Below are 51,118 nucleotides of genomic sequence, written 5' to 3'. Positions count from 1 at the left end.
AAAGTAATTTAGCCAAAGATCCTTTATTTATAAGGTTTATAAGCTTTACTTTACATTATTCTCAACTTTACATTATTTCTGCATTGTCATACACCTTTTGAAATACATTCATAAACACACGAATCTCTTCTTCACTAAGACCATCAAACATATCTTGCGCAAACTCCTTTTGCGCCCAAATACCATCTTCAATTACTTCATTGGCCATTTGTAGTAAATGAATAGTTACACGTTTTTTATTGTCCTTATCGACTTTTCGCTCAATCAAACCACGATTCTCTAAAACCTTTAGTGAAGTTGAAACATGAGACTTTGTAGACTTACGAATACGAACAATGTCCGCCGCCGTATTGTACTCAGGATTGTTGTAAAGAAACATTAAAATGTCATATTCCATCTGTCTTAACTGATATTTTTCACAAACACCAGAAACCTTCATCTCATAATATCTCGTTATCGTTTTATGTTCATCCCAAAAGTGCATATGCGCCCTCCTCATTGTTCTATTTAGAACGGTGTTATTCTATATCTATTCACTAGGTTTGTCAATAATTTTTATTGACACTTTTCATGTAAAAATACTATCCTAATTATGAGGAAAGGGAGCCACGTATGCATACACAAAAATCTAACTTTCAAACAATGAAATACTTCTTTTACATCTTAATGACCGCAATTTTAGGATGGTTTGTTTTTATGCAACTATTCGGCGCCAACGAACAAATATATAACAACCCATCCGATTCTATAGTCTATTCAGGCACTTTTTATTGGAATAAAGAAGATGGTACAAAACAAAAAATAAAGGTTCCCGGAACCTATGAAGTAAGTCCTGGAACAACCATGGTCATCACTACAAAGCTTCCTAAAGACTATGATGAAACTTCTTTTGCGATTCGATCTTCTTTGCAGGACATTAAATTCTACGTAGGAAATTCCTTACGCACACAATATTCCACAAAAGGCACAAGAATGGCTGGTAAAAATTCCGCAAGTCGCTACATCTTTTGCCCCACATCCTATAAAGATGCAGGAAAAACATTACGCATTGAACTTACAACTTACACTTCAAATTATTCTGGCATTATCAACGAAGTGTATTGTGGCAATGAATCCGACATTTGGCAAAGTATATATAACCAATACGGACTCTCAACCTATATTGCCATCTTTATCTTATTTGCCGGCATCACATCCATCCTGTTTGGCATAGCCCTAAAACATGTCTACCACACAACTTTCGACATGGAATACTTCGGATGGTGTATGGCCATGGGCTCTGTCTGGATGCTTGGAGAATCCAAGATTCGCCAAATCCTGGTACCTAACGCCTCAGCTTTAGCATCTTTATGCTTTGTGATGATCATGCTGAGTCCATTACCCATCTTGTTCTATGCCGACAGCATCCAAAATGGCAAACATAGAAAACTCTATCAATACATTGGTTACGTAGTACTTTTAAATTTCGTTGTTTCTTCCATTCTCTATCTTACAAAAATCAAAGACTACATTGAAACACTACCCGTTGCACAAATCCTACTTGTCTTTGTGTTTATTTTAGTATTCATTCATTTAGTCCAATACATACGCAAAAATAAACAATCAAAAACAGACTACATTCTATTGATTGGACTCTTTCTAGTCCTACTCTGTGTAGCCATTGAATCTGTATCCGTTTATTTTGTAGCAACTATTTCAGGAATCTTTATTGGCATAGGCATGATCATATTACTCTTCACAAATATTGTTCGTACCATCCAAAAAATTCATATGGTAGAAGAAAAACGCCATCACTTAGAACTGGAAATTGAAAAGAAACAAAACAAAAAAATAACACTTCAAATGATGGAATCCCTTTCTACAACTATAGAGGCAAAAGACGAATATACGCGTGGACACTCAAGGCGAGTAGCCCAATATGCAGCATTGATTGCCGAAAACTTAGGTTGGTCAAATGAAGAGATTCAAAACCTTAAAAACTGTGCTTATTTACACGATATTGGAAAGATTGGTATTCCAGACCAAATCTTAAATAAGCCTGGCAAACTAACAAATGAAGAATTCAATCTTATCAAACAACACACGACAATTGGACAAGATATCTTAAAAGACATTACGATCATTCCACATATCGATGAAGTCACAAGAAGTCATCATGAACACTATGATGGTACTGGCTATCCAGATGGACTTAAAGGAAATGAAATCCCCATTCAAGCTCGTGTAATTGCGTTAGCCGACAGTTATGATGCGATGAACTCAAGAAGAATCTATCGTAACGCATTAAGTCATGGACGAATCTATCATGAAATCCAAATGAATGCGGGTACACAATTTGATCCAGGCATCACAAAAGTCTTCCTGAAATTAATGGATAACGGATCTTTATATAACTTAGAACATGAAATTCTTCCAACCCAAGAAGACACAATCAATAAGTTTATTTCCGATGTTGTGACAACCATGCAAGATCAGGAAGAAACAAAAAATATCGATTATCTTACCGGCCTTCCCGTTCGTAATGTTGGACAAAAGCGCATTGCGAGTGCTATGCAAAAGACAAATGGATGCCTCATCTTTCTAGATATGGATAATCTTAAGAAAATCAATGATGTCTATGGACATAAAGCTGGAGATAGAGCTTTAAAAAACTTAGGAAAACTATTACTAAACATATCAATACCTAAGATTGCCTGTCGTATGGGAGGCGATGAATTCCTACTCTTCTTACCAGAAACAACAACAAAAGAAGCTGAAAATACCGTTTCAAATGTGATTGAACAATTCAAAGAAAGTATCAAAGACGATAGTGAAACGCATTTTGCAGCCCTTTCTGCAGGCATGCTCATGTGCACTCGAAACGATACGTTTGCGGATGCCTATTCAAAAGCCGACAAAGCCTTGTATTATGTGAAACAAAATGGCAAGAACAACTACTCTTGGTATAACCAGATTCATTATGGAAATACATCCAATACAAGTCTAGACTTGAAACAAATCGCAAATTCCCTACAAACAAGTGGAAGCTATTCAGGCGCATTACACCTAGAATATCGCGATTTCACAAGACAATATGAATACATACACCAATTGATGACACGAAACCAATGGAACTGTTATCTAGTCATGGTTACTATGGAAACTGTACAAGATACACTTCCATATATTGAAGAAATCGAAGAAGCCCTTGACCATATGGGTGAAGCTATTCAAGATAACATTCGAAAGGTGGATGTATGTACACGTTATAGTGCTATGCAATATTTGATTATTTTATCTCATCCTGCCGAAACACAAATTCCAAACATCATGTCACGCATTTTTATGGAATACTACAAACTACAGGATAGTCAACACTTCACACCTAGCTATGAATATATTTCTATGAAGAAGTAAAAGCCAGATTTTCATCTGGTTTTTTTGCGCAACACATTCGAATATTGTCTTGTCAACAAGACAATATTTATGCTTTTTTGTCTTATCTACAAGACAATATGCTTGTATTTTTGTCTTGTGCATAAGACAAGCCTTCCGATAAGTCGAAAGGCTACTATACTAATCTTCGTATGTGATTGTTTTCGAATTCACGATCTTTTTAAATTCCTCAAATAATGGATGTTTAGGAATAGATCTTAACTCTTTACTAATTCTGTATGCAAATAATTGGAATACTTGAAGATACGTTAAAGATACAGTATCTGCACAAGGATTTAGTAATGTTAGTACATGATCATCCTCATATTCTTTATTTGTGATGTAATACACGCGATCCGAAACGGTTTTAGAAGCTCTATAAATCTGATAAGAACGATCTGACGTTTCATCTTGTGCATCAATAATAAATACATTATGTTTTGGAGACAATTGTAAATTTGGTCCATGAATATATTCTTCTAATTCATATCCACAAGAAACAACCTTTACCGTTTCTCCAATCTTTAGTGCTGCCTCTTTCGCTACACCTTCAGCAGGGCCGCAACCAGCCGCATACATATTTTCCATAGACAACAAGTTCTTTCTGAACTTTTCTAAGAAAGCTTCTTCACGAATAAAGTTTTCCTTTTGAATCGAAGCATAGCTTTCACAATAGTCATCCAACCATTTTGTATCGACTTCTTTACCTTGCTTTTCTAGAATCGCAAACGCAAGTTTTATTAAGAATAAGGCTAGTGTTGTTACTCCCTTAGTAACATACCCTTCTTTTTCTTCGTCTACATAATCAATCACAACTTCCGCATGATCTTTAATATCACTATTTAAATCCCCTGTTAATGCGATTGTTTTACGATTTAATTTCTTTAATACATCCAACGCATCTAATGCGTTCTTACTATAACCACTTTGTGATACGACAAACACAAAGTCGTCTTCAGATAATCTTGGATAGTATGCGAATGTATATGGAGAAATAATTGTGACATCCACATCTAAATATTTTTCCATAATATATTTAGCACACCAAGACCCATTTCCACTCGAACCAGAAGCTATGATCTTAATGTTCTTGTAGTTTCCATCCACATAAACCTGCGCCAATTTATCTGTCTGTTCTTTATTTTTATATACCGAATTTAATATATCCTGCGTCTGCAAAATATAATATTCCATTGTTTCTAATTGTTCCATTTTCTTTCCTCAGTGAGATTATATTCTAAATCGATATGTTGATTTGTCACTGCGAATGTAACTATGCGTATATTCAACGACGTTATTTTCTTGATCATACCCAATATATTGAAACCGATAGACAGGCTCTTTCATATTGCCCAAAAGCTTTGAAACACGCTCATCCGGAAATTGTACAATCAATGAACGATGAAAGTTATATGGATCATGTCCTTTTGTAGCCATAAAATCATATAGTGACACTTTTGAAAAATCATATTCTTCAATGCCCTCTACATATTTGTATGAGATATATGCGATTTCCAATGAGAAAGGCTCATCATTGTAGTAACGAACACGCTCCAAACAATATACATCCTCGCCTTCTTCAAGTTTTAATCGTGCACGAATTGAAGTTGTCGGCTCAATCTTTTCAGACACAAGAACCTTACTGCTGATTGAATATCCCTGCGATTTTAAAAAACTTGAAAAGCCACGATGATCATTGGCATCATCATAAGTTCCCCAAGAAGGTTTCATAATTTGTTGCGCCACAAACGTTCCCTTATAAGGAACCTTCACTAATACACCATCCTCAATCAATACATTCAAAGCTGAACGCACAGTCTGACGATTCACACCATATTTTTCAGACAAATCTCTTTCAGACTCCAAGCGCTCGCCTGGCAATAATTCCCCATTGTCAATACGATTCAATAAAGTATTTTTTAATTGTAAATATAAAGGTATACGTACATCCATAGATCAACTCTCCTCATCTGCATAGACAAAGCGGTTCATTCGCATCACAGACTCATGATAACTCTTATATTGATTATCGTCTGTATACAAAAGACCTCGTCTTAATACTAATGGACTGTTCTCTTCAACGCCCAAATATTTACTTTCGGTTGGATTGGCATTTACTACAAGAATCTCCTGCTCCCCATGTGTAAACTTCACATTATAATCCTTTTCCAAAACAGAAAATAATGAATGATTCTCTAGATCTTTATCTAATAATCCCGGAAATTGTTCGACTTCAAAATAAGCTGTTTCCAACGAAATAGCCTCTTCATCCAAATATCGAACTCTTTCAAACTCAATTAATTTTGTCCCTAAAGACACGCCCATTTTTTTAATTAATTTTTTATTACTATCTTTCACTCTTAGAAAAATCACCTTGCGATGCATTTTTCTACCCAAAGTTTCAATTCGACCACTCATACTCGAAACAACATTCAGTGTTTCCATAATACGTGGTTCAGATACAAAATAGCCCGATCTCTCAATACAATAAATCCAACCCTCATCGAGCAAGCTCTCTAACGCCAAGCGCACAGTAGCACGCTGACAATCAAATATTTCACAAAACTGTCTTTCGCTAGGTAATTTGTCATGAGGTTTAAATTCACCTATTTCAATTTTATAACGAATTTCATCCGCTATATAAATATCTCTTGTGATAGCTTTCATAAGTAAATTAACCTCCTCCCTCATCCATGAGGTATTATACCATTTTTTATAACCAAAAATTAAAGGGTTGAAAAAGTTTTCAACCCTCAACATATTATGTTTAATTATGCCAAAATTCCAAAGTATGCACAAACAACACAGATTGCCATCATTGCAAACATAATTGCAAGCGGTTTAGCTTTTTTATTTAACAACATATATACAAATCCAGTTAATAACAATGGTAATAATCCTGGGATAATTCCATCAATAATTGACTGAACTGTAGTAGCAGATTCACCACTACCAATCGCAACTGGAACTGTTAAATAAACCATTTCTGCAGTCATAGCACCCGCAACTGTTAAACCTAAGATACTTGCAGCTTTACTAATCAAGTCCATAACACCGGATTCTTCTGCAGAAGTAATGAAATCTGATCCAAATTTGTAACCTGCAAATACTAATAAGTAACGCATTACGAATGCAGGCACGTTGAAGATCAATAAGAATAAGATTGGTCCTAAAATATTTCCTTGTAAAGCTAATGAAGTACCAACACCAGTAGCTAAAATTCTTAATGTTCCCCAGAAGAAACTATCACCAATACCAGCTAATGGACCCATGATAGCTGTCTTAACGTTTGAAATTGAGGCAGTATCAAAGTTTTCCATATCCTGAGCACGCTTTTCTTCCATCGCAACAGAAATACCCAATGGTAATGTGATAACGTGTGGAGTTGTGTTGAAGAACTCTAAGTGACGTTTACATGCTTCTTTAAAATCTTCTGGATCTGGATAAATCTTTTTCAATGCTGGAAGCATCGCATAAAGATATCCATCATTCATCATACGTTCATAGTTCCACGTATGCTCCATTGAAATAGCGCCGAAGAATACTTGTTTCAATTCCTTTTCAGTAATGACGCCTTTGTATTCATAATTAGAACTCATCTAAGCCATCTCCTTCCTCAACAACTGCAACTTTGCCCTTTGAATCTTTTTCTTTAAAGAACATTAACACTACATAAGCCAATGTGAAAATTGCGATAGCTGTTGTATTTAATCCTAAATATTGAACTGCGAAGAAACCAATGAAGAAGAATGGAGCAATCTTTTTGTCCCAAATCATCTGTGCTAACATCGCAAATCCTAATGCTGGAATTACACCACCAGAAATATTGATACCTGTTTGTAGCCATTCTGGAATTTGACTTAATAAACCAACGACTGCGTCACTTCCAAAATAGAATGCACATGGAATTACAATTAAACGTGCTGCGAATGAGCAATAACCACCGAAGAAATAGTGGAATTTAAATTTCGCAACATTTCCCTCTTCGATATCCTTATCCATCATGTGAGTGAATGCCAACATGATTGGAGATCCAACAACTGAGTTCAAAGCCAACATAACTGTAGAAATTGGTAAACCTAATGCCAATGCTGTCTCTGGTCCTGTTCCAGCTTGAATTGCCAAAGCTGTACCTAAGATAGTTCCTGAAATCATATCAGGAGGTATGTACGCACCAATTGAAACTGCACCAATAAACGCCAACTCAAGGGTAGCACCCATAACGATTCCTAATTCTAACTGACCAAATACTAAACCAACAAGTGGTGCTAAAATAATCGGTCTTTGAATTAAAGATGTACCCAACAAGAATTCTGAACACGCAAAGAACGTGATCAAGAAAATAAATAAAGTCTTTACTAACATCTTCTTCTCCTCTAAAAAATTGTTATTTCAATAAATCTCTTGTGTCAACTCGTTTGTCTGATGGAACCATCTGTGTAAACACTTCAAATCCATCGTCCATTAAGTCTTTCAATATTTTTTCATCGTCTTCACTTACATAAACAGCCTTAGAAATCATGTGACGATCATCTCTAGGTTTTGTACCACCAAGATTGATTTCTTTAATTTCCAATGCTCTAGCAAGCTTATTCGCATCTTCAACACTTTCAACTACAATAAACAAATTGTATTTATCTGTAACACCAGATTTGATTGCTTCAATCGAATCATCAACTGTTTTAGCTACAACCTTTACGCCACTAGGTTTAGCCATTTTGATTGCTGACATACGCAATTTGTCATTTAACAAAGTGTCACAAGCTAATAAGATACAATCTGTACCAATTTGTTTACACCAGCTAAAAGCTACTTGACCATGCAATAAACGGTGATCAATACGAAGTAATTTAATCATTCTTCTCTCTCCTCTCTATAACTCATCTAAATCTGAGTCTATTTCCATATCGTTGCAATAAACGATACCTGTTTTAGCATCTTCAACACAATTACGAATTGTAGCTGCGACATCATCACTTTCTGGACAAGTCAATAGGATAGACATTGCCAAGATCAAGTTTGTTCCTGTTACTACATGAACATTTCCTCTCGTAGTAAGTTCTAACAATTCATTGTTAACACTACCACCAAATAAATCTGTCATAATTACAAATTCATCTTCAGGATGATCTTCAACTTCTTGAATCACCAAAGGCTTAAAGAAAGGTTCGCCCTCAGCATATGCACAATATACAGATAAATTTTCTTGTTTTCCAAGAATCAATTCAAGTGAAGATTTAATTCCCTTAGACATGTAAGCATGTGTTGCCAAAATAAATCTTTTCATCAATACATCCTCTTCTCTATACCACTCAACTATGCCCGCTTGTGAGTGGTATGTAATTACGTACCATTTGTACAATCAAAGTATACCAGTTCTTAAATTGCATTGCAAGCGTTTACATAAATATTTTTAATTTATTATTTATTCCAATATTCAATGATGTTAAAAGCCTCTAAAATATCGCTCGCAATAACATCTGCCAACCCCTGATTAAAATTGTAGCGATGATCCTCTTTGGCTATTACACGCACATTCGCATTGATACAAGCCTGTATACCATACGTCGAATCCTCAATCGCAATCACTTCTTCTGGTTTTAGATCCAATCTTTGTAATGTCTCCAAATAAATTGCTGGATCTGGCTTACTTTCTGTAAAATCAAAGCCACTAACCATACAATCAAAATATTGATCAATACCACACTGACTTGTTACCGTCTTAATATTTTCCATAGAAGAACTCGACGCAATCGCAAGCTTATAACCTGCCTTCTTTAATCTAGGCAATACATTCAATACATGCGGATTTAAAATCGTACGATAATCCAATTCAAAATCTTTGCTCCATAAACCCGCCTTCAACTGCTCAGGCGTATATTTATTATTCAAATACTCCGCAATAATTTCATACGTTCGCTTATCTGAAGAACCAATAATCTTATACATAGCCTCTTTTAATTCAAGGAAATCCACATCTTCTTTTAAATCAACTAATATATAATCAATGACATCCTGCAAATAAATGGGTTCAGAATCAATCAAAACACCATCCATATCAAAAATTATACCTTTATATCTCATATTAACCCCCATATAAGAAAGAAAGCCACCCTTTCCAGAGTGGCCTTACATGCAATTTAACTATTAATATTTAAATTGTCTGTAGTAACGACGATATTGTAAGTTGTGTTTAGTATAAACTTCGTAGTGTCTAGACAATCTACCAGTTAAACAAGCTGTAGTGATCATTGGAACGATGAATTTTCTGAATTCATTGTCTAAACGAACTGCATATTCACTAGCATCAAATACTTCATATTGGCAGTTGATCTTCTTACAGAATTCTTCAACACGATTATCTTGAGCTCTAAATTCATCTTCACCCTTAACAATAAATACTGGAACTTTGTCTTGAATCAATTCTAATGTTCCGTGGAAGAATTGTGCAGAGTTTACTGGACGGCAACGAATCCATTGCATTTCTTCTAACATACACATAGAGAACAATAATGTTTCTCCCCAAAGAGCACCAGAACCAGTAAAGATTGTGTATTCAGCATCATATAATTCAGAAGCCATTCTCAATCCGATAGGTTCGAATTTTTTCTTAATTGCTAATAAGTCTTCAAAGATATATTCAGATAATTGATCTGCAAAACGATCATAAGCATCAAAATCACCACGTAAGTTCATTAATTTATAGATGAAGTATGCTTGTAATACATATGAGTGTTCGCAATATCCTGTCACAACAGGAGCATGAACAACATAGTCTAACATTTTTCCTAATTTGCTGTCACGACCAGTAAATGCAACAACTCGAATTCCTTCTTCTTTCAACCATTTAGCAGCCTGAACAATTTCAACTGTATCACCAGAAGAACTTGCAGTAATTACTAATGAATCTTTGTTTAATTTCTTAGGACGAACAGTGTTCGCATCAGCAGCATTAATCGCATAAACATCAACATCTGACATTCTTGACATTAAATATTCATAGTGACCAAATTCAAACTCAGTACCGCCAATACCTAATAAGAAAATGTTTGAATAACCTTGATCATGAATAATTTGCGCTAAATCTTCAGCCTCTTTACGCTGAGCAACTACAGCCTTACCATCTTCCAAATACTTTGGTTCATCGAATTTTACTAATTCAACTCTTTCACTAACAGTCATAATTTCCTCCTCTTAGGTACGCCAACAACCCCGGGCACTGGTTCGTATTTGCATACCATTTGTACGTCGCTAATATACCAGTTCTTTTTAGAGAATGCAACACTTTTTTTGAAAACGTTTTCTATTTTTTAAAACAACAAAAAAAGCACCTGTAAACAGATGCCTAAAAATCAAATAAATCATCAATCGTTAGTAATACAGCGCCATCTTCTTTAGCTTGTCTTACTACTGAATCTGAATACCCAGACTTACTAATAAACCACAAATATTTCTCTTCTAAGTTTGAAAATGCTTTTGTAGCCATCACTAAATCTTCATATTCATCATATGGCATTGGTTGAGAAGTAAACTTACACTCCACAAAAATACCCCTTTTGCCAGTACGATCCAACGCAAGTAAATCCACATCGTCCTGTGCTTTTAAAGCTGGATTTGTACCCCACCATTTACCCAAATGATAAGGAATAAAAGGAAGCTTTCTTCTTTTAGCCAAACGAATCAAATATTCCTTACAAATATCCTCAAACACATCCCCCATTAAATTACTTATATCTGCCATGATTTCCTCAGATGCATCATTTGCTCCTAACATGGCATAATAAGAATTATTTGTAAATTCATAGCGAAACCAAAACTTAAAGAAATTATCCTTAATCACATAAATCGACTTCTTGCTCGTTTCTTTATCACCACAAGGAATCCTCTTTTCAATCAAGCGAAGAGTTTGTAGCGTAATCAAATATTTAGATACTTTTGTACGCTCCTCATGAATATAGTCCGCAATATCCACCACTTTATTTCTTCCATTCGCAATGGCAGCTAATATACTACTATACACATTAGTTTCTCTTAGTTCTGCCTTCAATAAGTTATCAGGTTCTTCATGAAGATAAGCCCCATTACGAATAATTTTATTTGCTATATTTTTCTCAATAGATACATTTGGATCAAAAGCCTCTAAATATCTTGGAATCCCACCTAATATACCATACGCCAACAATTTATCTTCATGACTATACTCTGAAAAAAAAGCACTACTCTCTAAATAATCAAATGGCTTTATTTCTAAAGTCGATGTCTGTCGATCATGAAGTGGGCTCTTTCTACCCATAACATCACTTTCCATAATACTTACAGAAGAACCACACAAAATTAAAAAGATATTTTTCTTTTTCCAATTATGATCAATCACATGCTGCAATATTGACTTTACTGAAGGATTCTCATCAATAATATAAGGAAATTCATCAATGATCACGGCAATTTTTTCTGTAGCCTTCTCTCCAATATAATTAAATGCATCCTCCCAACTTTTAAATGACGCTATAAAATTCTTATCAAAATGATATTGAATCACTTTAGAAAAATCCTCTAAGTTTAGCGCATCATTCTTTTCTCGAGCAGGGAAAAAGATCGCATTTGAATGTTGTGCAAACTCCTGAAGGATCGTTGTTTTACCAACTCTTCTTCGACCATACATAACCAAATATTCAAAACAATCACTATTATATAATTCATTCAAATGATTTAATTCTTCTTTTCTTCCTAACATCAAATCACGTCCTTTATATTTGTATACTTACGAGTAGTATACTCTAAAGTATACAAACATTCAATGATTCTTTCACTGTATTTTCCCTATTCTCCCAATTCATCCAACATATCATCTACACCATCACGATAGCTTTCATCATTATCGTAGCAATCCTCATCATAATCACCAGAATATACATCATCACTTCCTTCATCATAAGATGAAGACGAAGATGATGATGATGAATTTGAACTTTGCCCCTCTTTCTTTTTACGTTTTTCTTCCTTTATCCTAAACTCATTTTGTTCAGCTTTTCGTCTACTCTCAATACGATACTGCTCCTGTGCCATATCCCATTCTGCCTCTTCCTTTTTCAAAGACATATAGCCATATCCAAACAGAAGTCCAATAATAATCAAGAAAACAATTCCACCCTTACCACTCGATGTCTTCTCATGATCAACAGCTACTAAAACATCATCTCGATCTGCCTTTCTAGAAGATTGGCTTACATGTTCACCACAAATCTTTGGAGATTGTACTTTAGGTGGTTTAACCACCACTTTCTTATGTATATCAAGCAATCTTCTAAATATAAAATGAGCCAACCAATTAATAAAGGCATCCTCAAAATCAATACTCATACATGTTAATACACTAAGAAACGCAAGCAGATCATCATCAAAATAATCATCCTCACACCAAGGCTCATCATATAGCATTTCTTGAACTTCATCCTCTGATTTACCATCATATTTTCGAATCAGTTCATCATCACTCATATCCAAGATTTTCTTAACTCCATCACCAACGATTTTCTTACGAGTTTCTATATCTAATTTCTTAGACTTCTTTCTCTCTGCTTTTTTAGGTAAATCAGGCAACCTTGTTTCTTTCTTCTTAGTAATAGGTGCATCTACACCATACTGCTGCATTACTTGTATTAACTCTTTAGTAAGTAATCCTTTTTTATTAGCCTGAATATAGATTTCTTCACATATAGGACAAAGACTACAAGCTTCACTAAACTTATCCTCTTCAATTAAAGAATTTACATGTTCCATAAACCCATACGAACTATATCCCTTAATACACTCTTCACAAATAGACGCATAGAAATGTCTTAAACAAACAGAAACATAGAAATCATTTTCTTTACATTGTTTAGAGACCTCATCAATATGTTTCTTTGTTTTAGTTGAATCTAAAATCATACGATAAAGAGTGCTCGCTAAAGGATTGCACAATATGCCAAAGTTTACATTACGACAAGACTCTAACATCTTCTCTTTCACAAGCTCAATTTCTACATTAATCTGACTTGTACTCCCCTGCATCATAAGCACTTGAATCTTTTCTAAGTTCGATATATCACGATTCAAATTATTCGTGTTCATATTTGAAAAAGGAAGTTCAATATCTTTATATTCACCACAAATCAATTTATTCTCTACATCATTTACTAACCATGAATATTGTTTCTGACACTTATTATAATAGTCATACCAATCTAGAAACTCTTTTGAAATTATTATATTTTCCATTCAATATACCCTGTTTCATACAAATCTTTCTACAATTAATTATAACCCTTTCGATCTATGATTTCATTTTTATGCTGGTATAATATTAGGTATGAACTATCAAAATATACAGAGCGGACTATCTACCGCATTTCTAGACAAAAATATATCTTCCAACGTATTATATCGACCTCAATTTATTTCCAATGATTATAAGAATGGAAGAAAAGTATTGAGCACCATTGAAGATGAACTATTACACTGCGATTCCTTTTTAATCAGTGTAGCCTTTATCACCATGGGCGGCATCACCCCCTTACTTCAAACGCTTCGTACTCTAGAAGATAAAGGCATCAAGGGTAAAATACTAACAACGGACTATTTAGCTTTTAGTGATCCCAAAGCCTTAGACAAACTAGCTACATTTTCGAATATTGAACTTAAGATGTATCTAGTACCCGACTCAAAGAATGGTTTTCATACCAAGGGATATATCTTTCAATCGGATGAGATCTATAAAATTCTTGTAGGTTCTAGTAACATGACAAATACGGCTTTAACCACAAATCGCGAATGGAATACGAAAATTATTTCTACAAAATCCGGAGAATTTGTTTCTGAAATGTTAGACGAATTTGATGAATTATGGAATCATCCAAATACATATTCTTATGATGCATTCATCGGTGCATATCGAGTGCATTATGAAGAATTTAAAAGGGTGAAACAAAAAGAAGAAATCAAATTGCCTTCAAAACAACTCATTCCAAATTCTATGCAACAAGCTTTTATTTCCAATCTTAGAAAACTTCGCAATGCGAATGAATCGAAAAGTTTGTTGATCTCGGCCACCGGAACGGGAAAAACTTTTGCGTCCGCATTTGCCATGAAAGACCAAAATCCAAAAAGAGCCTTATTCCTTGTTCATAGAGAGCAGATTGCCAAACAAGCTTTAAACAGTTATAAACATGTATTTGGAAATACAAAAACATTTGGACTATTATCAGGAAATAGTAAAGATACAGATGTAGACTACTTATTCGCTACCATGCAAACGATGTCTAAAAAAGAAGTATATTCTAGTTTTGATCCAAATACATTTGAAACGATCATCATTGATGAAGCCCATCGCATTGGTGCTAAAAGCTACCAAGAAATCATGGACTACTTTAAGCCAAAGTTTTGGCTAGGAATGAGCGCAAGCCCAGAAAGAACAGATGACTTTGATGTATATGCAGCCTTCGATCATAATATTGCCTATGAGATTCGTCTTCAACAAGCCCTAGAAGAAAACTTATTATGCCCATTCCACTATTTTGGCATTACCGACTTTTTAACAAACGGAAACCAAACAGATTTTACTGACTTCAACTATTTAACATCCAACCAAAGAGTTGACTACATTATCGAACAAACCAATTACTATGGCTATAGTGGAGAAAGAGTGAAAGGACTCATGTTTTGCAGTTCCAAGAAAGAAGCGGCTGCCCTTAGTGAAAGATTAAATCTAAGAGGATATAGAACCCTAGCCTTAAGTGGAGAGGATTCTCAAGAAAAAAGAGAAGATGCGATTGATCGCTTAGTATCCGATACAAGAAGTGACTATCTACAATACATTTTAACTGTAGACATCTTTAATGAAGGGGTAGACATTCCTGAAATCAATCAAGTTGTCCTATTAAGACCCACACAATCACCAATCGTCTTTGTCCAACAATTAGGTCGAGGCCTAAGAAAATCAAAAGACAAAGAATATGTTGTCATTCTAGACTTCATTGGAAACTACAAAAATAACTTTATGATTCCAATCGCCCTATCCGGAGATCGTTCTTACAATAAAGACAATATAAGACGCTATGTACTTGAAGGTGAAAGAATTATTCCAGGATCGAGTACGATTCACTTTGATGAAATCAGTAAGAAACAAATCTTTGCGTCGATTGATACTGCCAATTTTGCGGATATCAAGCTCATTAAAGACAGTTATAAAAATTTAAAAAATAAACTAGGAAGAATCCCTACTCTTATGGATTTTGAAACCTATGGAGAAATAGATGTACAAAGAATTTTTGACAACAAATCACTAGGATCTTACTATGCCTTTTTAAAGAAGTATGAAAAGGAATATAAAATAAGATTAAATGAACTTGAAGAAAGCTTTATTAAGTTTATCTGTACAAAACTCGCCAATGGAAAAAGAAAGATTGAACTTGAAATATTAAGCAATATTTTAGAAGATAAAATTGATATATTCCCTAATAATCTATCAAAAAATGAATATACAAATGTAATCAATATTTTTACCAATGAATTTCCAACCGGTTCTGGAAAGAATACATTTAAAGATTGTATTTTTATGGAAAATAATAAAATTTCAAAGCCATTTAAGAAATGCCTTGAAAACAACGAATTTAAATCCATGGTAAAAGAAATCATTGAATATGCATTGGTTCAATATAATAAACATTATAAGAATACGTATAAAGATACAAACTTTGTACTCTACCAAAAATACACATATGAAGATGCATGCCGCTTGTTAAATTGGCAACACAATGAAGTTCCATTAAACATTGGCGGATATAAATATGATCAAACAACCAAAACATTCCCTGTCTTTATCAATTATGACAAGGCTAATGACATTCAAGATACAATCAAATATGAAGATCATTTTATCAATGAAAGTCAATTGATTGCGATATCCAAATCTGGAAGAACCACAAGTAGTGATGACGTACAAAACTTCTTGTATGCCAAAGAAAGAGGTATTGAAGTTCATTTATTTGTGCGAAAGAACAAAGATGACAAAACAAGCAAGGAATTCTATTATTTAGGCAACATGCAAGTAGAGGTAGATAAGACCAAACAGTTTATGATGCCAAACACACAAAAAACTGCTGTCGAAATCTTATGGCAATTAGATACACCAGTAAGAGAAGACATTTATCGATATATTGTAGAGGAGTGATTTTTTGAAAACAATACACGTAGTAGCCGCCATTATTAAAGATAAAAATAAAATATTCGCCACCCAAAGAGGCTATGGCGAATTTAAAGACGGATGGGAATTTCCAGGAGGAAAAGTAGAACCCAATGAAACAAGTAGACAAGCCATTGTTCGTGAAATCAAAGAAGAACTAGATACAACCATTCAAGTAGAAGAATACTTTGATACCGTCGAATATGACTATCCAAACTTCCACCTATCTATGGAATGTTTCATTTGTACAATTCTTGAAGGAAATTTAACTCTATTAGAACACGAATCCGCAAAATGGCTAACTAAAGAAACATTAGATTCAGTAGATTGGCTACCTGCAGATTTAGGATTAATCAAAAAATTAAAAGAAACATTATAATCCCATACAACATTTTAAAGCGCAAAAAAAACGAGCATTTCCTCTTTACATAAAGAATAAATGCTCATTTTTATTTTGTCCAACTGTCAAACAATCATTACAAACTTGTTTCTATAATTAATTCTAATCCTTTGCTTATCAAATCACACAAAATATATAAAAAATAAACCTGAACCCAGGCCTATTTCTTATAAAACATAGATTAAATATCGAATCATAAAAACAATAATTGCAATCAATACACCTATTTCTGCAAATACCTTGTAATCGTATCTACACTTTTTTGACGACATGTAAATTATCAAAGCACCACAAATAGGCCATAGATAACTAAGCAAAGCTAATAAAACACAAATGATTTTATTTCTATTTGAACTGGTTACCCAATTAATCCAAACATTTTGCAACTTCATCACCCGCTTTTACTATCTGATTTTCTGATTCCAATTTTATGTCTTTCCCATTTGTCAAAAGAACCATTGTCACCGGATCAAAGCCATATTCCTTAATAACATTAGAATCAACTTCTACTATCACATCACCCGTTTTAACAACATCACCATTTTTAACTAATACGTGGAACCCTTTTCCTTCCATTTGAACAGTATCAATACCTATATGCACTATTATTTCCGAAAAGCTAGTCTTAATACCCACCGCATGTCCAGTTGGAAAACAAGCTTCAATTGTTCCATCCGCCGGAGCAACTACTTTGTTTCCATCAAACATTACAGCATATCCTGTTCCAAGTGCACCACTCGCAAATGCTTCATCTTTCACTTGAGATAAAGGTATTAATTTTCCATCTACTGGAGCAACTAACTTTTTGCTCTTCTCCTTTTTAAATAAGTTCCACATATTACATTTCCTCCTATTTTAATTCTGGCCAATATTCTTTATTTGCCTCAATCATTTCATCTAAAATGGCCTTTGCTTGAGTAGATGATTTTACCGTCTTATTTAATGCAAAGCCTTGTAAAACCTTATCATAAGAGTTTTCAATAGCTCCTTCCACAAGACATTTTTCTGATGCATATTGTTGCTCAATTAACCCTTTATAGAACGTTGGAATATGTCCAACAGATACTTTCTCAATTCCACTAGGAGAAACATAACATGGAATTTCTACCATAGCATCATCTGGAAGATCAGCAACTGCACCTTCATTTTTTACAATTAACAAGTAACGTCCACCGTTTTCTTTACATAAAGACTCAGCTAAATCTACAATGAATGTTCCATGAGCTCCTACAACAAACATATCATCCTCGTATTCACCTGTTTCTTTATAATGATTTATAGCGTCAAATAATGTTTTTTCACGTCCATCCATAACTTCATTTGCACGAGTATACTCAGGATTTGCATCATCCACTACATCTTGACTCAACAAATAATATTGTAAGTAAGTATTAGGTAGATACTTAGGAAATCTTTCCATCATTAATTTTACATTACCATATGTATGTACCCAAGATGGTTCCCAATGTTGTTCATCTAACGCTGCATCCAAATATCCATGTGCAATTGCATGTTGTCTTAATTCTTCAAAACGACTTTCTCCATTCACCCAAACATCAGTGAACCAACCAAAATGATTCAACCCAAAATAGTATGGTTTAATTTCATGTGGATCACATTTTAGAATATCCGCAAATGTATTCATAATAGCTACTGGCATGTCACAAATATTAATAATACGAGCATTTGGTCTCAACTTTTTCAAAGCTAGAGCTACAATAGCTGCTGGATTTGAATAATTTAAAATCCAATGCTTAGGATTTGCATATTTTTCAACATAATCTAAAATTTCAACCATAGGATAAATTGTTCTTAGTCCATAAGCTAATCCACCACAACCACAAGTCTCCTGACCGACAGCTCCATGTTTCAATGCGATTTTTTCATCCTTCTCACGCATTGCATATTTTCCTACACGAATTTGTGCAAAAATAAAATCTGAATCAGTAAATGCTTTTTCTGGATCTGTAGTCGTAATAAATTCACACTCAGGACAAGTAGCTTTTACAACCTCTCTTACAATAATTGCTACATCCTCTTGTCGTTGTTCATCGATATCATACGCACGGATTTCCTTTACCGGAAAAGTATCCTTCTTTGATAAAATTGCCTTTACTACACCTGGAGTATATGTACTACCTCCACCAACGATTGTTATAATTTTAGCTTCCATTTTTCTATACCTACCCTTCTAATGAAATATGATTTGCTTCCATATAATCTTCTAAAGCTTTTCTAAATTTATTTACATTTGTACCATAAATGATTTGTATCTCATTACCACGCTTTACCAATCCTCTTGAACCAGTTTCTTTTAAAGCTTCTTCATTAATTGTATCCATTGAATTTACAACAATTCTTAAACGTGTAAAACAGTTATCAATAGTATTCATATTACTAATTCCACCAACTGCTTCATAAATTCTTTTTCCTAAATCATTTGATTGAGTATTCAAGGATTCTTTTGATTCTGATTTTTTTGAGTCATAATCTTTCTTTGTCATTAATTTAACATCTTCAGAATCATCACGACCTGGAATCTTAACATCAAACTTTAAAATAAACCATCTAAAAACTACAAAGTATACAGCCATCTGAACCAAACCTAGTAAGATAAACCAAGGCCATCCAGTTTTTGCAACACCTGCCGGTACGTTATATAGTAATGTTTCAAAAATACCACCAGCAGTACAACAAGTAATCTTAAAGAAATATAATAAGTAGAAGAAAATACCTGTTAATAATGAATGAATTAGAAATAGAATTGGTGAAACAAATAAGAATGTAAACTCAATTGGTTCAGTTATTGCAGCTAAACAAGAACTTAGAATAGCTGGAATATAAATTGCTTTTGCTTTATTCTTCATAGATGGTTTTGCACAACTCAACATTGCTAAACCAGCGCCAGTTAAACCAAATACTTTACATAATGTAACATTGTTAAAGATAGTAACTAAAGATAATTTAGCAGTACCTGGATCACTCAATTGTGCTAAGGCAATAGCCCATGATCCCACATACTCTTTACCTGCTACTGTTGCTACACCACCTAAATCTGTATACCAAACAGCACTTCCTAGTAAATGATGTAATCCTGTTGGAATTAATAATCTTTCTAAGAATCCAAATGTAAAGTATCCTACTCCACCAGATGTTGAAATAAAAGTTGCAACAGATGTAATCAAGCTTTGTACAGGAGGCCAGATATATACAAACAATATTGCTAATGCTAGCATAATTGGAATACTAATTAAGAATACAAATTTTGTACCACCATATACTGATAAAACCTCTCCCAAATCTTTATCACAATATTTGTTATACAATAATCCAACAACTACACCTATTACGATTCCTAAGAATACACCCATGTCAACAATTTGGAAGCCCAACATCAAATTTTGACCATTTCCTACAGCTTCATCTAACAAATTCATTTGTGTTAAATATGCATTTTGAGCTGAGCAAAAAATAAATAAGCATAAAAATGAAATTAATGCTGCGTGCTCTTTTTTCTTTTTTGCTAATCCAAAAGCAACACCAATCGCAAATATAGGTCCCAGGTTGTTAAAAACAGACATTAATCCACTGTATAAAACTTTAAATAGTACTTGAATAGGCTGTGCGCCTAAGAATGGTAAAACTCCTACGATTGTTGGATTTGTAATAAAATTACAAATAACTAAAATTAAACCTATAGCCGGTAAATATAATACCGGAACGACAATTGCTTTTGAAAAAGTCTGCATTGCCGAAACAAATTTTTCTTTCATTTCCTCTCTCCTTTTTAGAAAAAAAGACCAAACAATACGAATCCACCTAAAACTATTTTATTCGTACTATCTGGTCTTGCCTGGTCTTACCAGTAACAATCCTAATTCGTAATTTTATGAATATGAATCATCAAGTACCATAATTCTTTGTCTGATAATTCATATTGAAATTCTTGTAAAATATAATCTTTAATTCGAATTACACAATTAAATATCTCCGGATATTTTTTTATCATTAAATAATATATATCTAAATCATCATCAATATCATCTTGGCTTTCTTTTTTGAATACACGTTGTGCTAAAAACTTAAAATGCGTTGTTAAACGTGTATAATCCATTGAATCTTGGTCAAAATGAGTATGAAGTGTATCCTGAATTAATTCAATACATCCATTAATCATTTGTAAAGTTTCTAATACCGACTGATCGTCATATGATTTTATACCATTTAATATATGTAAAGCAATATAGCCAGCTTCGTCTTCGGGTAAATTCACACCGATTTCTCTTCTGACAATTCCCAATCCAATTAAACCAATTTTATATTCTTCTTTATACAAAGTTTTTATTTCTGGAAGAACTAAATTAGGAAGTTCAATATTATTCTCTAATCTCTCAATTGCAAAACCAATATGATCCGTTAAAGTAATAATAATTTGTGGCTTTAATTCCACTTTCAAACGTCTTGCCGCAATATCCATTATTTCTTGTGAAACCTTGAAATATTCAATTGGTGTTCTCATAAAAAATTGAAACATCGCATTGTTTTCTCCACCTTGGTAATAATACTTCTTCTCTATCTTACCAGGATCTACTTCGTCTCCAATTTTTTTTTGAAAACCTATACCCGAACCCGTTAAAATAAGATCTTCTTTGTCTTTTGAGACGGTGGCCACCGCATTGTTATTAAATGTTTTAACAATTTTCATTTTAATCTCCTCCAACAAAAAAAGACCCACTACTAGTAACACTCAATCACTAGCTTATGGGGTCTTGCCTGATCTCAACTCAGTAACAATCCAAGTACACTTATATAATAATCAAAAAATAAGTTTTGTCAATATACTTTTTGTTTTATTTTCTAGTATTTGTAAATGGTTACATCGTTGAATACTTGGTTTTTTTACAGTTAAACCTCATGACTTATAAAACATATTGGGATCATGATTATTTACTAAAAAGCACTGACAGTTCCCGAAGTTCTATAATTAATAACTAAATTAAAAGAAATATTATAATCCCATACAACATTTTTAAAACGCAAAAAGCGAGCATTTTATCTTTACATAAAGAATAAATGCTCACTTTTATTTTGCCAAACTGTCAAATAAATTGTTAACTCTTCCATTTAATTACTAACGCTACATGACATAATTCAATTAAGAGCAGACAATAGGGTGCCTAAGGTAGTTCTCCTAGGGACGGCTGTATTAATCGTCATTGATACCGTCACAGGGGCTCCAAGTTACGAAAACGCTTGAGTTCCATAGCCCCAAGGAGGTGATATTGTGTATGGATATTTAATATTTGTAACAATATTCTTGTCAATTTTGTTAGTGATTGTCCACAGATTAGTTCAGATTGCTAAAGCAATTTTAAATCTACTTCATATAATTGAAGATATGGACAAACAAATAAATAAAATGAAAAGACATAAGAAAAAACTACCTCAACATTCTTGCAGGAAACTGAAGTAGTTTTTTCATAACTATAATTTTTCCCAAGGAGAACTCCTTATTAGATGCTCTCTTTTCATTTATATTGTACCACATTGCATTCTTTTATCAATGAAAACAACAAAAATCGCATTAATTATTATAGAAAAATACAAAAAGCACTAATCCCCACTGACAATGGAAAAAGATTAGTGCTTCAGCATTAATTTAATTTCAGAGTAACCACTGCTTTTCCAGTAGTCGTTCTCTATATGTATTATACAGATAAACCAAATGTATTTCCACAATAAAATATTAGAATCCCATACAACATTTTATTAGTTCTAAAAACAATCATTTACGCTTTATATAAAGCATATATTAACACTTTTATGTAATTCAACTGTCAAATAAATTCCAACTCTATCAAAATCCCATACAACATTTTATTCGTGTTAAAAACATTTATTTTTGCTTTATATAAAGATAATATTGAGATTTTTAAGTAATCTAACTGTCAAAAAAAAAGAATAATTCAAACGAACTATCCTTTCTTTGGTTGAATCCAATATATACTTTCTGCAACACGAACTTTCAAGCCATCCATTATCATTTCTTTTTGTTGAAAGTTAGCTAAAACATTCAAACGATTCCAGAAAGTTCTTTCGCAAGTGGATTTCCCATCAATAAAACATTCCATTTTGCGTCTCCCTCGACGTCTATCATAGAATATTCTGAATCCGCTTACAAGTCTTGACTTTTTTTATTTTTATGATTCTTTATTTTACAGAAATAACTGTGTAACCCGCATTTGTCACGGCATCACTCAACATCTGATCTGTGACATTTTCTGTACAATTTAATGTAGCTGTTTTCTCATCTAAACTAACCACTACATCACTTACGCCTTCTACTTTACTTAAGGCATCCTTTACGTGTGCCACACAATGCATGCACATCATACCATCTACTGTTACTACTTTTTTCATTTTCTTTTCCTCCTTATATTCAACGGGAATATAACCCGCATCTCTAACTGCTTGTTTTAAAGCTACCTTATTTACTTGTTGTACATAATCAATATCGGCCTTACCTAAATTATAATCCACACGCACATTTTTTACATTAGGAACCTTCTTTAAAGCATCCTCTACTAACCATGCACAATGCCCACAAGACATACCATCAATATGCATTGTGTATGTTTCTACTTCTTCACTTTGAACTTTAGGTTTAAAATAACGAAGTCTTAATGCGTTTGTGACCACACAAACACTACTCAAAGACATACATGCCGAACCAATCATCGGTGATAATCTTAAGCCAAAGGCTGGATATAATAATCCTGCCGCAACTGGAATTCCAAGAATGTTGTAGAAGAAAGCCCAGAATAAATTCATCTTGATATTCTTGATGACATCACTTGATAAATCAATAGCCGTCACAACATCTAATAAAGAACTCTTCATTAAAATCACATCCGCACTATCCAAGGCAATATCCGTTCCAGCGCCAATCGCAACGCCAATATCAGCACGCATTAAAGCAGGCGCATCATTGATACCATCACCCACCATCATAACCTTCTTACCTTGTTCTTGAAGCTTACGAATTACACTCTCTTTATCTTGTGGCAACACATCACTAATCACTTCATCTACACTTAAAGATTTACCAATCGCATTCGCCGTTTTTTGATTATCTCCAGTCAACATAACCACATGCATATTCTTCTTTTTAAATTGTTCTAATGCAACCTGACTCGTACTACGAATAGTATCCGCCACACTAATTAAACCAATCACATTTTGATCTTCCACAAAAATCAATGGTGTTTGACCTAAACTCGCATAAGCATCCAAATCACTTAACACTGTTTCATTTAGTTCAATGTTATTTTCTTCCAATAACCTTTTATTTCCAGCCAAATACACATGTCCATTTAGACTTGCCTGAATACCACGACCCGAAATATTTGTGAAGTTTTCTGGTTGTTGAAGCTTACTGTTTTTTTCCTTCGCATACTCTACAATAGCCTGTCCCAAAGGATGTAAAGAGCCACTCTCTAAGCTAGCCGCAACGGAAATGAAATCATTTGTACTTATATTTTCATATAACTTAATACCTTGCACACTTGGCTTTCCTGAAGTAATTGTACCCGTCTTATCCAATACAATCGTATCAATCGAATGTAGCTGTTCTAAAATGGCAGCCGACTTAATTAAGATTCCATTTTCTGCAGCCTTACCCGTACCAACCATGATTGCGACAGGCGTAGCTAAACCTAAGGCACAAGGACAAGAAATCACAAGGACACTAATCGCATTGGATAGGGCAAATTGAATCGTTTGACCACTGATCAACCATACAATCAAAGTAATCAATGATATCGCAATCACGACAGGAACAAATACACCACTCACTTTATCCGCCAAACGAGCGATTGGAGCTTTTGAATTACCCGCATCATCCACGAGCTGAATGATCTTTGCCAAAGTCGTATCTTGACCAACCTTTTCAGCCTCAAACTGAAACGTACCATTCTCATTCATTGTGGCAGAAATCACTGAATCTCCCACATTCTTTTCAACCGGAAGACTCTCACCCGTAATCGCTGATTGATCCACATAACCTGTACCCGAAATCACTTTTCCATCTACAGGAATTCTTTGTCCAGGACGAATGACGACAATATCATGAATTCGAATACTTTCACTCGACACAACAATCTCTTGACCATCCCTTAAAACAGTCGCATTTTTCGGTGCTAAATCCACCAATTTATCTAAGGCATCACTCGTTTTCGCCTTGGATCTAGACTCCAAATACTTTCCAACACTGACCAAAGTCACAATCGTAGCTGCCGACTCAAAGTATAAAGAGTGCATAGCCATATGGGCCATTTCCATATTTTGCGCACCAAAATAATAGGCCATCTGATAAATACCAACCAAGCCATATACAAAGCTTGCACCCGAACCTATCGCAACTAAAGAATCCATATTTGCGGATTTTTTTATCAAAGCCTTAAATCCTGTAATAAAGAAATGTCTTTGAATAAACAATATGAACAGACAAAGAATCAACTGCGTTAAAGCCGAAACCATCATCCATTCCATACCCTCTAAAATTGGAAGGCCTACCATAGGACCCATCGCAATTAGAAGTAAAGGAACCAATAAAACTAAACTCAAAATCAACCTTTGTTTGGCACTCTTTTGATCCGATTCAACCCTGTCCTGACGATTCTGCCATTCCTTACGAACCTCGCCCTTTTCACCATGAACACTAGCTCCATAACCAATTTGTTTTACAGCTTCACAAATTACTTGTTCATTTACCTTTTCTTGATCAAATGTAACCTTCATTGAATTCGATAATAAAGAAACATCGCAATGACTCACACCGTCCAACTTACTCACTGCCCGAGTTACATTGGCTTGACAAGCCGCACAAGTCATGCCTGTCACATCAAATTTTTCTTCCATTAAAACCACCTACTTTAACTTCTTTACTAAATCCATAACCTCACTCATGATTTCCGTATTTCCATTTTGCACATTCTCAACGACACACGTATTTAAGTGTTCCTGCAAAACAATATATCCAAATGCCTGCAAAGCACTCTCTACAGCCGCTACCTGCACCAAAATATCTCCACAATAACGATTCTCCTTCAACATATTCTCAATTCCATTTAATTGTCCTACCATACGATGAAGACGATTCGTTAACTGCTTAATTTCCTGCTCATCTCTAGGCTGATGTTTTTTATGACAACAATCCCCCATATATTTCACCTCGCTCATAATAATATACCCCCTATAGGTATATTTCAAGTGAAATGATTATGGCATAATTAAATAAAGGAAATAACCATATGAAATATAATTATTATGTGTACCTGCCAAGAATCGGAACCATTCTTGTCATGTTTTTAACGTGCGGTGCACTCTTCTCAAAAGAAATCTTTTTTAATCTGGTATACCTTATTTTTGTCGTGCTCTTTAGCCAAATTCTATTTATATACGAAAAAAGACTATTAAAAAACAATGAACCACAATACGAAAAAATTAGTTTCCGCGATTCATTGTTGATGTATCCCATTCTATTAAAAATTGAACTCTTCCTATTTGCGATTGTCAGCCTATTTAGCATATTGATCCTTTTATGCATCAATAAAACCATTATGGCACTCATCACATTTGGCGTTATCACAATTATTATTTCACTCTATCTAAACATGCGAAGACACTAGTAAGACAATTCTGGTTTCAGTACCTAAATAGTTTCGTAATATTTTTAATAAAATGATCAAAAATGCTTATAATCCTCTAAAGTTACATTAAATCTATGCATTTTAGAGAATTATAAGCATTATTTTATCGATAATTCTCTAAAACAAAAGCGAACCCTACCATTATGATAGTGATTCGCTCGTTTGCCCTGCTTTTTCTGTCTGACGCAACATACGATATCCAACACCTACATGCGTCTGAATATATTTTGGATTCGAAGTATCCGGCTCAATCTTTTTGCGTAAAGTTGCCATAAACACTCTTAGACTTGGTGTTTCTGTACCTTGAACACTTCCCCATACTTCACCCATAATATAATTATGTGTTAATACCTTATCTGTATTTTTAGCTAAAACACACAATAATTTATATTCAATAGGCGTTAAATGAATTTCACGACCATTCTCATATACACAACCTTGCGCATAATTGATTGTAAGATTGCCATTTTCATACACACTCTCATTCACACTTTTAGTCTGACTATTATTTAATCTTCGAATTGTTACTCTTAACCTTGCCAACAACTCATCCACTGAAAATGGTTTTGTCAAATAGTCATCAGCCCCCAAATCTAAAGCTTGCACTTTATCTTGATCTTCACTTCTTGCCGAAACCACAATAATTGGAATATTCGACCAAGAACGAACCTTCTTTATAACTTCCAACCCATCCATATCCGGCAATCCTAAATCTAGAAGCATAATATCGGGATTATAAGAAAGTACATTCATGATTCCTTGCTTAGCTGTTTTTGCCAGACGAAATTGATAATTTTCCATCTCTAGAGTTGTCGTAATCAAATTTCCAATCGCAATATCATCTTCAATTACTAAGATCTGAACTTTATTCATACAACTTTACCTCCACTGCCTCCAACAAAAACTTAAAACAAGCCCCATGCGGCTTCACATTCTCAACCCAAATCGTACCACCATGCGATTGAACAATCGACTTACACAAAGATAAACCTAGACCCATACCACGTCTTGTATCTCCACTTCGATTGTTCTCTGTATAAAACATCTCAAACAATTGTTCAGGATGTAATACACCATTTCCATCATCTTGAACTTCAATTAAGATTTTATCCTCAACCCGTTTGGCATTCAAAGAAATATTTGAATTTTCAGGCGTATATTTGATCGCATTATTTATTAAATTCACTAAAACCTGAATAATCAAGCGTGCATCCATATTAGCCATCAATAAATCATCCTCTAAATGCATAGAAATATTATGTTTACGTTTATTACGACCCAAATGATGAATGGCCTCCCTAAAGATGTCCTCAATCATTTCTGGTTGTAAATTCAGCTGCATCGTACCATTCTCAATACGCGTTATAAACAATAAATTCTCAACCAAATCATACAACCACATCGCATCATTATAAATATCCTGATACAATTCCTTCTTTTTTTCTAAAGTAAATGCACTATCATTTTCCAATAATAAACCCGCATTACCAGAAATCGATGTTAATGGCGTTCTTAAATCATGCGAAATCATACGTAATAAATCCGCTCGCAACGCCTCTTGTTTGGCTTGCTGCTCAATCTTTAGATTTTCTAAACGAATCATTTCCTTCTCTAAAGCCATACCACACTCATCTAATATCGCAATCCAAAGATTCTTTTCAAAAGGATCTATCTTATCTTTTAATACAATTCCAACAACACCTAATACTTCCTGCGTTCCATTGATTGGTAAATATAAACACATCGAATCCGAATGATAGCTTGTCGTTTTACCTGCTTCATGTCTATTTTCATAAACCCAAGCTACAATATCCGTTTCTAAAGGACACTGTCCTAATAGAATAGGCTCATCATTATGTGGATACAAAACTAGATCTGTGTCCAACAATTTATGTAGCTGTTTTAACATAGACGCATAGATCGCATTCACATCATTCGCCTTTTGAAGCATTTGACTCATTTCCAATAAGACTTGCGTACGATACACTTGTTTGGCATTCTCATAAGACTGTTTCTTTAATCTTGTCATTAATGAACTAGATGACATGGCCACCACAAACATAACAATATATGTCGTAATATAGCTTGGATCACTCAACAAAGAAAAGTAGGGGTATGTAAAGAAAAAGTTAAAGCACAACACCGAAAATAAAGACGCCAATAAACTATAGATATATCCACTTGTCCAAATCGATACAAACACAATGCCCAAGATATAAATCATAATAGGCGTCGTAATCAAGAATTGAAAATGCATAAATCCCTTGCCAATAAGTGTACAAAGAACAAGAATCAAAATCATCTTTAACATATCTTTGAATGACAGATTAAAAGAATTAAAGTCAAAATAAAACAAGCGTCGATAATCCTGTGGATAATTTACGGAATATACATCAATATCTTTCAGCTTAGTTAATGCTTGTTTCGCCAAATTCTTTTCTAAAACAACACAACTCACCTGAGAAACATTCACATATTCTACAAGCTGAGGTAATACATTCTGCCCATAAAGAATTGTTACTTTTGCCCCTTTACTCTCTGCATACTTAATATTTTCACGTAAACAACTCTTCAATGCCGCACTCATCCCCTCATATTTTGGAGTTTGCACAAAAACAGCACTCAACACTGCATGATTGATTTTCGCAATTTGAGCTCCCTTATCAATAACTCTAGAATTATATTTAGAAGCCGATAAACATATTAATACATTCGCCATAAAGCTAGTATAACACAAGCCCACAAAGAATCACCCATCTTAACATTGTCTTAACATAGTGTTAGAATACTTTATGAAATCTTAATACAGACTAGTGTAGAATGTTTTAAGATATTAGGATAGGTGGTTTTATGTTTAAAAAACGTATGAAACGCATTACTCCAGGACAAATGATCATCCTCAGTTTTGCGACTATGATATTTATTGGTGCCTGCCTGCTTATGCTTCCATTTTCTACAAACGATGGAAGGGGCGCACCCTTTTTAGATGCATTATTCACTTCAACCAGTGCCTCCTGCGTAACCGGACTGATTATGCATGACACTGCACAATATTGGTCCCCCTTTGGACAACTTGTCATTTTAACACTCATTCAAATTGGAGGTATGGGCGTCATCACAATGGCCATTCTACTCTTTGTTCTAGGAGGCAAGAAAATTGGTTTTAAACAAAGATATTTTATGCAACAATCGATTTCTGCTCCAAAACTTGGTGGTATTATCCGAAACACAAAATGGATTCTAAAAGCTACAATATGCGTGGAAGCAATAGGTGCCATCTTATTAGGTATACGCTTCTTACCTCGCTTTGGACTTGTCAAAGGCCTATGGTATTCCATATTCCATTCCATCTCTGCCTTTTGTAACGCAGGCTTTGATCTAATGGGAACAAACCAAGCCTACTCATCTCTAACAGGATATGCCGGCGATATTTTAGTATCCAACGTCATTGCTTCCCTCATCATACTTGGTGGTTTAGGCTTCTTTGTCTGGAGAGATGTTGTTCAATTCAAACATCATTTACACAAATATTCGCTACAATCCAAAGTTGTATTATTTACTACAGCAGCTCTTTTAATTATTAGTACACTCTATTTCTTTATCAATGACTTTAGCCATTGGAATATGAGTCTAGCCGATCAAATCAACGTTTCCATTTTCCAAGCCGTATCCCCAAGAACAGCCGGCTTTAATACAATTGATTTAAACAAAATGAATCAAAGCAGCATCTTCTTTATGACACTATTAATGTTGATAGGAGGAAGTCCACAAGGTACGGCCGGAGGTTTTAAAACAACAACACTAGCCGTATTGATTCTAAGTATTCGTGCTGTATTCAATCATAAACAAAATCCACAATGTTTTGGAAGAAGAATTTCCATGGACACATTAAATAATGCCACAGCCTTATTTATGTTATTTATGGTATTATTCTTTACAGGAGCATTCCTTATTTCGGCCTTCGATCAATTACCAATTCTAGAAGCCCTATTTGAAGCAGCCTCTGCCATTGGTACTGTTGGACTTACTTTAGGAATCACACCTACACTATCAAGTGCATCCCACTGTATTTTAATATTCTTGATGTTCTTTGGAAGAGTTGGAGGATTAACTTTACTTTTAGCCATTTCTAAACATCAAGTTGTCGCAAACGCAAATTTACCACAAGAAAATATCACAATTGGATAACAGGAGGAAATTATGAAATCTGTATTAATTATTGGTATGGGACGTTTTGGACGTCACATGGCACAAAAACTATATGATTTAGGACATGACGTTTTGGCCATTGATAAAAATGAAGAAAAAATCAACAAAGTCCTTTCTTATGTCACAAATGCACAAATTGGAGATTCAACCGACGAAAGCTTTATTGATTCACTAGGCGTGTCGAACTTCGATCTTTGCGTTGTAGCCATTGGAGATGATTTTCAAAGCTCTCTAGAAACAACGGCCCTACTAAAAGATCATGGTGCTAAACTTGTAGTTGCCAGAGCCGTGCGTGATGTACACGCAAAATTCTTATTGCGCAATGGAGCCGATGAAGTTGTATATCCTGAAAAACAAATTGGTAACTGGGCTGCCGTACGTTTTTCAAGTGAAAATATCTTTGACTACGTACAACTAACCCCTGAATATTCCATTTATGAAATTGCCGTACCTACCGCTTGGATTGGTAAAACCATGTTAGAACTTGATATTCGTAGAAAATACCATATCAACATTCTAGCTACAAAAATCAATGGAATTCTAGACCCACTACCTAGTGCTGAACATACTTTCCAGGAATCCGAAAACATTCTGATTCTTGCACAAAATTCAGACGTACAAAAATTCCTTCGTTTTTAATGAAATCTTAACATGACGCCTCATTCTTTAACACCGTTTGAACATTGAAAATTCTACAATAAAGGTGTAAGAAAGAGGCGATTATTTATGTTAGGAATTTTATCAGTAGGATCCGTAATCTACATTTCTTTCTTAGTCCCACGACTTTTAAATCACATTTTAAACATTACACACCATTAATGTATGCCACGAGCATACCAATTATCCCCAATTCTAAGGTATATATATACTTAAGAAAGGGGATTTTTATTATGAGAACTTGGAAATTAATCAGTGGAATCATTTCCATTGTATTAAGTGTATTTGTCGTATTCCAAAGCATGATGGCAGGCCTTGCCAATGCACTAGAAGCCAACGAACAATCAAGTGGAAGCGCAGGACTTGTCGTTAGTATATGCATGCTTTGTGGAGGAATTGTATCCATTGTATCTAGAAAAAACAATTCAAAAGGAACCAACATTGCACTTATTATTCTATTTGGTTTAGCTACACTCACAGGCTTTGTACTTGCAGGAAACTACTCTGATCTATACATATGGTCAGCATGGTGCTTGATCAATGCAGTACTCGCAATCATCTCATTAAGAAAAGGTATCAGAAATTAAAACTGATGCCTTTTTAAAACCCCTTTACTTATCAAGTAAATAGTTATTTTTGCACATTTTTCCGCACTTTTTAGTATTAATTTAACACATTTTTCCTGACTTTTTAGTATTGTTTTTACACATTTTTCCGATGTTTTTAGTATCTATTTTGCACATTTTTTCTCTATATCAAAAAAGACAGCAATTAAGCTGCCTATCTTACCATATCACGAGTAATGTCTTTTAAACTTTTAGCCCCACACATCTCCATAGTATCTTGAAGTTCACTACCAAGTTTATCCACTAAGACTTGAATACCCTCTTCTTTTGCGCCATAAATCGCATTCACAAATGGACGAGCTACAATGACGGCATCTGCACCTAATGCCAAAGCCTTAAAGATGTCGACACCATTACGAAGCCCTCCATCGACAAAGATTTTCATACTGCCATCAACAGCCTTAACAATCTCTTCAAGCACTTCAGCTGTTGCAGGAGTCTGATCTTGAACTCGACCACCATGATTAGAAACAACAATTGCACTAGCGCCTGCTTCTTTTGCCTTTAAAGCACCCTTCACACTCATAACACCCTTCACAATAAATGGTACTGGTGTTTTAGAAATGATTGCCTTTAATTGCTCCGTATTCATTCTTCCTGCAGGAGGCTGACACCCCTTTAAGAAAGGAAGTCCAGCTGCATCTACATCCATAGCTACCGCAAAAGCGTTACTATCTAAGGCTAGATTTAGCTTTTCCAAATACGTTTCTAAACTCCAAGGCTTCACTGTAGGAATACCATGTCCATGATTTTCTTTAATAATGCGCGTCGCATTTTCCATAATACTCGGATCTTTTCCATCTCCAGTAAACGCACAAATCCCTGCATCCATACAACCTCTAACTAAGATATCATTATAGCTATTGTCATCATATGCATCTGAATAGTGCATGCTGACGGCTCCTACAGGACCTGCAAAAATAGGATATTTAAATGTCTTGCCAAACAATTCAAGCTCTGTACTTACAGGTGTATTGTCTGTAATTGTATCCATATTCACACGAATATTTTTCCAAGCATCATAGTTACGCATCGCAACATCCCCAATACCTTTAGCACCAGGACCTGGAATCGTATTTCGACATGCCTTTCCATCACACACTAAACAAGACTTACATAGTTTTGTTCCCATCACACCACGACTTTTTTCCATCAATTCCTTATAATCCATAATCATTCCTCCATTAAATTCGCAATAACTAAGCCTAATACTCCGGCTACTAGCTTCACAACCACAAACCAAGTTACACTTGCAGGATTGACTGAGGCAATAAAACCGAGTTGTCCACCAAACACAAAAGCTCCACTCAATGAAAAGGCAGCATTTAAAATCTTACCCTTTTTATTCATTTTACTCAATAATGGCAACATCGCAATACTTGTTCCAAAAGATAAGATAATTCCCATCACTGAATATTTATCAATATTTAGTATTTGTCCAACTCTTTCAATTTGGCTTGAAAACTTTCTTAATACAATTTCACAAAATACTAAAGAACCACACACAATGATACTCATTTGAAATACAATACGTAGTGCTTCATTGATCAATGTCGCATTGGTGAAGTTCATATTGAAAAAGAAAGTCAAACAAACTAGGAAAAAGAAAATATATCCTACAATTTGTACAAGCTTCGAAAACAAAGTTAAAATCACAATTAATGTTTTAAATGATATAAAGAATAAACCAATCAAAATTGCACAAATAAAAATAACAGGTAAAAATGAAATGATAAAATGATCTATTTTCAAAAAGAAACCCGTCACAATCAAAACAGGTAATAACCCAACAATACCATACACAACCCCTTTTAAATAGTGGCTCAAATCATCTTTATCCAGTTCATTCAAAAAGATTGGCAATTGAAAACTAATCAAGCACCCCAAAGTAGATGTTAATAATACCCCACAAAAGATAAATACACTTTCAGATTGTGTCATCGATTCCACAATGAAATATCCACCAAGATCTGGTGCCAACAAGCTCGAAATAATCATTTCTTTATTTTCAAATAGAGTGGCATGACCATTTAGAAAGGCAATCGCAATACAATAAAAGCCTCCTACACTCATCATAAAATCACCCATTGTGATGATGCCTCGATCAAAAGAAGCAGCTAGTCCAAGTCTATTCTTAAACATCTTGTCAAATAAGCCTAAAGCGGCAAAACATAATAAAATAAAAATAATCGGATTCATGACTTCATTCTATTATAAGAAAGAAAAAAAGTCGAAGAAAATTTCTTCGACTAATGTGCGTTACTTGCCGCAACTTTTACTCTAGACCACAAATCCGCAATGATCTTACGTGTTGTTTCATCATATTGGAACACTTCATCCTTATCATAACCAGCACGAGGTGTATATGCGTTGATACCATCGTATTCTCCACCTTTGCCACCAAGCTCTTCCATAACCTCTTTATTTGGTGAAGTATATCCAACATAACTAGAATTATCCATAGCTGCATCATAGCTTGTAATATAACGAATAAACTCATTCGCAAGCTTAGGATTCTTCGCATTTTTAGGAATAACCATCGCATCTGACCATAAGTTTGTTCCACTCTTTGGCATATAGAATCCCATATTTTCATTTTCAGACATGACATAAGCCGCATCTCCAGAATAAATAAGCCCTAAAGCCTTTCTAGCCTGTGCCATATTATCAATAATTTCATCTGTTACAATTTCTGGATCCATTGTCTGAACACACTGAATCAACCAGTTATATGCAGCATTCAATTCATCCTGACTTGTTGTATTCATTGAATATCCTAGTGCCTTTAATGCCATCATGAATGAATCTCTTTCAGAATCATATAGATAGATATCTCCCTTAAATTTCTGATCTAAGAAAATATCCCATCCATCTTTTTCCAAATCTTCTTCGGATACCTTTGTCTTATCATATACTATACCAACAGTACCCCAGAAATAAGGAATTGAATATTCATTCTTTGGATCATATGGAAGACCTTTGATTGCATCCGCCAATTCACCTAAACATTCTTTGCGAGTTTCAGGCTCTAATTTTTGAAGCATCTTTTCCTGCATCATTCTTTGAATCATATAATCACTAGGAACTAATACATCATATGCATCCCCATTAGCAACCTTGATATACATCTGTTCGTTTGAATCAAAGTTATCCATAACGACCTTAGCCCCTGTCAACTCTTCAAATCCAGAAATGATATTTTCACCTGTATATTCACCCCAGTTATATACATGTAAAGTTTGTCCTGCATAAGGCTGAGAACCAGCTGATTTATTCAAGCCAAATAAAGAAGCTACTAAGCCAACCACTACAACACCTGCAACAGCCCATTTCCAAGGTTTGTTCTGTTTTGAAGGACTTGTCTTTTTACGAATAATTGGCAAAATATTCACAATTGTTAGTGTAATTGTGATTAACAAGACAACCAATGTACTGATCGCATTTACACTTGGATTAATACGCTTAGACATTGTATACACCATAATACTCAAGTTCTTTACACCTTGACCCGTTACGAAATATGAAATAACGAAATCATCAAACGACATTGTGAACGCAATCAAAGCACCCGAAACAATACCTGGCATAATTTGTGGCACAATAACTTTCACCAAAGCCTGCCAAGGAGTAGCGCCTAGATCCATTGCAGCATCTGCCAAGTTTGGATCTAATGATTTGATCTTAGGCATAATACTCAAAATAACATATGGAATACAGAAAGCAATATGTGCTAATAATAATGTCACAAATCCCTTTTCAATTTGGAAAGTAATAAATAGAAGCATCAATCCAATGGCTGTGACGATTTCAGGGTTCATGATTGGAAAATCATTGACCTGACTCACAAAAGCACGCAATACTTTCTTTGATTTTGACAAACCAATTGCCGTAATCGTACCAATGATCGTAGAAATAATTGTCGCCAATAAGGCAATAATAATTGTGACATACAAAGATTCCATCATACCATGGTTTTTAAGCATAGCCTCATACCAACGTAATGAGAAACCTGTAAAGTGTGTTAATGATTTTGAACTATTGAAGGAAAAAATAATCATGAATAATATTGGTGCATAAAAGAACACCAATAATAAAGCCATGCCTACTTTACCTAATACTCTCTTATCTTTCGACATGTCTATTTTTCCTCCTTATTACGCTCTTCAAGTTTTCTTACAAGCATCATTAGAAGCATCATGATCATAGCCATGATCATTGAGATAGCTGAACCAAAGTTCCATTCTCCTACAGTAATGAATTGATTTTCAATGACGTTACCAATCAAGAAGAATTGTCCTCCACCCAATAATTTAGGAATGAAGAATGAACTTACGGCAGGTAAGAACACTAATGTGATACCTGAAACTACGCCCGGTAATGAAAGTGGGAAAATAACCTTCCAGAACGTCTGGAATTTATTAGCACCCAAATCCTGAGCCGCTTCTAATAAAGATTTGTCCATCTTCGTTAAAGCCGTGTTGATCTGCAGAATCATAAATGGCAAGAAGTTATACACCATACCAATCAATACAGCAGCTTCTGTATATAAAAGTTCTGTATGAATGCCAAACAAGCCTAAAAAGCTACTAATAATTCCATCGCTTGATAAAATACCAATCCATGCATATGTTCTTACAAGCATGTTGATCCATGTAGGAAGAGTAATCGCAAGAACTAAGATTTGTTGAACTTTAGGACTATTCTTAGAAATAAAGTATGCGATTGGATACCCAATCAACAAACAAATAACGGTTGTCTTAATGGCAATCCATAAAGAACGCCATAAAATCAACAAGAAATCTTTGTCTGTAAAGAAACGAACATAGTTATCTAATGTAAGCTTAAAGTGCACAATACTGTTGCCTTGCTGAATGATTGAATAAAACGCAATCAGCAACATCGGAAGCAACAACATGATACATGCCCACACAATATAAGGGATTGCTAATTGTTGAAATTTTTTCATTTCCTAGAATCCCATTTTCTCCATGACATGGATATCTTCCGCAAAGAAAGTAAGTCCGACCTCTTTTCCTTCCTCTACATAATCTGTTGTATGAATCTTGAATTCACGACCCGTCGTCCAGAAAGTAACCTTATAAACACCTTCCGTAATTGTTTCAGGATCAAAATCATAATCTACATCTAGATCCACTGTTTCATTTTCATCATCCAACTTCCATCCCTGTGCATTTGCCCAAGTCTTCAAATCCGTATCGATAGCCATGGATTCCTTGATTTCATCGACTGTTTTAAAGAAGTTAAATGCAGATACAGCTTCATTGGCCTTCTTGTTTTCAACAACTCTTTGATCCACAACCCAAATCTTACGCGTGATCGAAGTTTTATTGTTTGTTGAGAAAGTAACAGTATATTCTCCTACTTCCTGTTTTAAATCTGTATCAATATCATGAATTGAAATAAACTCATCTGTTTCAGGATTCCATGCCTGTGCATCGGCACGCGCAATGATTTCTTTATCATCAATATCTTTCATATCTTCTAAGTCTAGATAGAAGTCGTTGGCAGAAATCTTTTCTTTTCCATCCTCACTAGTAATCGCATAGTTCTTGTTTACGTGCATATTTACCGTAACATGCGTACCAGGAACCGTTTCCACCATGATTTCATAGTGAACACCCTTAAATAGTACGCTCTCAACTTCACCAGTCATCTTGCCATCTTTCACATCCACAATATCAATATCTTCTGGACGAATCACGACATCAACTGGTTCATTTTCTTTATATCCAACATCGACACAATCAAATGTAATATCATCAAAACGTACTTTCTTATCGCAAACCATACGTGCTGGGATAATATTACTTTCTCCAATAAACTTCGCAACATATTGGTTTACTGGCTCATTATAAATGTCTTCAGGACTACCAACCTGTTGAATTTCGCCATCCTTCATGATAACGATCTTATCTGACATTGTTAGGGCTTCTTCCTGATCGTGCGTAACGAAAATAAATGTGATTCCTACTTCTTGTTGAATCTTCTTCAATTCATACTGCATCTCTTTACGAAGCTTTAAATCCAACGCACTCAAAGGTTCATCCAACAATAATACACTTGGCTCATTCACTAAGGCACGCGCAATCGCAACACGCTGTTGCTGACCACCTGATAGTAAAGTAACATCTTTATTTTCAAATCCTTCAAGACCAATCAACTTCAACATTTTCATGACCTTTTGATCAATAACGTCCTTACTCATCTTTTTGATTTTCAATCCAAACGCAATATTATCATACACATTCATATGAGGGAATAGTGCATACTTTTGGAAAACTGTATTCAACTCACGCTTATAGGCTGGCACTTCACAAATATCTTCTCCATTTAAGATAACCTGTCCTTCGCTAGGCTCTAAAAAGCCACCTAAAATACGTAATAAAGTTGTTTTTCCACAACCACTAGGCCCTAATAGTGTGACAAACTCATTTTCATATATATCTAAATCAATACCCTTTAATACAACTTGGCCATCAAACTCTTTTACGATGTGGCGAAATTGAATTAATTTATTCTTTTCCTGTTCCATGTATGTTCTCTCTCCTTGTCAATTAAAATACAGGCGGTGTAGATACCCATAACACTTTGGCATCTGCACTCGATACGTTTTCTAAATAATGCCCTTCCTTACCTGTAATATAGAAGGTTTCTTTTGATTTAACTTTTAACCTTTTATTACCAACAACTAAAACAATACTGCCCTTTAAAACATAGCCAAATTCCTCACCCTCATGAGCCTTGACTTCCTGTGACTTTGCGCCCGGTTTTAAAGTCAATAAAAGAGGTTCCATCTGATTCTTTTGGGCATTGGGAATAATATATTCCGTAACCAAATCTTCTTGTTCATTCACAAAAAAATCCTGCGTATGGAAAACAATCTGCTCTTCCTTGCTTGATTGAAAGAAATCAGCCAAATTGGTACCTAAAGCTTCCAATATATTTTCCAATGCAGAAATATTTGGACTTGTTAAGTCGCGCTCTAACTGAGATAAAAAGCCTTTCGTTAATTCACTACGATTCGCAAGTTCTTCCAAAGTCAACCCATTCTGGGTTCGAAGCTCTTTTAGTTTTTTGCCTATTTTCATTCAATCACCCCTAATTTGTTTTTTATACTAAACTTTTTGTTTCATTAAAAGAACAAATCTATTATATAGGAAACCATCAATTATGCAAGAAAAAAAGAGCATTTTTTCATGCTCCTACATTAAATTTATTTTACGGTTTCAGATTTCTTAAACGATACAATACACAATTTGTCATTACTGCCAAATATAAAGCCTCACTCATACCTTGCGTCTGTAAAGTCAATGGATAATCATCGCGAATCATAAAGTCCATACTGATGTTTGTTCTTTGTGATATTTTTAAGATCTTATCCACATTGATCTGCCCCTCATCCCAATACTTAGCGGTATTCCTTGATACCTCCATATACTTACCAAAATTTGTTTGAGATAAAGAAAAGACAACTTCCCGTATAAAGCGCATGCGATCGCCCATATCATTCTTTAAATTATATTCAATTTCTTTAAATTTCGAACTTCTTTTAATATCCGTAAATAGTTCGGGATGAATCAATTTCATAATGTCCTGAACCTGATCATTTGTTAAGCCATCCAAATTAATTGGTTGATTAAACATATGCTTAAAGAAAATCGAATCAATGGATTGATGATTATAATCCGCAAGAATGAGCACAATACATGGTTGTGTACGATTCTCAGAATGAATTTGCCTTCTAAAGTTAGGCAAAGACATATGGGCCGCTTTGGCAACTTCTTCTTCTGAAATATTATTATCTTCAATAAATTGCACAATTTGTCTCATAAAAAAACACCTCCACGTTTAACATAGAGATGTTTTAAGTATTTGTACTCGACCGAAATTCGAAAATCGGTCGATGAAGACAAATTTTTATGCTTTTGTCGTATTTTCGTTTTGAATATTCTTAATAATGTCCGTTAAATCCGCTTCATTGATAGCGCCATCATAGAAATCATTCAACGTTTCAATCAGACCCTTATCATCTGGTAAAACCGTTTCAAACACTTCTTTCATGTGTGCAGCCTCTTGGCTTGAACCTGCATACTTAACCGTCGCATGGATCATAGATGTATAGATGACATTCACCAACATTAAATGATATTTATTATTGTAACCCTCATTACGATTATCAATTACTGTATGGGTATTAATTAAAGCTGTTCCTTGATATTGAGCTAAAGTAGGAAACTCTAAATAAAGCCCTTTTATTGTCTTGTATGTCATTAATTTCAATGCATATATACACGCAAATTGTTCTAAATCGCCTAACATACGTAAATGATCATCACTGTCTAGAACCTTTTTAAAGTTAATGTCTAGTAATCTTGCCAAAACATCACTCACACATTCAAGATTGGTCTTACAAACCACTTCCTGACGACCCTCTAAATCCGTTGTGATTACGAATAAATCACCTTCGCAATCATAAAATATATTATCTGGATGTCTTAAATTCACCATACAATCACCTTTTAACGAATAAAATTCGTACCCTTTCTAATCTCTTTTTCAGGCAAACCATACGCCTCTTTACCTAAGGCAATACTTTTCATCAAGAATGTCATATTACGAGCTAGAGCACGCATCGTTTGTTTACCCTCTTCATCTTGCTCGGCTTCTTGTGCATTATTTCCATGAATCGAATTCCAATATTGACTCGACACAACGGGCATTCCACTAATTGTAAAATACTTATTTAATTCATCAAAAGTAGCACTTGCTCCACCTCGACGACAAGAAACAACACTTGCGCCTACTTTCATGGTCTTATCAAATCGAGCACAATAGAACAAGCGATCTAATACCGCAACGAGTGTCGCATTAGCACTGGCATAATATACAGGACTAGAAACTACCAATCCATCCGCTTCTTCAAATTTTGGCAACAATTCATTGACAATATCATCATATACACACTTACCAAGTTTTGTACAAGCACCACAAGCCATACAACCACGAACCGCTACGTTTCCCACTTGTACAATTTCGGTTTCAACACCATTTTCTTTAAATATAGCTTCCATTTCACGCAAAGCCAAATCATTCACTCCACTGTCATGTGGACTCCCATTCAACATTAAGACTTTCATATTTTTCCTCCGAAAAAACCTATCTCTATTTTATCATTTGCGTCAACATGATAAAATAATGCTTATGAAACGAATAGTAACTGGAATATTAGCACATGTCGATGCAGGAAAAACCACTTGTATTGAAAGTATGCTTTATACATCAAAAACAATCCGAAAATTAGGTCGTGTCGACCATCAAGATGCCTATTTGGATTATGATAATCAAGAAAGAGAAAGAGGCATCACGATTTATTCAAAGGAAGCTCACTTTCATTGGAAAGATAGCGAAATCTATTTGATTGATACACCAGGCCATGTTGATTTTTCAAGTGAAATGGAAAGAAGTCTTCAAGTATTAGATTTAGCCATTCTTTTGATCAATGGACAAGATGGCATTCAATCGCACACTTCTACCATTTGGAAATGCTTAAAGCACTACAAGATTCCTACATTGATTTTTATTAATAAGATGGACATTAGCTATAAGACAAAAGAAGAACTTATGAATGATCTTAAAACACATTTTTCATCCAACTGCATTGATTTTAAATCAAAAGAAGCTGAAGATGAACTATCCATGTTGAATGAAGATATCATGAATCACTATTTAGAAACAGAAACCATTGATACTTCACTTCTTCAACAAGCTATCTTTAAAAGAGAATGCTTCCCTGTATTCTTTGGTTCGGCCTTAAAAATTCAAGGCATTGAAGATTTAATGGATGCGATCATCGATTTATCTTTTATCCAAGATTATCCCGAAGATTTTGGTGCTCGCGTATACAAGATTTCAAGTGATGACCAAGGCAATCGTTTAACCCACGTAAAGATTACGGGTGGTACATTAAATGCCAAAGATAAAGTTGGAGCAGATGAAAAGGTAGACCAAATTCGTTTGTATAATGGAAAACAATATGAAATGGTACAAACCGCCTATCCAGGAATGATTTGTGCACTAAAAGGATTAAACAATTATGAAGTAGGCCAAGGCTTAGGATTTGAGTCCGACACGACAAAACCACTATTAAATGCCTATATGAATTATCAATTATTACTTCCCGAAGGTGTAGATGCGCTTACTATGATGCGCTACTGCAGTGTACTTGCCCAAGAAGATCCACAACTCCAAATTGAATATGATGAGCAGACGAAACAAATCTTTTTAAGGCTGATGGGATCTATTCAAATGGAAATTCTTCAAAAAGAAATTGAAAGAAGATCTAAAGTTAAAGTTGGTTTTACAACTGGTAAAGTCTTATTTAAAGAAACCATTCAAAATACCGTTATTGGAGTCGGCCACTTTGAGCCTTTAAGACACTATGCCGAAGTGCACTTAAAACTTGAACCATTACCTAGAGGTAAAGGACTTGTGTTCGAATCGAACTGTTCCAACGATGATTTGGCTTTAAACTGGCAAAATCTGATTTTGACACATTTAAAAGAGAAACAACACAAAGGTGTATTAACTGGATCACCCATTACCGATATAAAAATCACTTTAGTAGCGGGTAAAGCCCATTTAAAACATACAGAAGGTGGAGATTTTAGACAAGCTACGTATCGTGCTATAAGACAAGGTCTAAAAGAAGCCGAGTCTGTATTATTAGAACCTTATTATAGTTTTGAATTGATTGTTGAAAATCAATATGTTTCAAAGGCTTTGTTTGACTTAGAAAACAAGCATTGTACATTTAAAATTGAAGAAGACCTAAACAACCTTGTTCACATCAAAGGAACGGGACCTGTACGTGAGTTGATGGACTATCAAAAGGATGTCATTGCGTACACAAAGGGGAAAGGTCAATTTATTTGTGAGTTAGAAGATTATCATGCATGTTTTGATCAAGAAAAGATTGTTGAAGAAACAAAGTATGATAGTGAAGCCGATTTAAACAATCCAACCGGATCTATTTTCTGCGAACATGGAGCAGGTTATTTTGTGCCTTGGGATGAAGTCAAAGAACATATGCACATTCAAATCAAGGAAGCAAGCTCTACTTCGTATGCTTCTTATGTGAAACATACAGTTCGTGAAGAAGAATTAAAGAAAATATTTAATTCACTTGGTGGAAACAATAAGAAAGCTGAAAAGCCAATCAAGAAAAAAGCAAAGGTCGATATGAATTTAAATCAGATTCATGTCGAAGATAAAAAGCCAGAATGTTTAATGATCGATGGCTACAATATGATTTATGACTGGCAAGATTTAAAAGATATTGCCAAAGTAAACATTGAATCTGCTCGTGACGAATTGATCAATCGAATCTCGAATTATCAAGGATATAAACGCATTAAAGTTATCTTAGTATTTGATGGATATCGCGTCAAAAACAATGTAGGTTCACATTTTAACCAAGGAAATCTAGATATTATTTATACGAGATACAACCAGACTGCGGACAGCTATATTGAAAAGGCTGTACATGATTTAAAGAAGAAATATGAATTATCCGTTGCGACAAGTGATGGCTTGATTCAAAATGCGATTTTGGCCAATGGCGCAAAAAGAATCTCAGCTCGTGAGCTTGAGATTGCCGTAAAAAACGTAAACAAACGAGCACTTTCGTACTTAAAGAAATAGTTTATGATATAATAGCGAAAAAGATGGAGGAATTTGATTTATGACAAGAAAGATTGCCATTATTGGAGCCGGTCCTGCTGGCTATACATTAGCTCAAGAATTAGTTAAAACCGAAGATGATTACCAAATCGAAATTTTTGATAAGGAAGCTGAAATTGGTGGAGCCATTTATACAGGTATTCCTGGATATCGTATGCCAAAAGCATTCTTAGAAAAAGCCTATAACGGATTGGTTGAAGCCGGTGTTACATTCCATTTTAATACTTTTGTAGACCAAACTATGTTTAAAGAACTACAAGCAAACTATGATTATGTGGTTGTAGCGATTGGTGCCCAAATTGAAAATACTTTTGGTTTTGAAACAGGTAATGGTGTTGTTGCCGGATTAACATTACTTTATGATTTAAATATCAACCACAAACAAGAAGACTTTAAAAAATATAAAAAGGCCATTGTTTGGGGTGGTGGAAATGTTGCGATGGATTGTGCAAGATCATTAGTTCGTATCATTGATGATGTCACAATCGTATATCGTAGATCTTTACAGGAAATGCCTGCAAGTCCTGCAGAAATCAAAGCTTGTGAAAAAGAAGGCGTTAAGATTGCGTTCTTAAATAACATCAAAGACATTTTAAAAGATGAAAATGGAAATGTTTGTGGTGTTCAAGTTGCGAAGATGGAACTTGGCGAAATGGATGAATCTGGAAGAGCAAGCTGCCATGAAGTAAAAGATTCATTATTCACAATGGATTGTGATCTAGTTGCGATGGCTATTGGTCAAAAAGTAGACTTCACACCATTAAACAACGATTTAAAAACAACGGATACACACGCCTCTACATTAAATAATGTATTCATTATTGGAGATGCCTTTACAGGGCCTAAAACAATTGGTAGTGCTGTAATGGAAGGTAAAAAGATTGCCAAAGAAATCATAGGAGCGAAATAATCGTTCCTTTTTCTTTGGAAAAAAAACTACCTACACCAACTCTTGCCAAGTTTGTAGGTAGTTTTTACTACATCATAATCTCTTTTCAAATCCACCATCAATTTCTTGATCCTCGCTAATTGTCACAAAAGCCTTTGGATCAATTTCATTGACAATTTTTTTGAAGTTACGAATCTCATACTTATTGACAGCGCAAAATAAAATATACTGTTCTGTATCTGTATAAGCACCTTTACCCATCCAGTACGTTACACCACGACCTGTTCTTTCCATGATCACATTCTTCATGTTTTCTTTCTTTGTGAAAATCAATACGGTCATGTTGATATTCTGATAGTGGATACGATCACTAATAAAATAAAGAATGGCCACAAAGATAATGGAATATAGTGATGTCTGCAAATCAAAAATAAAGGCACAAATCGTAAATAGGATTGAATTAATAATAATCGATAGCTTACCAACCGAAAAGCCTGGTTTTGTCTTAGATAGACAAACTCCGGCAATATCCATACCACCACAACATCCACTGCTCTGTAAAGCAAGTCCAACTCCAATACCACACATTAAGGCTCCAAAAATACAATTTGAAAGCATATCTGGCATAATCACAATGGATTGTTTTGGCAAAATCGATAGAGTAATGGTTTGGACCACTAAACTAATGACAGTCTTGATACAAAACTCTTTATTCATGATTTTAAATCCCATAATGAACAAAGGAATATTGATCATAAAGTTAATGACACCCACCAAGTTCATGTGTCCAAGACTTGGCACCATCTTCATAATAAAATACTCAATGATTTGCGCAACACCAATGGCACCACCAAAGTTGATTCCATTAGGTGTCACAAATAAATAAATCCCTAAAGAAAGTAAGATACTTCCTACAATTAATTCAATATACTTTTCAACATATTCTCTCATTTTTTTACCCAACCTAATCTACATACATAGCTAAGTATAATGGAAGAGTAATTTTTTTGCCATGAATTCCACAATTTCCATTCGCAAATTTATATCCATAAGGAATATTTTCATTTTTCAACAATTGATCCATGGATTGTGAACGATTATTTCCTGCCTTTACTTCGACCGGAATTGCTTTTGTGTTTTGTTCAATCAAAAATTCTATTTCTAAATTCTTATTTTGGTAATAGTGAAGCGTGTGATGACTTTTCATTAAAATATCCGCTATCAGGTTTTCATATATACCACCCTTTACTGGACCCGTTAAAGTATCATCTAATATAGCTTGTTTCATTTCAAAACCATACATTGCGACCAACAAGCCTAAATCCGTTAAATACATCTTGTAGAATTTATCATTTTCATATCCGACCAAAGGGAATTGGCAGGCAGACACATTTTTACACAGCCATACAAGCCCAGCATCTCTTAACCACTCAATACTATTTTCAAATTTTCTTGCAGTAGCCTTAGATTCCACAACAGAAAACTGAAATTTTTTATTCTCTTTTGCGAGTTGCTTCGTAACCGACATGTAACAATTCTTTACCTTTGGTTTTTCAGACGATGATGCATACTTCGAAATATCGTCCATATAACTTGAAATAATTTGTTCCTGAACTTTTTGTACTTGTCCAAAATGATTTGAGTCTAAATATGTTTGCACAACAGCAGGCATTCCACCTACGACAATATACTCACGAATCAATCGCATGAATTGATTATGTATTTCCTCAGGAATTCTCTCTTTTGAATCATAATATTTTTTTAATATCTCCAACGTATTTTCACTATATCCTTTTGCCCACAAAAATTCTTCAAAATCTAAACCATACATTGTAACCGACAACTCATAGCCAACAGGTATACTCGTTACTTCCTTATAGCTAATACCTAATAAAGATCCACTTGCGACTACATCATATCTATTATCTAATGCCAAGAATTTCAATGCCGTACGCGCATTCGGGCATTCTTGAATTTCATCCAAGAAAATCAATGTATCCCCTTCAATAAATCGTATATGAGGCATCACCAATGTCATTCTCGAAAATATTTCTTCTGCTGATAATGAGTTTTCGAATATAGTCTTTAATTGTGGATTCTCGATAAAATTTATATATATATAGCTCTTATAATTATTCTTTCCAAAATAATCAATAATATATGTCTTACCAATTTGCCTTGCACCACGAACCAATAAACACTCTTGATTTTTTTCTTTTGACCACTTCAATAAAGTATTATAAAACTTTCTTCTTAACATAGGCACCTCCTAATCCCATTATATCATTTTTGCATATTTTTCGAGGATATTTTTTACTTTTATGCATATTTTTCGAGGTTATTTTAAACAAAAATGCATATTTTTCGAAGTTATTTTCGATCAACATGCATATTTTTCCTATTTATCTGTAATTTGATAGTACAAATGACGAATCGCCATAACTGGATGATACACCAACATTCTAGGTCCAGAAAAACGCATCACTTTACGTATCTGTTCTCTTTCATCTTTCTTGTAACAATGCACCTTGCATTGTGAACAAAATATCTTTGTTTCCATAAAAGGACACTTTTCAATGCGCATCTTTGCATATTCATACAAAGCCAAACACTCTGAACACAACTCTTTATCTTTATGATTCTTTCTGCAATACAAATGTATCATTTCATACACTGTACGCATTTCTTTTTCCCGCTTATCCATTAGCTGACCCTTTCAGATTCCATATGAATTATACGATCACAATGTGATAAAGTCGATTCTCGATGTGAAACAAAGACAATGGTTTTATCTTTTCTTTCTTCATAGATTGATTTTAAGATAGCCCCCTCATTTAAGCTATCCAAATTACTTGTTGGCTCATCCAATAAAACAAGTTTCGCATCATGTAAAAACATACGCGCAAGACCCATTCTTTGTCTTTCTCCACCGGATAATGAACCACCCAATTCTTCCACCATAGTTTTATAGCCATTTGGCAACGACTGAATATACTCATGAATATTCGCCTTCTTACAAGCCATTTCAATTTCTTCTACTGTCGCATCCTGCTTAGCAACTCTTAAATTATTCTCAATCGTATCATGGAAAAGAATCGTTTCCTGCGTGACATATCCTTCATTCTCTCTTAAATTGGAAGTATTTAAAGAACAAATATTCAAGCCATCTACATTGATTTCACCCTTTGATACATCCCAGAAGCGCATCAACAATTTCAACAACGTACTCTTTCCACTGCCACTCTTGCCTTGGATTCCAATGACTTCATTTTCTCGAATACTCAAATTCATATCCTTTAAAATTTGTTCTTCATCATACGCAAAATCTACATATGAAATATCTAAATTATTAAATTTAGCTTCATTACCATTTACTACTTCTTCAACCATAGGTGACTCATCCAATAGTGATATGACTCTTTGTCCAGCTCCAATGGTCTGCAATAAAGTAGAACCCAAATTCGCCAATGCGATGACAGGTCCAAAAGAAGATATTTGAAGAACACTCGATACAACAGTTGATTGAATTGAACTCTTCATAGATACATGAATCAAACATAAACCCAATGATAATAAGACAACACATAGATTCGTTAATGAAATCGTCTTAGCTTGAAAATGCTTCAATTCCTTTTCGCGTGTAGCCAAAATAGAAGTTTTCTCATTCAACCCCATTAAACGATTATCCGTATCCATATACTGCATACTTTCCTTTAAACCACGCATACTCTCTAATACATAACTATTTAGATTGGCTGCTTCTTTACGATACTCTACACCAATCTGTCTAGATTGTTTAGAAATAAAGATTGGTAAAACCACTCCCACCACAACATAAGCTAAAAGTGAATAAAGTCCATAAATCCATCCAAACTGCATTTGAATACCCACACAAACTAGACTTGTGACAAGCGCAATACAAATTGGAGAAATCGTATGTGCATAAAACACTTCCAATAGTTCAATATCCGAAGTAATCAAAGAAATTAAGCTTCCCTTATCTTTCACTTCCAGTTTTGCAGGACACAATCTTCTTAATGCCCCGAACACCTGATCACGAATACGAGCCAACAATTTAAAGGCAATATAGTGATTACATGCCTGCTCTGCATAGCGCAAGATTCCTCTTAAAAGTGCACACACAAATAATAAAACCACAATCGTATGAAAACTAAATAGTGGATCATTTACTAAGGCCATACTTGAAAGCACTGGAATAAAAATGGCACATAAAAAGCCTGCCACACCCATCAGGATGGCACAAATCATAAATCCAGTTAATGGAAATACAAGTTTTATTAAACGTGAAAATATTTGAATTGTACTCATATTAGGCACCATATCTTTCTAATTCTTTTTGCGTATTAAATAAGTCACAATACACACCATTCTTTTGAAGCAACACTTCATGTGTTCCACGCTCTACAATATTTCCATCTTTTAAACAATAGATTTGATCCGCATGGATTAGATTGGCCAGACGATGCGAAATACAAAGCACAAGCTTTTCTTTTGACAACTCATACAAGACTTCCATAATCTTATTTTCACTCTCTACATCAATATTACTTGTTGCCTCATCCATGATGTAGATTGGTGAATCCTTCAATAAAGCTCTAGCCAAAACTAAACGTTGTCTTTGTCCTCCAGATAAGTTTTTACCACCCTCTAAAATACGCATATCCAATCCACCTTGTTCATTTACAAAATCAAGGATACCCACCTTCTCTAATACACGATTCATCTCTTGTTTTGATACTTCTTTAGCCATAGCTAAATTATCTCTAAGACTTCCACTAAATAAGTAGCTTTCCAAAGAAACTAAAATCACTTATGGATAGATATTGATATCCTTGATTTCATAATTTGATAGCTTTAATTCCCCACTATAATTCGAATATTGTCCCATCAATAAAGAGGCAATCGTACTCTTACCACTGCCACTCTCACCTACAAAACCAATTAATCCTTTGTTGGCTTCAAAACAAATATCGTGCAAGACTTCTTTATCGGTATATCCAAATCGAAGATTGGATGCAGAAATCGAATAATTATTTATATTTACATTTTGTTTCTCTTTTGTTTCCATTTCTAATATCGCAAACAACTTATCACTCGCTGCCATACCATTCATCGCAATATGAAAGTAAGACCCTAACTGGCGCATAGGAATAAAGAATTCTGCAGAAATTAAAATAATGAATAGAGTCTGAAATAAATCAGTTGTGCCTCTTAACGCAAACACAATCCCCAATGCACTTCCTCCATAGGCAACCAAATCCATAACAGTAATGGAATTTAACTGCATTGTCAAAACACGCATTGTGATCTTACGAAAGTTTTCACTTTCCACATTCATCTTTTCATGATAATGACCATCGGCCTCATAAATTTTAAGCGTAGTTAACCCCTGAAGATTTTCTAGAAAACTATCCCCTAACTTCGTGTATTGTCCCCACTGACTACTCCTCACCGCAAGCAGTGAGGGTTCTTAACTGACAACATTATGCAGAAATCGTACATTATTTTCAAACTTTGGATTCCTGTCTTTCTGTTGGAGCAGTGAACTCTACAATCAAGCACTACATTTAGCACATTAGCGATTGTTTTCTGTATCTCTACATGGAAGCATAGTCAATCTCCCAATTTAACATTTATTTAATTTACTCTTATTCCACTATTCATGACTTTGATCTGATTCATTTGGATATACTCTATTGTTTCATTTTGGTTTTTATACTGGTTCTCAAATTCATGAATACACTTGTTCTTATCGATTTTGTTTGTATTTAGATCAATGCAGTACAAAAGAAAGGATGAGTATAGATCTCTTTGTACCATTGTTCCATCTTGAAGTTTATACATCCTTTGCGACAATGATTTCTTAATATATGTATCACTCGTATGATCATACTGGCTTGCCTTATAGTCATTTGGCACTTCAACATAGATTCTGAACTTCCTTTTAGCCTGACTTTGAAAATAGCCTGGACATCTATTTTTTATGGATCTTCCAAATCGTTTCTTGCGCTTTCCAGTTTTTGCACGCTTCTGCAGTTTCTTGGCATTCTTTGGTTCTGTCACAAAAACATCCCCTAAGCTTCTTAATTCATTCACATCTTCATTGATAGCTAAATGTCGATTGGTCGCATTAATTCTGCATAGCTCTGTATGTTTCGTTCTCAATTTCTTATAGCGATTCGAGTATGTCCACTTCTTCTTTCCTTTTTT

Annotated in this window: 42 protein-coding genes and 2 pseudogenes; 8 read left to right on the top strand and 36 right to left on the bottom strand. The window is 34.5% G+C overall.

Translation table 11 applies throughout. The annotated features are described in order from the left end of the window. Nucleotides 1-67 precede the first annotated feature (67 nt). Entirely contained in the window at nucleotides 68-484 is a 417-nt protein-coding gene (locus tag Q0F04_RS03110) for a MarR family transcriptional regulator (protein WP_295750014.1), read from the bottom strand. A 128-nt stretch (nucleotides 485-612) separates the two neighbouring features. Here Q0F04_RS03110 and Q0F04_RS03105 point away from each other — a divergent pair, with 128 nt between their 5' ends. Continuing rightward, on the top strand, nucleotides 613-3,396 hold the full coding sequence (locus Q0F04_RS03105; protein ID WP_295750011.1) for an HD domain-containing phosphohydrolase: 2,784 nt from the start codon (nucleotides 613-615) through the stop codon (nucleotides 3,394-3,396). A gap of 159 nt (nucleotides 3,397-3,555) precedes the next feature. Here Q0F04_RS03105 and Q0F04_RS03100 read toward each other — a convergent pair whose 3' ends face one another. The 11 genes from Q0F04_RS03100 to Q0F04_RS03050 form a co-directional block, all read right to left on the bottom strand. Next, complete coding sequence (locus Q0F04_RS03100) at nucleotides 3,556-4,626, bottom strand: SIS domain-containing protein (protein WP_295750008.1); 1,071 nt, start codon at nucleotides 4,624-4,626, stop codon at nucleotides 3,556-3,558. Between the two features lie 18 nt (nucleotides 4,627-4,644). Continuing rightward, on the bottom strand, nucleotides 4,645-5,367 hold the full coding sequence (locus Q0F04_RS03095; protein WP_295750005.1) for a GntR family transcriptional regulator: 723 nt from the start codon (nucleotides 5,365-5,367) through the stop codon (nucleotides 4,645-4,647). Nucleotides 5,368-5,370: 3 nt separating this feature from the next. Further along, the gene (locus tag Q0F04_RS03090; RefSeq protein WP_158551116.1) at nucleotides 5,371-6,081 is read right to left on the bottom strand and encodes a GntR family transcriptional regulator; all 711 of its coding nucleotides are present in this window, start codon (nucleotides 6,079-6,081) and stop codon (nucleotides 5,371-5,373) included. Nucleotides 6,082-6,185: 104 nt separating this feature from the next. Further along, nucleotides 6,186-7,013 (bottom strand): PTS system mannose/fructose/sorbose family transporter subunit IID, encoded by an 828-nt coding sequence (locus Q0F04_RS03085; RefSeq protein ID WP_295750001.1) that lies wholly within the window; start codon nucleotides 7,011-7,013, stop codon nucleotides 6,186-6,188. Then, nucleotides 7,003-7,779, bottom strand: coding sequence for a PTS sugar transporter subunit IIC (locus tag Q0F04_RS03080; protein ID WP_117573411.1), 777 nt, complete (start codon nucleotides 7,777-7,779; stop codon nucleotides 7,003-7,005). The genes Q0F04_RS03085 and Q0F04_RS03080 overlap by 11 nt, the downstream gene beginning before the upstream one ends. Nucleotides 7,780-7,801: 22 nt before the next feature. Then, nucleotides 7,802-8,272: a PTS sugar transporter subunit IIB gene (locus Q0F04_RS03075; RefSeq protein ID WP_117573413.1), complete on the bottom strand. Its 471-nt coding sequence runs from the start codon at nucleotides 8,270-8,272 to the stop codon at nucleotides 7,802-7,804. A gap of 15 nt (nucleotides 8,273-8,287) precedes the next feature. Then, a complete protein-coding gene (locus Q0F04_RS03070; RefSeq protein WP_117573415.1) occupies nucleotides 8,288-8,701 on the bottom strand; it encodes a PTS fructose transporter subunit IIA in 414 nt (137 codons plus the stop codon). Nucleotides 8,702-8,835: 134 nt separating this feature from the next. Then, nucleotides 8,836-9,498, bottom strand: coding sequence for an HAD family phosphatase (locus Q0F04_RS03065; RefSeq protein ID WP_295749995.1), 663 nt, complete (start codon nucleotides 9,496-9,498; stop codon nucleotides 8,836-8,838). Nucleotides 9,499-9,561: 63 nt separating this feature from the next. Beyond that, nucleotides 9,562-10,596: an SIS domain-containing protein gene (locus tag Q0F04_RS03060; protein WP_295749993.1), complete on the bottom strand. Its 1,035-nt coding sequence runs from the start codon at nucleotides 10,594-10,596 to the stop codon at nucleotides 9,562-9,564. Nucleotides 10,597-10,759: 163 nt separating this feature from the next. After that, nucleotides 10,760-12,148, bottom strand: coding sequence for an ATP-binding protein (locus Q0F04_RS03055; protein WP_295749991.1), 1,389 nt, complete (start codon nucleotides 12,146-12,148; stop codon nucleotides 10,760-10,762). A gap of 86 nt (nucleotides 12,149-12,234) precedes the next feature. Further along, nucleotides 12,235-13,674, bottom strand: a complete 1,440-nt coding sequence (locus Q0F04_RS03050; protein ID WP_295749989.1) for a hypothetical protein — start codon at nucleotides 13,672-13,674, stop codon at nucleotides 12,235-12,237. Nucleotides 13,675-13,765: 91 nt separating this feature from the next. Here Q0F04_RS03050 and Q0F04_RS03045 point away from each other — a divergent pair, with 91 nt between their 5' ends. After that, complete coding sequence (locus tag Q0F04_RS03045) at nucleotides 13,766-16,624, top strand: DEAD/DEAH box helicase (RefSeq protein WP_295749987.1); 2,859 nt, start codon at nucleotides 13,766-13,768, stop codon at nucleotides 16,622-16,624. A gap of 4 nt (nucleotides 16,625-16,628) precedes the next feature. Beyond that, nucleotides 16,629-17,015, top strand: coding sequence for an 8-oxo-dGTP diphosphatase MutT (gene mutT, locus Q0F04_RS03040; protein WP_295749984.1), 387 nt, complete (start codon nucleotides 16,629-16,631; stop codon nucleotides 17,013-17,015). Between the two features lie 387 nt (nucleotides 17,016-17,402). On the opposite strand, the gene Q0F04_RS03035 is transcribed toward mutT, so the two are convergent. The 9 genes from Q0F04_RS03035 to Q0F04_RS02995 form a co-directional block, all read right to left on the bottom strand. Further along, complete coding sequence (locus Q0F04_RS03035; RefSeq protein WP_295749982.1) at nucleotides 17,403-17,873, bottom strand: PTS glucose transporter subunit IIA; 471 nt, start codon at nucleotides 17,871-17,873, stop codon at nucleotides 17,403-17,405. A 13-nt stretch (nucleotides 17,874-17,886) separates the two neighbouring features. Beyond that, a complete protein-coding gene (locus Q0F04_RS03030; RefSeq protein WP_295749980.1) occupies nucleotides 17,887-19,209 on the bottom strand; it encodes a 6-phospho-alpha-glucosidase in 1,323 nt (440 codons plus the stop codon). 10 nt (nucleotides 19,210-19,219) lie between these two features. Then, the gene (locus tag Q0F04_RS03025; protein ID WP_295749978.1) at nucleotides 19,220-20,809 is read right to left on the bottom strand and encodes a PTS transporter subunit EIIC; all 1,590 of its coding nucleotides are present in this window, start codon (nucleotides 20,807-20,809) and stop codon (nucleotides 19,220-19,222) included. Nucleotides 20,810-20,910: 101 nt separating this feature from the next. Continuing rightward, nucleotides 20,911-21,741, bottom strand: coding sequence for a PRD domain-containing protein (locus Q0F04_RS03020; RefSeq protein ID WP_295749976.1), 831 nt, complete (start codon nucleotides 21,739-21,741; stop codon nucleotides 20,911-20,913). A gap of 1,270 nt (nucleotides 21,742-23,011) precedes the next feature. Further along, on the bottom strand, nucleotides 23,012-23,167 hold the full coding sequence (locus Q0F04_RS03015; protein WP_158551044.1) for a hypothetical protein: 156 nt from the start codon (nucleotides 23,165-23,167) through the stop codon (nucleotides 23,012-23,014). Nucleotides 23,168-23,246: 79 nt separating this feature from the next. Beyond that, nucleotides 23,247-25,955, bottom strand: coding sequence for a heavy metal translocating P-type ATPase (locus tag Q0F04_RS03010; protein ID WP_295749974.1), 2,709 nt, complete (start codon nucleotides 25,953-25,955; stop codon nucleotides 23,247-23,249). Nucleotides 25,956-25,964: 9 nt separating this feature from the next. Next, on the bottom strand, nucleotides 25,965-26,276 hold the full coding sequence (locus Q0F04_RS03005; protein ID WP_295749973.1) for a metal-sensing transcriptional repressor: 312 nt from the start codon (nucleotides 26,274-26,276) through the stop codon (nucleotides 25,965-25,967). 611 nt (nucleotides 26,277-26,887) lie between these two features. Further along, nucleotides 26,888-27,619, bottom strand: a complete 732-nt coding sequence (locus Q0F04_RS03000; protein WP_295749971.1) for a response regulator transcription factor — start codon at nucleotides 27,617-27,619, stop codon at nucleotides 26,888-26,890. Further along, complete coding sequence (locus tag Q0F04_RS02995; protein ID WP_295749969.1) at nucleotides 27,612-29,465, bottom strand: DUF4118 domain-containing protein; 1,854 nt, start codon at nucleotides 29,463-29,465, stop codon at nucleotides 27,612-27,614. Before Q0F04_RS02995 ends, Q0F04_RS03000 begins: the two co-directional genes overlap by 8 nt. 131 nt (nucleotides 29,466-29,596) lie before the next feature. On the opposite strand from Q0F04_RS02995, the gene Q0F04_RS02990 reads away from it, so the two are divergent. From Q0F04_RS02990 to Q0F04_RS02980, 3 genes are all read left to right on the top strand, one after another. Then, nucleotides 29,597-30,934, top strand: coding sequence for a TrkH family potassium uptake protein (locus tag Q0F04_RS02990; RefSeq protein WP_295749967.1), 1,338 nt, complete (start codon nucleotides 29,597-29,599; stop codon nucleotides 30,932-30,934). A gap of 12 nt (nucleotides 30,935-30,946) precedes the next feature. Then, nucleotides 30,947-31,594 (top strand): TrkA family potassium uptake protein, encoded by a 648-nt coding sequence (locus Q0F04_RS02985; protein ID WP_295560405.1) that lies wholly within the window; start codon nucleotides 30,947-30,949, stop codon nucleotides 31,592-31,594. Nucleotides 31,595-31,845: 251 nt separating this feature from the next. Continuing rightward, complete coding sequence (locus Q0F04_RS02980) at nucleotides 31,846-32,199, top strand: hypothetical protein (protein ID WP_295749965.1); 354 nt, start codon at nucleotides 31,846-31,848, stop codon at nucleotides 32,197-32,199. 193 nt (nucleotides 32,200-32,392) lie between these two features. Here the strand turns inward: Q0F04_RS02980 and Q0F04_RS02975 are convergent, their stop codons facing one another. The 9 genes from Q0F04_RS02975 to Q0F04_RS02935 form a co-directional block, all read right to left on the bottom strand. Further along, on the bottom strand, nucleotides 32,393-33,409 hold the full coding sequence (locus Q0F04_RS02975; protein WP_295749963.1) for an alpha-hydroxy-acid oxidizing protein: 1,017 nt from the start codon (nucleotides 33,407-33,409) through the stop codon (nucleotides 32,393-32,395). A gap of 2 nt (nucleotides 33,410-33,411) precedes the next feature. Further along, nucleotides 33,412-34,437, bottom strand: coding sequence for an ethanolamine utilization protein EutH (gene eutH, locus Q0F04_RS02970; RefSeq protein ID WP_295749961.1), 1,026 nt, complete (start codon nucleotides 34,435-34,437; stop codon nucleotides 33,412-33,414). A 50-nt stretch (nucleotides 34,438-34,487) separates the two neighbouring features. Further along, nucleotides 34,488-36,374, bottom strand: coding sequence for an extracellular solute-binding protein (locus Q0F04_RS02965; protein ID WP_295749960.1), 1,887 nt, complete (start codon nucleotides 36,372-36,374; stop codon nucleotides 34,488-34,490). 2 nt (nucleotides 36,375-36,376) lie between these two features. Further along, nucleotides 36,377-37,204 carry an ABC transporter permease gene (locus Q0F04_RS02960; RefSeq protein WP_295749958.1) on the bottom strand — a complete coding sequence of 276 codons (828 nt, stop codon included), beginning with the start codon at nucleotides 37,202-37,204 and terminating at the stop codon, nucleotides 36,377-36,379. A gap of 3 nt (nucleotides 37,205-37,207) precedes the next feature. Continuing rightward, complete coding sequence (locus Q0F04_RS02955; protein WP_295564548.1) at nucleotides 37,208-38,791, bottom strand: ABC transporter ATP-binding protein; 1,584 nt, start codon at nucleotides 38,789-38,791, stop codon at nucleotides 37,208-37,210. 22 nt (nucleotides 38,792-38,813) lie between these two features. Further along, nucleotides 38,814-39,347 (bottom strand): cupin domain-containing protein, encoded by a 534-nt coding sequence (locus Q0F04_RS02950; RefSeq protein WP_117571398.1) that lies wholly within the window; start codon nucleotides 39,345-39,347, stop codon nucleotides 38,814-38,816. A 130-nt stretch (nucleotides 39,348-39,477) separates the two neighbouring features. Continuing rightward, complete coding sequence (locus Q0F04_RS02945; RefSeq protein ID WP_295749956.1) at nucleotides 39,478-40,089, bottom strand: hypothetical protein; 612 nt, start codon at nucleotides 40,087-40,089, stop codon at nucleotides 39,478-39,480. A gap of 87 nt (nucleotides 40,090-40,176) precedes the next feature. Next, nucleotides 40,177-40,767, bottom strand: a complete 591-nt coding sequence (locus tag Q0F04_RS02940) for a hypothetical protein (protein WP_295749954.1) — start codon at nucleotides 40,765-40,767, stop codon at nucleotides 40,177-40,179. An 11-nt stretch (nucleotides 40,768-40,778) separates the two neighbouring features. Next, nucleotides 40,779-41,396, bottom strand: a complete 618-nt coding sequence (locus Q0F04_RS02935; RefSeq protein WP_117571395.1) for a flavodoxin family protein — start codon at nucleotides 41,394-41,396, stop codon at nucleotides 40,779-40,781. Nucleotides 41,397-41,460: 64 nt separating this feature from the next. Between Q0F04_RS02935 and Q0F04_RS02930 the strand changes: the two genes are divergently transcribed. Together Q0F04_RS02930 and Q0F04_RS02925 are read left to right on the top strand one after the other, a co-directional pair. Next, entirely contained in the window at nucleotides 41,461-43,959 is a 2,499-nt protein-coding gene (locus tag Q0F04_RS02930; protein ID WP_295749951.1) for a translation factor GTPase family protein, read from the top strand. Between the two features lie 40 nt (nucleotides 43,960-43,999). Continuing rightward, nucleotides 44,000-44,908: an FAD-dependent oxidoreductase gene (locus Q0F04_RS02925; protein WP_295749949.1), complete on the top strand. Its 909-nt coding sequence runs from the start codon at nucleotides 44,000-44,002 to the stop codon at nucleotides 44,906-44,908. Between the two features lie 72 nt (nucleotides 44,909-44,980). Here Q0F04_RS02925 and Q0F04_RS02920 read toward each other — a convergent pair whose 3' ends face one another. The 6 genes and pseudogenes from Q0F04_RS02920 to Q0F04_RS02895 all read right to left on the bottom strand — a co-directional run. Continuing rightward, nucleotides 44,981-45,838, bottom strand: coding sequence for a YitT family protein (locus Q0F04_RS02920; RefSeq protein ID WP_295749947.1), 858 nt, complete (start codon nucleotides 45,836-45,838; stop codon nucleotides 44,981-44,983). Nucleotides 45,839-45,851: 13 nt separating this feature from the next. Next, nucleotides 45,852-47,147: an AAA family ATPase gene (locus Q0F04_RS02915; protein WP_295749945.1), complete on the bottom strand. Its 1,296-nt coding sequence runs from the start codon at nucleotides 47,145-47,147 to the stop codon at nucleotides 45,852-45,854. Nucleotides 47,148-47,285: 138 nt separating this feature from the next. Further along, nucleotides 47,286-47,591, bottom strand: coding sequence for a nitrous oxide-stimulated promoter family protein (locus tag Q0F04_RS02910; protein ID WP_295749942.1), 306 nt, complete (start codon nucleotides 47,589-47,591; stop codon nucleotides 47,286-47,288). Beyond that, nucleotides 47,591-49,216 (bottom strand): ABC transporter ATP-binding protein, encoded by a 1,626-nt coding sequence (locus tag Q0F04_RS02905; protein WP_295749940.1) that lies wholly within the window; start codon nucleotides 49,214-49,216, stop codon nucleotides 47,591-47,593. Before Q0F04_RS02905 ends, Q0F04_RS02910 begins: the two co-directional genes overlap by 1 nt. A gap of 1 nt (nucleotide 49,217) precedes the next feature. Continuing rightward, nucleotides 49,218-49,976: pseudogene (locus Q0F04_RS02900) on the bottom strand (ATP-binding cassette domain-containing protein). Nucleotides 49,977-50,545: 569 nt separating this feature from the next. Beyond that, nucleotides 50,546-51,118, bottom strand: a pseudogene (locus Q0F04_RS02895) (hypothetical protein); the annotation flags it as partial.

It is taken from the genome of uncultured Holdemanella sp. (assembly GCF_934772795.1).
GTDB lineage: Bacteria > Bacillota_I > Bacilli_A > Erysipelotrichales > Erysipelotrichaceae > Holdemanella.
This window is presented reverse-complemented; position numbering and strand designations above follow the sequence as displayed.

Excerpts from the sequence above, each read along its gene's own strand:
- Q0F04_RS03045 (WP_295749987.1), top strand. The coding sequence starts at position 13,766 with ATGAACTATCAAAATATACAGAGCGGACTATCTACCGCATTTCTAGAC.
- Q0F04_RS02935 (WP_117571395.1), bottom strand. The coding sequence starts at position 41,396 with ATGAAAGTCTTAATGTTGAATGGGAGTCCACATGACAGTGGAGTGAAT.
- Q0F04_RS03015 (WP_158551044.1), bottom strand. The coding sequence starts at position 23,167 with ATGGAATGTTTTATTGATGGGAAATCCACTTGCGAAAGAACTTTCTGG.
- Q0F04_RS02945 (WP_295749956.1), bottom strand. The coding sequence starts at position 40,089 with ATGAGACAAATTGTGCAATTTATTGAAGATAATAATATTTCAGAAGAA.
- Q0F04_RS02995 (WP_295749969.1), bottom strand. The coding sequence starts at position 29,465 with ATGGCGAATGTATTAATATGTTTATCGGCTTCTAAATATAATTCTAGA.
- Q0F04_RS03100 (WP_295750008.1), bottom strand. The coding sequence starts at position 4,626 with ATGGAACAATTAGAAACAATGGAATATTATATTTTGCAGACGCAGGAT.
- Q0F04_RS03085 (WP_295750001.1), bottom strand. The coding sequence starts at position 7,013 with ATGAGTTCTAATTATGAATACAAAGGCGTCATTACTGAAAAGGAATTG.
- Q0F04_RS03005 (WP_295749973.1), bottom strand. The coding sequence starts at position 26,276 with ATGAGCGAGGTGAAATATATGGGGGATTGTTGTCATAAAAAACATCAG.
- Q0F04_RS02985 (WP_295560405.1), top strand. The coding sequence starts at position 30,947 with ATGAAATCTGTATTAATTATTGGTATGGGACGTTTTGGACGTCACATG.
- eutH (WP_295749961.1), bottom strand. The coding sequence starts at position 34,437 with ATGAATCCGATTATTTTTATTTTATTATGTTTTGCCGCTTTAGGCTTA.
- Q0F04_RS03030 (WP_295749980.1), bottom strand. The coding sequence starts at position 19,209 with ATGGAAGCTAAAATTATAACAATCGTTGGTGGAGGTAGTACATATACT.
- Q0F04_RS03000 (WP_295749971.1), bottom strand. The coding sequence starts at position 27,619 with ATGAATAAAGTTCAGATCTTAGTAATTGAAGATGATATTGCGATTGGA.
- Q0F04_RS03090 (WP_158551116.1), bottom strand. The coding sequence starts at position 6,081 with ATGAAAGCTATCACAAGAGATATTTATATAGCGGATGAAATTCGTTAT.
- Q0F04_RS02975 (WP_295749963.1), bottom strand. The coding sequence starts at position 33,409 with ATGGATTATAAGGAATTGATGGAAAAAAGTCGTGGTGTGATGGGAACA.
- Q0F04_RS03010 (WP_295749974.1), bottom strand. The coding sequence starts at position 25,955 with ATGGAAGAAAAATTTGATGTGACAGGCATGACTTGTGCGGCTTGTCAA.
- Q0F04_RS03110 (WP_295750014.1), bottom strand. The coding sequence starts at position 484 with ATGCACTTTTGGGATGAACATAAAACGATAACGAGATATTATGAGATG.
- Q0F04_RS03050 (WP_295749989.1), bottom strand. The coding sequence starts at position 13,674 with ATGGAAAATATAATAATTTCAAAAGAGTTTCTAGATTGGTATGACTAT.
- Q0F04_RS02915 (WP_295749945.1), bottom strand. The coding sequence starts at position 47,147 with ATGTTAAGAAGAAAGTTTTATAATACTTTATTGAAGTGGTCAAAAGAA.
- Q0F04_RS02925 (WP_295749949.1), top strand. The coding sequence starts at position 44,000 with ATGACAAGAAAGATTGCCATTATTGGAGCCGGTCCTGCTGGCTATACA.
- Q0F04_RS03095 (WP_295750005.1), bottom strand. The coding sequence starts at position 5,367 with ATGGATGTACGTATACCTTTATATTTACAATTAAAAAATACTTTATTG.
- Q0F04_RS02955 (WP_295564548.1), bottom strand. The coding sequence starts at position 38,791 with ATGGAACAGGAAAAGAATAAATTAATTCAATTTCGCCACATCGTAAAA.
- Q0F04_RS03080 (WP_117573411.1), bottom strand. The coding sequence starts at position 7,779 with ATGTTAGTAAAGACTTTATTTATTTTCTTGATCACGTTCTTTGCGTGT.
- Q0F04_RS02905 (WP_295749940.1), bottom strand. The coding sequence starts at position 49,216 with ATGAGTACAATTCAAATATTTTCACGTTTAATAAAACTTGTATTTCCA.
- Q0F04_RS03055 (WP_295749991.1), bottom strand. The coding sequence starts at position 12,148 with ATGTTAGGAAGAAAAGAAGAATTAAATCATTTGAATGAATTATATAAT.
- Q0F04_RS03060 (WP_295749993.1), bottom strand. The coding sequence starts at position 10,596 with ATGACTGTTAGTGAAAGAGTTGAATTAGTAAAATTCGATGAACCAAAG.
- Q0F04_RS03035 (WP_295749982.1), bottom strand. The coding sequence starts at position 17,873 with ATGTGGAACTTATTTAAAAAGGAGAAGAGCAAAAAGTTAGTTGCTCCA.
- Q0F04_RS03065 (WP_295749995.1), bottom strand. The coding sequence starts at position 9,498 with ATGAGATATAAAGGTATAATTTTTGATATGGATGGTGTTTTGATTGAT.
- Q0F04_RS03105 (WP_295750011.1), top strand. The coding sequence starts at position 613 with ATGCATACACAAAAATCTAACTTTCAAACAATGAAATACTTCTTTTAC.
- Q0F04_RS02910 (WP_295749942.1), bottom strand. The coding sequence starts at position 47,591 with ATGGATAAGCGGGAAAAAGAAATGCGTACAGTGTATGAAATGATACAT.
- Q0F04_RS02960 (WP_295749958.1), bottom strand. The coding sequence starts at position 37,204 with ATGAAAAAATTTCAACAATTAGCAATCCCTTATATTGTGTGGGCATGT.
- Q0F04_RS02990 (WP_295749967.1), top strand. The coding sequence starts at position 29,597 with ATGTTTAAAAAACGTATGAAACGCATTACTCCAGGACAAATGATCATC.
- Q0F04_RS02930 (WP_295749951.1), top strand. The coding sequence starts at position 41,461 with ATGAAACGAATAGTAACTGGAATATTAGCACATGTCGATGCAGGAAAA.
- Q0F04_RS02965 (WP_295749960.1), bottom strand. The coding sequence starts at position 36,374 with ATGTCGAAAGATAAGAGAGTATTAGGTAAAGTAGGCATGGCTTTATTA.
- Q0F04_RS03020 (WP_295749976.1), bottom strand. The coding sequence starts at position 21,741 with ATGAAAATTGTTAAAACATTTAATAACAATGCGGTGGCCACCGTCTCA.
- Q0F04_RS02940 (WP_295749954.1), bottom strand. The coding sequence starts at position 40,767 with ATGGTGAATTTAAGACATCCAGATAATATATTTTATGATTGCGAAGGT.
- Q0F04_RS03075 (WP_117573413.1), bottom strand. The coding sequence starts at position 8,272 with ATGATTAAATTACTTCGTATTGATCACCGTTTATTGCATGGTCAAGTA.
- Q0F04_RS02920 (WP_295749947.1), bottom strand. The coding sequence starts at position 45,838 with ATGAGAGAATATGTTGAAAAGTATATTGAATTAATTGTAGGAAGTATC.
- Q0F04_RS03025 (WP_295749978.1), bottom strand. The coding sequence starts at position 20,809 with ATGAAAGAAAAATTTGTTTCGGCAATGCAGACTTTTTCAAAAGCAATT.
- Q0F04_RS02980 (WP_295749965.1), top strand. The coding sequence starts at position 31,846 with ATGAGAACTTGGAAATTAATCAGTGGAATCATTTCCATTGTATTAAGT.
- Q0F04_RS03070 (WP_117573415.1), bottom strand. The coding sequence starts at position 8,701 with ATGAAAAGATTTATTTTGGCAACACATGCTTACATGTCTAAGGGAATT.
- Q0F04_RS02950 (WP_117571398.1), bottom strand. The coding sequence starts at position 39,347 with ATGAAAATAGGCAAAAAACTAAAAGAGCTTCGAACCCAGAATGGGTTG.